The sequence below is a fragment of the Actinomadura rubrisoli genome (assembly GCF_004349215.1).
In the GTDB taxonomy this organism is placed as follows: domain Bacteria; phylum Actinomycetota; class Actinomycetes; order Streptosporangiales; family Streptosporangiaceae; genus Spirillospora; species Spirillospora rubrisoli.
Map to the genome: position 1 here is coordinate 1 of NZ_SMKU01000031.1, position 45,440 is coordinate 45,440.

44 protein-coding genes, 2 tRNA genes and 1 pseudogene are annotated in these 45,440 nt (G+C 70.7%); 24 read left to right on the forward strand and 23 right to left on the reverse strand.

Translation table 11 applies throughout. The annotated features are described in order from the left end of the window. Nucleotides 1-89 precede the first annotated feature (89 nt). Nucleotides 90-165 (forward strand) — tRNA-Ala (locus tag E1298_RS09340). Nucleotides 166-221: 56 nt separating this feature from the next. Here E1298_RS09340 and E1298_RS47950 read toward each other — a convergent pair. The 3 genes and pseudogenes from E1298_RS47950 to E1298_RS51530 all read right to left on the reverse strand — a co-directional run bounded on the left by E1298_RS47950 (nt 222) and on the right by E1298_RS51530 (nt 2,786). After that, nucleotides 222-398 carry an integrase gene (locus E1298_RS47950; RefSeq protein ID WP_165975380.1) on the reverse strand — a complete coding sequence of 59 codons (177 nt, stop codon included), beginning with the start codon at nt 396-398 and terminating at the stop codon, nt 222-224. 336 nt (nt 399-734) lie between these two features. Continuing rightward, nucleotides 735-1,379: a hypothetical protein gene (locus tag E1298_RS09345; RefSeq protein WP_131891203.1), complete on the reverse strand. Its 645-nt coding sequence runs from the start codon at nt 1,377-1,379 to the stop codon at nt 735-737. A 439-nt stretch (nt 1,380-1,818) separates the two neighbouring features. Then, a pseudogene (locus tag E1298_RS51530) lies at nt 1,819-2,786 on the reverse strand (helix-turn-helix domain-containing protein). Nucleotides 2,787-2,886: 100 nt separating this feature from the next. Between E1298_RS51530 and E1298_RS09355 the strand changes: the two are divergent. Together E1298_RS09355 and E1298_RS09360 are read left to right on the forward strand one after the other, a co-directional pair. Beyond that, nucleotides 2,887-3,336, forward strand: coding sequence for a rhodanese-like domain-containing protein (locus E1298_RS09355; RefSeq protein ID WP_243725474.1), 450 nt, complete (start codon nt 2,887-2,889; stop codon nt 3,334-3,336). A gap of 260 nt (nt 3,337-3,596) precedes the next feature. Next, nucleotides 3,597-5,126 carry a DEAD/DEAH box helicase gene (locus tag E1298_RS09360; RefSeq protein WP_243725475.1) on the forward strand — a complete coding sequence of 510 codons (1,530 nt, stop codon included), beginning with the start codon at nt 3,597-3,599 and terminating at the stop codon, nt 5,124-5,126. 125 nt (nt 5,127-5,251) lie between these two features. Here the strand turns inward: E1298_RS09360 and E1298_RS09365 are convergent, their stop codons facing one another. Then, entirely contained in the window at nt 5,252-6,028 is a 777-nt protein-coding gene (locus E1298_RS09365; protein ID WP_131891208.1) for an acyltransferase, read from the reverse strand. Between the two features lie 92 nt (nt 6,029-6,120). Next, nucleotides 6,121-6,594: a hypothetical protein gene (locus tag E1298_RS09370; RefSeq protein WP_131891211.1), complete on the reverse strand. Its 474-nt coding sequence runs from the start codon at nt 6,592-6,594 to the stop codon at nt 6,121-6,123. Between the two features lie 161 nt (nt 6,595-6,755). Here E1298_RS09370 and E1298_RS09375 point away from each other — a divergent pair, with 161 nt between their 5' ends. Further along, nucleotides 6,756-7,280, forward strand: coding sequence for a peptidylprolyl isomerase (locus E1298_RS09375; protein WP_131891214.1), 525 nt, complete (start codon nt 6,756-6,758; stop codon nt 7,278-7,280). A gap of 62 nt (nt 7,281-7,342) precedes the next feature. After that, entirely contained in the window at nt 7,343-8,236 is an 894-nt protein-coding gene (locus tag E1298_RS09380; RefSeq protein WP_131891216.1) for a rhomboid family intramembrane serine protease, read from the forward strand. A 217-nt stretch (nt 8,237-8,453) separates the two neighbouring features. Here the strand turns inward: E1298_RS09380 and E1298_RS09385 are convergent, their stop codons facing one another. After that, nucleotides 8,454-8,711: a cell division protein CrgA gene (locus tag E1298_RS09385; protein ID WP_131891219.1), complete on the reverse strand. Its 258-nt coding sequence runs from the start codon at nt 8,709-8,711 to the stop codon at nt 8,454-8,456. An 81-nt stretch (nt 8,712-8,792) separates the two neighbouring features. Here E1298_RS09385 and E1298_RS09390 point away from each other — a divergent pair, with 81 nt between their 5' ends. From E1298_RS09390 to E1298_RS09405, 4 genes are all read left to right on the forward strand, one after another. Next, nucleotides 8,793-9,545, forward strand: a complete 753-nt coding sequence (locus tag E1298_RS09390) for a DUF881 domain-containing protein (protein ID WP_131891222.1) — start codon at nt 8,793-8,795, stop codon at nt 9,543-9,545. Between the two features lie 135 nt (nt 9,546-9,680). Beyond that, on the forward strand, nt 9,681-10,316 hold the full coding sequence (locus E1298_RS09395; protein WP_243725476.1) for a class E sortase: 636 nt from the start codon (nt 9,681-9,683) through the stop codon (nt 10,314-10,316). A gap of 8 nt (nt 10,317-10,324) precedes the next feature. Next, nucleotides 10,325-10,510, forward strand: coding sequence for a hypothetical protein (locus E1298_RS09400; RefSeq protein WP_131891225.1), 186 nt, complete (start codon nt 10,325-10,327; stop codon nt 10,508-10,510). 13 nt (nt 10,511-10,523) lie between these two features. After that, nucleotides 10,524-11,111, forward strand: coding sequence for an anthranilate synthase component II (locus tag E1298_RS09405; RefSeq protein WP_131891228.1), 588 nt, complete (start codon nt 10,524-10,526; stop codon nt 11,109-11,111). Nucleotides 11,112-11,418: 307 nt separating this feature from the next. Here the strand turns inward: E1298_RS09405 and pknB are convergent, their stop codons facing one another. Genes pknB through E1298_RS09440 form a run of 7 tightly spaced genes read right to left on the reverse strand, consistent with a single transcriptional unit; the run spans nt 11,419 to nt 20,776 of the window. Continuing rightward, nucleotides 11,419-13,230 carry a Stk1 family PASTA domain-containing Ser/Thr kinase gene (pknB, locus tag E1298_RS09410; RefSeq protein ID WP_131891231.1) on the reverse strand — a complete coding sequence of 604 codons (1,812 nt, stop codon included), beginning with the start codon at nt 13,228-13,230 and terminating at the stop codon, nt 11,419-11,421. A gap of 22 nt (nt 13,231-13,252) precedes the next feature. Beyond that, nucleotides 13,253-14,788 carry a serine/threonine-protein kinase gene (locus tag E1298_RS09415; RefSeq protein WP_243725477.1) on the reverse strand — a complete coding sequence of 512 codons (1,536 nt, stop codon included), beginning with the start codon at nt 14,786-14,788 and terminating at the stop codon, nt 13,253-13,255. Continuing rightward, a complete protein-coding gene (locus E1298_RS09420) occupies nt 14,785-16,266 on the reverse strand; it encodes a peptidoglycan D,D-transpeptidase FtsI family protein (protein WP_131891234.1) in 1,482 nt (493 codons plus the stop codon). Before E1298_RS09420 ends, E1298_RS09415 begins: the two co-directional genes overlap by 4 nt. A gap of 10 nt (nt 16,267-16,276) precedes the next feature. Then, nucleotides 16,277-17,923, reverse strand: coding sequence for an FtsW/RodA/SpoVE family cell cycle protein (locus E1298_RS09425; protein ID WP_131891237.1), 1,647 nt, complete (start codon nt 17,921-17,923; stop codon nt 16,277-16,279). Further along, the gene (locus tag E1298_RS09430; RefSeq protein ID WP_131891240.1) at nt 17,920-19,503 is read right to left on the reverse strand and encodes a PP2C family protein-serine/threonine phosphatase; all 1,584 of its coding nucleotides are present in this window, start codon (nt 19,501-19,503) and stop codon (nt 17,920-17,922) included. Before E1298_RS09430 ends, E1298_RS09425 begins: the two co-directional genes overlap by 4 nt. Continuing rightward, a complete protein-coding gene (locus E1298_RS09435) occupies nt 19,500-20,009 on the reverse strand; it encodes an FHA domain-containing protein FhaB/FipA (protein WP_131891243.1) in 510 nt (169 codons plus the stop codon). Before E1298_RS09435 ends, E1298_RS09430 begins: the two co-directional genes overlap by 4 nt. An 11-nt stretch (nt 20,010-20,020) precedes the next feature. Continuing rightward, a complete protein-coding gene (locus E1298_RS09440; protein WP_067451055.1) occupies nt 20,021-20,776 on the reverse strand; it encodes an FhaA domain-containing protein in 756 nt (251 codons plus the stop codon). A gap of 128 nt (nt 20,777-20,904) precedes the next feature. Between E1298_RS09440 and E1298_RS09445 the strand changes: the two genes are divergently transcribed. The 3 genes from E1298_RS09445 to E1298_RS09455 all read left to right on the forward strand — a co-directional run bounded on the left by E1298_RS09445 (nt 20,905) and on the right by E1298_RS09455 (nt 23,469). Continuing rightward, nucleotides 20,905-20,987 (forward strand) — tRNA-Leu (locus E1298_RS09445). A 233-nt stretch (nt 20,988-21,220) separates the two neighbouring features. Continuing rightward, on the forward strand, nt 21,221-21,394 hold the full coding sequence (locus tag E1298_RS47955) for a hypothetical protein (protein ID WP_165975381.1): 174 nt from the start codon (nt 21,221-21,223) through the stop codon (nt 21,392-21,394). 284 nt (nt 21,395-21,678) lie between these two features. Then, complete coding sequence (locus tag E1298_RS09455) at nt 21,679-23,469, forward strand: alpha/beta hydrolase (protein ID WP_131891246.1); 1,791 nt, start codon at nt 21,679-21,681, stop codon at nt 23,467-23,469. 167 nt (nt 23,470-23,636) lie between these two features. On the opposite strand, the gene E1298_RS09460 is transcribed toward E1298_RS09455, so the two are convergent. Continuing rightward, nucleotides 23,637-24,227: a TetR/AcrR family transcriptional regulator gene (locus tag E1298_RS09460; protein WP_165975382.1), complete on the reverse strand. Its 591-nt coding sequence runs from the start codon at nt 24,225-24,227 to the stop codon at nt 23,637-23,639. A gap of 58 nt (nt 24,228-24,285) precedes the next feature. Here E1298_RS09460 and E1298_RS09465 point away from each other — a divergent pair, with 58 nt between their 5' ends. From E1298_RS09465 to E1298_RS09475, 3 genes are all read left to right on the forward strand, one after another. Continuing rightward, nucleotides 24,286-25,671 carry an NAD(P)/FAD-dependent oxidoreductase gene (locus E1298_RS09465; RefSeq protein ID WP_131891251.1) on the forward strand — a complete coding sequence of 462 codons (1,386 nt, stop codon included), beginning with the start codon at nt 24,286-24,288 and terminating at the stop codon, nt 25,669-25,671. Continuing rightward, nucleotides 25,668-26,942, forward strand: coding sequence for an MFS transporter (locus tag E1298_RS09470; protein ID WP_131891254.1), 1,275 nt, complete (start codon nt 25,668-25,670; stop codon nt 26,940-26,942). The genes E1298_RS09465 and E1298_RS09470 overlap by 4 nt, the downstream gene beginning before the upstream one ends. 149 nt (nt 26,943-27,091) lie before the next feature. Then, on the forward strand, nt 27,092-28,540 hold the full coding sequence (locus tag E1298_RS09475; protein WP_131891257.1) for an MFS transporter: 1,449 nt from the start codon (nt 27,092-27,094) through the stop codon (nt 28,538-28,540). Nucleotides 28,541-28,605: 65 nt separating this feature from the next. Here the strand turns inward: E1298_RS09475 and E1298_RS09480 are convergent, their stop codons facing one another. Continuing rightward, a complete protein-coding gene (locus tag E1298_RS09480) occupies nt 28,606-29,394 on the reverse strand; it encodes an alpha/beta fold hydrolase (RefSeq protein ID WP_131891260.1) in 789 nt (262 codons plus the stop codon). Nucleotides 29,395-29,756: 362 nt separating this feature from the next. Continuing rightward, nucleotides 29,757-30,392 carry a hypothetical protein gene (locus E1298_RS09485; protein ID WP_131891263.1) on the reverse strand — a complete coding sequence of 212 codons (636 nt, stop codon included), beginning with the start codon at nt 30,390-30,392 and terminating at the stop codon, nt 29,757-29,759. Nucleotides 30,393-30,771: 379 nt separating this feature from the next. Between E1298_RS09485 and E1298_RS09495 the strand changes: the two genes are divergently transcribed. Continuing rightward, nucleotides 30,772-31,332 (forward strand): DUF4232 domain-containing protein, encoded by a 561-nt coding sequence (locus tag E1298_RS09495; RefSeq protein ID WP_131891266.1) that lies wholly within the window; start codon nt 30,772-30,774, stop codon nt 31,330-31,332. Nucleotides 31,333-31,697: 365 nt separating this feature from the next. Here the strand turns inward: E1298_RS09495 and E1298_RS50245 are convergent, their stop codons facing one another. Next, complete coding sequence (locus tag E1298_RS50245; RefSeq protein WP_243725478.1) at nt 31,698-31,907, reverse strand: hypothetical protein; 210 nt, start codon at nt 31,905-31,907, stop codon at nt 31,698-31,700. 16 nt (nt 31,908-31,923) lie between these two features. Between E1298_RS50245 and E1298_RS51780 the strand changes: the two genes are divergently transcribed. Beyond that, complete coding sequence (locus E1298_RS51780; RefSeq protein ID WP_424923088.1) at nt 31,924-32,334, forward strand: RNA polymerase sigma factor; 411 nt, start codon at nt 31,924-31,926, stop codon at nt 32,332-32,334. Nucleotides 32,335-32,407: 73 nt separating this feature from the next. Further along, nucleotides 32,408-32,959 carry a cupin domain-containing protein gene (locus E1298_RS09505; protein WP_131891272.1) on the forward strand — a complete coding sequence of 184 codons (552 nt, stop codon included), beginning with the start codon at nt 32,408-32,410 and terminating at the stop codon, nt 32,957-32,959. Here the strand turns inward: E1298_RS09505 and E1298_RS09510 are convergent. Further along, nucleotides 32,956-34,272, reverse strand: coding sequence for an APC family permease (locus E1298_RS09510; protein WP_207944526.1), 1,317 nt, complete (start codon nt 34,270-34,272; stop codon nt 32,956-32,958). The two genes, E1298_RS09505 and E1298_RS09510, sit on opposite strands and share 4 nt — an antisense overlap. Nucleotides 34,273-34,362: 90 nt before the next feature. Between E1298_RS09510 and E1298_RS09515 the strand changes: the two genes are divergently transcribed. From E1298_RS09515 to E1298_RS09530, 3 genes are all read left to right on the forward strand, one after another. Next, entirely contained in the window at nt 34,363-34,827 is a 465-nt protein-coding gene (locus tag E1298_RS09515; RefSeq protein WP_131891278.1) for an Lrp/AsnC family transcriptional regulator, read from the forward strand. Between the two features lie 80 nt (nt 34,828-34,907). After that, on the forward strand, nt 34,908-35,714 hold the full coding sequence (locus E1298_RS09520; protein WP_131891281.1) for an SDR family NAD(P)-dependent oxidoreductase: 807 nt from the start codon (nt 34,908-34,910) through the stop codon (nt 35,712-35,714). 211 nt (nt 35,715-35,925) lie between these two features. Continuing rightward, complete coding sequence (locus tag E1298_RS09530) at nt 35,926-37,326, forward strand: FAD-binding oxidoreductase (protein WP_131891284.1); 1,401 nt, start codon at nt 35,926-35,928, stop codon at nt 37,324-37,326. Nucleotides 37,327-37,442: 116 nt separating this feature from the next. Here the strand turns inward: E1298_RS09530 and E1298_RS09535 are convergent, their stop codons facing one another. Beyond that, the gene (locus E1298_RS09535; protein WP_243725479.1) at nt 37,443-38,927 is read right to left on the reverse strand and encodes a DHA2 family efflux MFS transporter permease subunit; all 1,485 of its coding nucleotides are present in this window, start codon (nt 38,925-38,927) and stop codon (nt 37,443-37,445) included. Then, on the reverse strand, nt 38,924-39,508 hold the full coding sequence (locus E1298_RS09540) for an NADPH-dependent FMN reductase (RefSeq protein WP_131891287.1): 585 nt from the start codon (nt 39,506-39,508) through the stop codon (nt 38,924-38,926). The genes E1298_RS09535 and E1298_RS09540 overlap by 4 nt, the downstream gene beginning before the upstream one ends. Nucleotides 39,509-39,722: 214 nt before the next feature. Between E1298_RS09540 and E1298_RS49365 the strand changes: the two genes are divergently transcribed. Continuing rightward, nucleotides 39,723-40,373, forward strand: a complete 651-nt coding sequence (locus E1298_RS49365; protein WP_207944527.1) for a hypothetical protein — start codon at nt 39,723-39,725, stop codon at nt 40,371-40,373. Between the two features lie 106 nt (nt 40,374-40,479). On the opposite strand, the gene E1298_RS09555 is transcribed toward E1298_RS49365, so the two are convergent. Continuing rightward, nucleotides 40,480-41,064, reverse strand: coding sequence for a dihydrofolate reductase family protein (locus tag E1298_RS09555; RefSeq protein WP_131891293.1), 585 nt, complete (start codon nt 41,062-41,064; stop codon nt 40,480-40,482). Nucleotides 41,065-41,176: 112 nt separating this feature from the next. Between E1298_RS09555 and E1298_RS09560 the strand changes: the two genes are divergently transcribed. Further along, complete coding sequence (locus E1298_RS09560) at nt 41,177-41,635, forward strand: hypothetical protein (protein WP_131891296.1); 459 nt, start codon at nt 41,177-41,179, stop codon at nt 41,633-41,635. Between the two features lie 409 nt (nt 41,636-42,044). Here E1298_RS09560 and E1298_RS09565 read toward each other — a convergent pair whose 3' ends face one another. Then, nucleotides 42,045-42,248: a hypothetical protein gene (locus E1298_RS09565; RefSeq protein WP_131891299.1), complete on the reverse strand. Its 204-nt coding sequence runs from the start codon at nt 42,246-42,248 to the stop codon at nt 42,045-42,047. A gap of 766 nt (nt 42,249-43,014) precedes the next feature. Beyond that, a complete protein-coding gene (locus E1298_RS09570; protein ID WP_131891302.1) occupies nt 43,015-44,094 on the reverse strand; it encodes a helix-turn-helix domain-containing protein in 1,080 nt (359 codons plus the stop codon). Nucleotides 44,095-44,548: 454 nt separating this feature from the next. On the opposite strand from E1298_RS09570, the gene E1298_RS09575 reads away from it, so the two are divergent. Then, nucleotides 44,549-45,415 (forward strand): aminoglycoside phosphotransferase family protein, encoded by an 867-nt coding sequence (locus E1298_RS09575; protein ID WP_243725480.1) that lies wholly within the window; start codon nt 44,549-44,551, stop codon nt 45,413-45,415. Nucleotides 45,416-45,440: the final 25 nt, after the last annotated feature.

The following is a 45,440-nucleotide window of genomic DNA, read 5'->3' on the forward strand; positions in this document are numbered from 1 at the left end:
TCCGGGGAAGCCTGTACTGAATCCACGGTGTACGATCGATGCCGGTTGCGCTGAACCGGTGTAACCGCAGGTAGATAGCAGGAGACCAAGGGGCCTTAGCTCAGTTGGTAGAGCACCGGCTTTGCAAGCCGGGTGTCAGGGGTTCGAATCCCCTAGGCTCCACCAGCCGAAACGCCCTCATCCCGATCGCGGATGAGGGCGTTCGTGCGATTAGCGTGCGATTAGGCCACCGGGACGAGAACCCCGCCGAGTCCGCCATCCTCCTCCTCGTCATCGTCGCGGCCCCGCTCTGCCCTGATCTTGTCGTTGAGCGCGGTCGCGATCGCCCGTCCCGCCGCCGAGGTCGAGTGCTGGTAGATCATCGCCGCTCGGACGCTGTCGTGCCCCACACGGTCCATGAGGTCACGCAGGCTTGCCCCGCTCTGCGCGGCGAGGGTGTTGCCCGTGGGCCGCAGGGAACAGGCAAGAGGGGCTGGTCAGAACTGTCTCCCGCTAATGCTGGAGGAGTCGTTGACTGAGGAGATCTGGTTCTACGAGTAAGCATTATTGCGGTCTGTTGGTTGGTCTGGGGCTGATGTTCTGTGGAGCGCGCGTTTGGCGGGCGCTTGTGCCCTTTTGGTGGCTGCTGTGTTCGGAATCGGCCAGTTTGTTTGTGAGGGGCGATTCTGGAGCTGGACGGTGTGGGGCCCAGGTCGGGAAAGCTTGTTCCGGCCTGGGCTTTTGGCTTGTATGGGTCAGGCGGTGGGCTGGCGGCGGGCGCTTCGGAGCAGGGCGATGCTGACGGCGAGGATCCAGTAGCTGAGAATGGCGCCCATCAAGGCGGTCGTGCCCCAGCCGTTCGCGGCGTAGAAGTTCGCGGGGGTGTTGCCGAAGAAGAGGGACGGGACGAAGGCCAGGTTGATCAGCGCCAGGGCGTAGGCCGAGCGGCTCGTCCAGCGGGGCAGGGCGCGGGTGTGGGCGAGGGCGTAGCCGACGGCGGTCAGGAAGAATGCCAGCAGTAGGCGGCCGATGGATCCGTAGAGGATGTACGTGCCGTCCACGGTGATGGTCGGGTCGATCGGGTGGTCTGAGGCGATGACGGCGCCTGCTTCCAGGCCGCTGGAAACGAAGGTGACCGTCACGTATACCAGGCCCGCCGCGAAGGCGAGTGAGCCCACCCATTCGTATTCGGGATTCACGCGCTTGACGAGTTCGCGGAAGCCCGTCACGAAGGCGAGGAGGAAGCCGAGGGCGAAAAGACCGATGAGGAGGCGGCTCAGGACATTGGAGGCCGGAGGTTCGTCCGAGTAGACGAAGTACAGCGGGACTTCAAGGATGAGCGCGGCGGCGGACGCGGCGCCGGCGATGCCGGTGAAGCGCCGGGCGATGGTCTCGTTCATGGGAAATCCTCTGTGGGAGGTGAATTGCCGATGAACGTAATCTTGTGCCTTTGTGTCGGGCATGTCGGTGGGACTGAGGAGTGGCTGCCGGTAGGGCTACCACTACCTTTGCGTGACGTGTGGGGCTAGTTCCCGGACAATCGGTTCCGTGGTGGAGCGACGGGTGCAGATGGCGTGGCTCGCACCTTCGTGGGCACCTGGTTGGGCGAGAGTGTGCGGAGCCACGGGAGTGCGGTCGCCGAGATCACGGTGGGGCCCGCCCAGTGGGTGCGGGACGCGGTGACGAGCGCGTTGAACGCGTAGCCGGTGGATTCGAACGCGCTGAGGAGAGGTCGTCCCTCATCGTCCGGCCGCGCGTCTTGCGGGCGAAGGACCAGCGCGGTCAGCTTGATGGTCGTCTGGATGCGGCGGGGCCGGACGGCAGGGCTGAGCGGGGCGGTCAGGATGCGGTGGAGCGGAAGGTGCGGCGGTAGGCGGACGGGGAGGTCTTCATTGCGCGGCTGAAGTGGTGCCGGAAGGTGACCGGGCTTTCGAATCCGACGGCTGCGCCGATCTCCTCGATCGGCATGGCGGCGTCCTCCAGGAGGGGAAGTGACGCCATGATCCGCTGGGTGATGACCCAGCGGAGCGGGCTCGTGCCGGTCTGCCGGTTGAAGTGCCGGATGAAAGTGCGCGGCGCGACGCGCGCTTCGCGGGCCATGGCGGCCACCGTGATCGGTTCCGCTAGGTGGGCGAGCGCCCAGGTCATGCTGCGCACGACCGCGTCGTCCTCCGGTGGGGCACCGCCCACGGCGGCCTCCACGAACTGCGCCTGCCCGCCCTCGCGGTGCGGTGGGACGACCAGCCGCCGCGCGACCGCGTTGGCGACGCGGGCCCGTGGTCGCGGCGGACGAGGTGCAGGCACATGTCGAGACCGGCGGCGCTGCCGGCGCCGGTGAGCACGTCGTCGCCGTCCACGTACAGGACGTCCGGTGTGACGCGGACGTGTGGGTACCGGCGCTGGAGCAGGTCCGCGTACTGCCAGTGGGTGGTGGCCTCGCGGCCGTCCAGCAGGCCGGCGGCGGCGAGCGCGAACGCGCCCGAGCAGATGGACACGATGCGGGCGCCGCGCGTGTGGGCGTCTCGCAGGGCGGCGATGACCTCGGCGGGCGGGTCGCTCCGGACGTCGGCGGCGACGACCATCACCGTGTCCGCGGACGCGAACGTGTCCAGGCCGTATTCGGCGGTCATCGCGAGGCCGCCTACGGTGCGCATCGGGCCGCGTTCGAGCGAGCAGACCCGCAGGTCGTACCAGGGGACGTCCAGCTCAGGACGGGGGAGCCCGAAGACCTCCACGACAGATCCCAGCTCGAACGGCGCCATGCCGTCGAAGGCCAGGACGGAGACGGTGTGGCGACCGATGCGCATGGCGGGATATTAGCGGTCGGAGGCATTCATGCCACTTTTGAGCCGGGGTGATCGAGCCGGAGGATCGAGGTGTTCGCAGCCGTAGTCGAAGGAGAAGCAGATGAACACGATGGCCGCGTCCGCAGATGAGGCGCGACGGCACTTCGCCGCCCGGCTGGCCTTCGAGACGGACGTCTCCGACGTCGCCGCCCACCTGGACGCCGGGGCCGGGGGCGTTGTGATCGTGGACACGCGGAGCGCCGAGAGTTGGGCGCAGGGCCGCGTCGCGGGCGCGGTCCACCTGCCGACCGCGGAGATCGCCGAGCGCGCGGAGACGGTCGTCCCGTCCGGCGCGACGGTGGTCGTCTACTGCTGGGGTCCCGGTTGCAACGGCGGGACGAAGGCGGCGCTGGAGTTCGCCGAGCTCGGCTACCCCGTCAAGGAGATGATCGGGGGGTTCGAGTACTGGGTGCGGGAGGGCTTCGCGGTGGAGACCGGTGGCGGGACGGTCACGCGCCGCTCCCCCGATCCGCTGACGGCTCCGGCCGGCGGCGTCTCGTGTGCCTGCTGACCCACCGCGACGGACACCGGCGAACGTGAGGGGGTGAAACGGTCCAAAGTGGGGCGTGATACCAAGGGTTCCGTCCGGGACGGGGCATAAGGAGGTACCCCGACGACGTTAGACTGAACAAATCACTCTTCGGCGCCCCAATGGCGCCAGGCTCGTCCTTGCAGCCCACTGATCTCATCGTGGTGCCTCCCGAGACGTGCCCCCCTCTCGGAAGGTACTGCGTGACCACAGCTGCTGCTGCTCATAACCCGTCTGCCGACGTGCCCGCGACCGCGGGTGAGGAGCGGGTCCCCTCCTTCGCCGAGCTCGGCCTCCCGTCGGTGTTGGTGTCCGCCCTGGCCCGCCAGGGCATCGAGGCCCCGTTCCCCATCCAGACCGCCGCGATCCCCGACGTGATGGCGGGACGTGACGTGCTCGGCCGCGGCAAGACCGGCTCCGGCAAGACGCTCGCCTTCGGGCTGCCGATGCTCGCCCGCCTCGCCGGCCGCAAGGCCGCGCCGAAGCGTCCGCTGGCGCTCATCCTCGTGCCGACCCGCGAGCTGGCCCAGCAGGTCCAGACCAACCTGGAGCCGCTCGGCCGCGGCCTCGGGCTGCACTTCAAGACCGTTATCGGCCAGACCTCGATGTTCAAGCAGATCGACGCGCTGCGCCGCGGCGTCGAGATCCTGGTCGCCACCCCCGGCCGGCTCAAGGACCTCATGCGGCAGGGCGCCTGCGACCTGTCCGACATCGAGATCGCGGTGCTGGACGAGGCCGACCACATGGCCGACATGGGCTTCCTGCCCGACGTCACCGACATCCTCGACCAGGCCAAGCGCGGCGGGCAGCGCCTGCTGTTCTCGGCCACCCTGGACAAGGACGTCGACGTCCTGGTGAAGCGCTACCTGAACGACCCGGTGAACCACGCCATCGGCCCGGTGGACGAGTCCGTCGACACCATGGAGCACCACCTGCTGCTGGTGGCGCCCAAGGAGAAGAGCGCGATCACCGCCGAGATCGCCAACCGCGAGGGCCGGACGATCCTGTTCGCCCGCACCAAGCACGGCGTCGACCGGCTGGCCAAGCAGCTCGTCCAGGTCGGCGTCCGCGCGGCGGGCCTGCACGGCGGCAAGAGCCAGGGGCTGCGCACGCGGACGCTCGCCGAGTTCCGCGAGGGCACGATCAGCGTGCTGGTCGCGACCGACGTCGCCGCCCGCGGCATCCACGTGGACGATGTGACTTTGGTCATGCACGTCGACCCGCCCGCCGACAGCAAGGACTACATGCACCGCGCGGGACGGACGGCGCGGGCCGGCGAGCGCGGCACCGTCGTCACGCTCGTCCTGCCGCACCAGGTGCGCGCCACGTCCGCGATGACGCGCCGGGCCGGCATCAACGCGCCCCGGGTCAAGGTGTCCTCCGGCGACGCGGAGCTGGTCAAGCTGACCGGCGCGCGGCAGCCGTCCGGCATCCCGATCCCGGAGCCGATCATCCCCGAGCGTCCCCGCCGCGAGGGCGGCCGGGGCCGTCAGGGCGGCGGCCGCCGCGGTGGAGGCGGCCGCGGGTTCGGCGGCGGCGGCCGCGGGCCGCGCTCGTTCGACCGCCAGGACGGCGGCCAGCGGCGTGAGGGCTCCCGTCCCGACGCCCGCGGCGAGGGCGGACACAGCCCGTACGCCGGCGGCGGTGAGCGCCGCGGGGGCAGCGGTCCCCGCGCCGGCGGCAGCTCGCACGGCAACCGTCGTGGCGGCTCGTACGGGTCCGGCGGCCAGCGCCGCGAGGGCGGCGACCGCAGTCCTGCCCGCTACAACTGACGCATACACGAAGAGCCCTCGTCCCGGTTGCCCAGGACGAGGGCTCTTCGTTGTTCGCGATGGTGGCATTCTCCGGGCTGTGGACGGGCGGCCTGCTCATATGGCCTTCCGGTCCATCGGGGACGTCAGCCGGCTTCCTCGCGGAGTTTGTCCTGGAGGATCTGCAGGCCCTCCAGGCCGTTCACGGACAGGGCGGCCAGCTCGTCCAGCGACATGAGGGGGCCGGAGCGCAGCGGCGGCTGCCAGCCGTTCTCCTTGTCGTGGCTGCGCAGGACCTTGGCGGGGACGCCGCCGATCACCGAGTGGTCGGGGAACTCGCCGCGCACGACGGCGCCGCCCGCGACCGCGACGTTCCGGCCGAGCCGGGTGCCGGGCAGGACGATCGCGCCGGTGCCGATCCAGCAGCCGTCGCCGATCACCACCGGGTTGTTCTCCGGCCATTGCCGTCCGATGGGCGCGTCCAGGTCGCCGTAGGTGTGATTCTGGTCGGTGATGTAGACGTTCGGGCCGGTGAAGACGTGGTCGCCGATCTCGACGGACTGGTGGCCGACGATGTGCGTCCCGCGGCCGATCGAGCAGCTCCCGCCGATCTTGACGATGACGTCGGGGCCGAGGTCGAGCCCGGGGACGAAACCGGCGGAGATCGTGACGTGCGTCCCGACGAGGGTGTGGTCGCCGATCGAGATCCACGGCTCGCCGTAGATCGAGCCCACGGGGAAGCCGATGCAGGCGCCCTCGCCCAGGTAGGCGAACTTGCGGCGGCCCGGCGTGTGCGGGGTGATCTCGCCATGGCGCTGGATCCACTCCCAGGCGTGATGCACGGCCGTGTGCACGCCCTGGCGAGCCCGGTCCCTGGCCCGGGCGGCCAGAAGCTGCCGTATGGAGCGGGGTTTCGGCGACATGGCGTTCACCGTACCGGTTGGTAGGAACCCGCCGTCACCGGACATGGCGGAGGGCCCGGCCAGGACGGCAGGGCCCTCCGTTTCACGCCCCGCTAGTGCGGCGAATGTACCTGGCCATCGGCGTCGGTACCGCTGACCGTCATGGAGTCGGCCGAGGTGGCCGACCCGTCACGTCCACCGGAGTCTCCGGCGATGTCGCGCATGGCGCTGCGCCTGGTCATCACCACGCCCGCCACCCCGAGCGCCGCCACCGCTCCCATCATCGCCATGAGCGGGGCGCGCCGGGGCCTGTTCGCCTTCGGCGGCTCCACCCGGTGGGCGACGTCACTGAGAAAGGTGCTCACCCGCGGAGCGAGCCCGGTCTCCACGTACCCGGCCGCCTGCCGGAGCCGGGGAGCACCCCAGCCGCGGGCGGCCAGGACGCGCTCGGTGGCGACCGGCCCGATCCGCTCCGCCGCGGCGGAGGCACTCTGCCGGCACACTTCAGCGCCGTGGCGAGCCGCCTCCTGAGCGCGGCCGAGCCGCGTGAGGACTTCCTCCTGCGGCTTCCGGCGGATTCTGATCATTAGGGACACGCTAACCTCCCTGTTTGCGAGGTCCTGTTCTGCACCCTTCCCCAAGACCCGGGGGTAAACCCTGTGTACACGATCGCTTGATCACTTAGCGTGAGGGATTCGTGCATGTCCGGGACCGGCCCGAACACCCACTTCACGAGGAGGCGGCCAGCGTGGCCAACGAGATCTTCGCGACGCTCAACACGTCGCTCGGCAAGATCGTGATCCAGCTCTACCCGGAGCAGGCGCCCGAGACCGTGGCGAACTTCGTCGAACTGGCGGAGGGGAACCGCGTCTGGCACGATCCGAACACCGGCCAGAAGACCGAGGCGCCGTTGTACAACGGCACCATCTTCCACCGCGTCATCAGCGGGTTCATGATCCAGGGCGGTGACCCGCTGGGCACCGGCACCGGCGGCCCCGGCTACCAGTTCAAGGACGAGTTCCACCCGGACCTGAAGTTCAACAAGCCGTACCTGCTGGCCATGGCCAACGCCGGGCCCGGCACCAACGGCTCGCAGTTCTTCATCACCATCAATGTCGCCGCCACGCAGCATCTGACGAACAAGCACACGATCTTCGGCAAGGTCATCGAGGGCACTAACATCGTTGACGAGATCTCCAGAGTCCCCACGGACGCCCGGGACCGGCCGAAGCAGGACGTCGCCATCGAGTCGGTGACGATCGAGCGACGTTAGCCGTTTACTGGGGGAGACCCCTCCCAGGGTGAGACCTCGCCCCGGCCCCGACGGAGCCCCAGATGAGCACAGAATCCAGTCCCGCCCCCGAGACCTCGGTGCCGACCTGCTACCGGCACCCGGGGCGGGAGACCTATGTGCGCTGCACGCGGTGCGACCGTTACATCTGCCCCGAGTGCATGCGGGACGCCGCGGTGGGGCACCAGTGCGTCGAATGCGTGGCCGAGGGCAACCGGGGCGTCCGGCGGGCCCGTCCCCACACGGCGCTGGGGGTCCGCGGGGCGTCGTCGTCGGTGCCGGTCGTCACGTACTCGCTCATCGGCGTCTGCGTGCTGGCCTATCTCGCCGAGCTGTCGTCCTGGCGCTTCATCACGGACTTCATGATGGTGGGCCAGGGCGTGCTGCCCAACGGGAAGATCGTCGGCGTCGCCGAGGGCGAGTGGTACCGGCTGTTCACCTCGATGTTCCTGCACCAGCGCGGCGGATCGTTCGGGATCACCCACATCCTGTTCAACATGTGGGCGCTGTGGGCGCTCGGCCCGGCGCTGGAGCAGGTCCTCGGCCGGTGGCGCTTCCTGGCGCTGTACGGGCTGGCGGGGCTGGGCGGGTCGGTGCTGCTCTACCTGGTCGACCCGGGCAACTCGGCGGTCGGCGCGTCCGGCGCCATCTTCGGCCTGTTCGGGGCGTTCTTCGTCATCGGCCGCAAGCTGGGCGGGCAGGTCGGGCCGATCGTGTTCCTGCTGGTGATCAACCTCGTGCTCACCTTCTCCGTGGACGGCATCTCCTGGGAGGGGCACATCGGCGGCCTGGTGGTCGGCGCGGCGCTGGCCGTGGCCTTCGCGTACGCGCCGGCCGCGCGCCGCCGGCTCGTCCACATCGCGGCGCCCGTGGTCATGTTCGGACTGCTCGCGGTTCTGGTGATGGTCAAGACCGCGGAGCTCAGCCCGTCCATCTGACGGCTCGTGCGGAGGGGTGCGCGGGTGCGGAGGGGTGCGCGGGCACGGGTCTTCTCAGCGCATGCGGACGCCCGACTCCGGCCGGACGGCCGATTCCGGCCCCGCGCCTGTGGAAAACCTGGGGAAAGCCCGGGTGCGGGATCCCCAGTCTGTGGATAACTTTCGTGGATTCGTTCGCCGTAAAACGGGTAACGCGCTCCCGCGGACCTGAGGCGCGTCAGCGCCAGCGGGTCGAGAGCACCACGCCGAGGATGATGGCGGTGAAGCCGATCCCCAGGTTCCAGTTGTGCAGGTCGCTCATGAACGGCACGTCGGTGTTCGTGCTGGCCGTCACGTAGAAGACCGCGATCCAGATCAGGCCGACCAGCCAGAGCCCCACCATCGTGGGCACCAGCCAGCGCGGGCTGACCTCGGGAGCCTTGGACTTCTGCGGGGGTGTGTAGACAGCCTTCTTGCGCACTTTGGACTTGGCCACGGTGGGATCGTTCTCCTCGGGCGTCCGGCGGCCGGAGCGCCGGTCCGCGCATGGGTGTTTTGTCGGTTAGCGTAGTCGCTGGTGAGCAGCGTACGGCGTCCAGCGTGGGGAAGCATCATCCCAGCTATCACGCTCCTTGCGGGAACCCTGTTCGCGGCGAGCGCGAGCACGGCCCGCGGCACGAGCCTGCGCGACGAGGGGCGCACCCGGATCACCGAGCTGATCACCGCCGAGCAGCGCCGTGGCCACCGCGAACGCGACGAGTACCGGCGGCTGCGCCGCGAGGTCGACGGCATCTCCCGGGAGGCGGGACGGCACGACGCCCGCGTCAAGCAGGCCCAGGGAGAGGCCGACCGGCTCGCCGCCCGCTCCGGATTCACGCCCCACAGCGGTCCCGCCGTACGCGTGTCGCTGGACGACGCGCCGCTGCCCGAGTCCGGCGATCTGCCCCACGGCGTCCGTCCGGACGACCTCGTCGTCCACCAGAGCGACGTCCAGGCCGTCGTGAACGCGCTGTGGGCGGGCGGCGCCAAGGCGATGCAGATCATGGACCAGCGGATCATCTCGACCAGCGCCGTGCGGTGCGTGGGCAATACCCTGATCCTCCAGGGGGTCGTGTACTCCCCGCCGTTCCGGATCACCGCCGCCGGTGACCCGGCCCGGCTCCGCGCCGCGCTCGACGCCTCCCCCGGGATCGGGATCTACCGGAAGTACGTCCGCGCGTACGGGCTCGGCTACACGGTCCGCACGCTGGACCGCGCGACCTTGCCCGCCTACACCGGAAACGTGACCATGAACCACGCGACGGTGCCGCCGGGCGAAGGCGGGGGCTAGCGTCCCGCGATCAGACCGGCCTCGCGGCACCGCCGCCGGTCGGGCCAGGCGGGCGGGGCGGGCCGACGGGCCAGGCGGGATCGGCAGCGGTGCTCAACGGAACGATGCTCAACACGGAACGGAGGGGGACGCACGGTGCGGGTGGTCATCCGGAGCCTCGGCGAGCTGTGCATCACCGCGGGCGTGATCCTGATGCTGTTCGTCATGTACGAGCTCTGGGGGACCGGCCAGTACACCCGCTCGCAGCAGGACCGCCTCGGCCGCGAGCTCATGAAGACCTGGCAGGCCCCCAAGGTCACCACCGAGAAGGTGAGCCTCGGCAAGGGGCTCGCGATGATCCGCGTCCCGCGGTTCGGCGCCGAGTACCACTATGTCGTCATCGAGGGCGTCGACCGGGCCGACCTGCGCAAGGGCCCCGGCCACTATCCGGGCAGCGCGCTGCCGGGCCAGGTCGGCAACTTCGTCGTCTCCGGGCACCGGACGACCTACTCGGCGCCCTTCAACCGGCTCGGCGAGCTCCGCGCCGGCGACCGGATCCTCATCGACACCCGCGACGAGCAGTACGTCTACAAGGTCACCGACCGGCGGATCGTGAAGCCGTCGGCGGTCGAGGTGACCGCCCCCGTCCCGTTCCACCCGCAACGGCCCCCCACCGAGAAGCTGATCACGCTCACCACCTGCCACCCGAAGTACTCCGCCGCCGAACGGATGATCGTCTTCGGGGAGCTGGTGGCCGAGAAGCCCCGCGCCGCCGCGCCGACCGGAAAGTAGGAGGCCCTGTGTACGCATGGATCTGGCGCCGGCTGCCCGGCACGTGGCAGGCCAAGACCGCCCTCGCCGTCCTGCTGGCCGTCGTGGCCGCCGTCGTCCTCTGGTACGTCGTGTTCCCCTGGCTGGAGCCCAAGGTCCAGTTCGACCACGGCGTCGTCGACGGGACGCCGTCCAGCCCGGCCAAGCCCGGCTGACCGGAGGGCCCCGATGCGCGTTCTCGTCGTGGACAACCACGACAGCTTCGTCTTCAACATCGTCCAGTACCTGCTGGAGCTCGGCGCCGACTGCGTCGTCAAGGACCGCTCGGACGTCACGCTCGCCGACGCCGCGTCCGCCGGCGGGGTGCTGTTGAGCCCCGGTCCCGGGCACCCGGCCGGCTCCGAGGTGTGCCTCGACCTCGTCCGGGACGCCGAGCGGCGCGCGGTGCCGCTGCTCGGGGTGTGCCTCGGCCACCAGGTGATCGGCCAGGTGTACGGGGCGGCGGTGTCCCGGGCGCCGGAGATCGTCCACGGGTACACGAGCCCGATCGGGCACGACGGCGCGGGCGTGTTCCGGGGCCTGCCGGACCCGTTCCCGGCGACCCGCTACCACTCGCTCGCCGTCGAGCCCGCCACCGTCCCGGACGTCCTGGAGATCACCGCCCGGACGCCGGACGGGGTCGTCATGGGGCTGCGGCACCGGACCCGGCCCATCGAGGGCGTCCAGTTCCACCCCGAGTCGGTGCTGTCGGCCGGAGGGCACCGGCTGCTGGCCAACTGGCTCGCGACATGCGCGTCCGCCGTTCGACCTGCGTGATCCGCGCTCGGACGAGGCGTCCGCGAGCCGTTCGCCACCGCGCCGGGGAAAATTTCTGTTGAAACCCGTAACGACGGGGCATCCCGGTCCGAAGACCATATTGAGGGCTTCCGCCATTGCCCCCGAGTGGCGGAGGCCCTCTTTCATGCCCGGCGGCCGAGAGCCGCCCAGCCGCCCGCTCCGGCGCGCGCGCGGCGCGCGGCGGCATCAGCGCCGTCCAGCCGTCCACCAGTCCGCCACGTGACACGACAGGGCCCCGTCCCCCTCCTTCGGGGGCCGGGGCCCTGTCGCTCGGACGGTCGCCGGATCAGCCGCCGTCGCCGTTCGGGAAATCGGGGAACCCGGTCGGGGGCGGGGACGTGCTCGGCGGCGCCGTCTCCTTCTGCGCCACGAAGATGGTCACCGGGTCACCGGGCGCCACCGTCGCGTCCTGGGCCGGCTGCTGGTCGTACACGAAGCCGGGAGTGACCTGCTTGTCCGGCGGCGGCGTGCCCATCTGCACCTTGCACCTCAGTCCGAGGCTCGTCAGCTTGGCGCAGGCGGCCCGCTGGCTGTTGTTGAACAGGTTCGGCACCTTGAGGTTGCTCGGCCCGTTCGACACGACGACGGTGACCTTGGTGTTCCGGGGCCGCCTCTCGCCGCCGCCCGGGTCGGTGCTGATGACGCTGAGACGCGGGACCGAGTCGCTGGTCTCGACCCTCTTCTCGACGTCGAAGCCCTTCTCCTCCAGGATGCTCTTGGCGGCCCCGTACGGCTTGCCGGTCACGTCGGGGACCGTGATCAGTGTGGGCGGCTTCTTGCCCTTGGACACCGTCAGGACCACCGTGGCGCCCTTGTCCAGCTTGGTGCCGGGCTCGGGGTCGGACGAGATGACGTTGCCGCTCTTGACCTCGTCGTCGTAGTCGGTCTTCGACTCGCCGACCTTCAGGCCGAGGTCGGTGAGCTCCTTCTCCGCCTTCTCCTGCGAGGAGCCGACGATCGACTGCGGGACGGCGATCTGCTTCTCGCCGTCGCCGCCGCCACCCGACATCATGAAGCCGATGATCGCCGCGGCGCCGATGAACACGACGGCGAGGCCGATCCACAGCGCGGCCTTCTTGCCGGCCCCGCCGCGCTCGGGGGGCTGGTCGTCGTAGCGGACGGGCGGCAGGTCGTAGCCGTCGGGACGCTGCACCTGCGTGCGGCCCGCGCCGCCGGGCGGATAGGCCCCCATCACCTGGGTGCCCTGCGGCTGCTGCGCGCCCATCAGCATCGTGGACGCGGCGGTCGAGGCCACCGGCTGCCCCTGGAGGACGCGCTGGATCTCCTGCCGGAACTCGTTCGCGTTCTGGTAGCGGTGGTCGGCCTCCTTGGCCATCGCCTTCAGCACCATGGCGTCCGCCCACTGCGGGATCTCCGGATCCACCTGCGACGGCGGGACGGGCTCCTCGCGGACGTGCTGGTAGGCGATCGCGACCGGGGAGTCGCCGGTGAACGGCGGCTTGCCGGTGAGCAGCTCGTACAGGACGCAACCGGTCGAGTAGATGTCGCTGCGCGCGTCGACCCGCTCGCCGCGGGCCTGCTCGGGCGACAGGTACTGGGCGGTGCCGATCACCTGGGCGGTCTGCGTCATCGTCGCGGCCGAGTCGGACATGGCCCGGGCGATGCCGAAGTCCATGACCTTGACCTCGTGGTTGCGGGTCAGCATCACGTTGGCCGGCTTGATGTCGCGGTGCACGATCCCGCCGCGGTGGCTGTAGTCCAGGGCCCGCAGGATGCCGTCGGTGATCTCCAGCGCCTTGTCGGGCATCAGCGCGCGGTTCTCCCTGAGAAGGTCGCGCAGCGTGCTGCCGTCCACGTACTCCATGACGATGTACGGGATGGAGGTGTCGCCGATCATGTCCTCGCCGGTGTCGTACACGGCGATGACCGAGGGGTGGTTCAGCGACGCGGCCGACTGGGCCTCGCGCCGGAACCGTGCCTGGAACGTGGGGTCGCGGGCCAGGTCGGAACGCAGCGTCTTGACCGCGACCACGCGATCGAGTCGCAGATCTCGGGCACGGTAGACCTCGGCCATGCCGCCACGCCCGATCACCGTGTCGAGCTCGTAGCGGCCGCCGAGCAGCCGAGGTTGACTCATATGTGCACTTTCCCTCGTACGTCTACACCTTGTCCTCCGAACCTAGCTTCCCGCTCTGTGTGGGCGCGGGATCCGGGCTCGGAGTTGACGGAGTCGTGGTGCTCGCCGTCGGTGTCGGTGTCGGATCTGGGGCGCTGGGAGCCGCCCGGGACGGATTCCTCATCGGCTTCTGTGTAGGGGACGCGTTGCGGCTCCCCCGCGTTGACGGCCGGACCCTGTCCGTCCGGTACCGCCTGGTCACGGTCGGTCTCGGGCTTCCCGTCCGATGCGCGGACGATGTGCCGGGACCGGCGGCCGGGTCCTCGTCGATGTCGCCGCCGACCGGACGCGTGGCCGGCGCCCGGGACGGATCCCGCTGCTCGCGGCCCGAGCTCGCGAAGGCCAAGCCCTTCCACAGCCCCGCGGCGAGGGCGCCGGCGAGCAGCAGCCCCGCGGCGACCGTGGTGTAGGTCATCGCCGAGCGCCGCCGTGCCGGACGTCGCCGCGCCGCGCGCCGTTGCCCGGTCACTGTCCCGTTCGAGAGGTTATCCGCCGCTCCGTGGGCGTCAAATCCCGGCAAACCGGACGACCGGCCAGCCTGGACGGAATGCCGCGCGGAGGCGGCGGCCGCACCGCGCGACCCTGGGCTGATCGGACCGCGCGCCCCGGAGGCGCCCCGGCCGTGCGGCCCGGGGGTGACCGGGTTCACACCGATCGGCCGGTCCGCCGCCGCGCCCCGCGCGTCCCGGATCGGACGGCCCGTGCTCAGGGCGGCGCGGATCGCCAAGGCGCGGTCGGCGACGGCCCCGGTGTCCGCGGGACGGTCCTCCGGGGCCTTGGCCAGCATCTCCGCGATCAGGTCGCGCGCCGCCGCCGGAACCCGCGAGGGCAGCTCGGGAGGCGCGTCCCGGACGTGCTTCAACGCGATCTCCACCGGCGTCCGTCCGTCGAACGGCGGGGAGCCGGTCAGGCACTCGTAGGCCACCACGCCCAGCGAGTACACGTCGGCGGACGGGCTGATCTGCTGCCCGGACGCCTGCTCCGGCGAGATGTAGTGCGCCGTCCCCATGACCATCCCGGTCTGGGTCTGCGACGCCGCCGCCAGCCGCCGCGCGATGCCGAAGTCGGTGATCTTGAGGGTGCCGTCCGGCGACACCATGAGGTTGGCCGGCTTCACGTCGCGGTGCACGACCCCGGCCTCGTGCGCCACCGTCAGCGCCCGGCACGCCTGCACCACCAGGTCGAGGACGGCCTCCACCGGCAGCCCGCCGTCGCGCGCGAGGATCTCGTCCAGCGGCTCGCCCGGCACCAGCTCCATCACCAGGAACGCGCGGCCGTCCTGCTCGCCGAAGTCGAACGCCTGGGCGATCCCGTTATGGCGCAGCTCCGCCGCGAACCGGGCCTCGGACTCGAACCGGAAGCGGGCCGTGGCGTCCGCGCCCCACTCCAGCCGCAGCAGCTTCACCGCCACCTGCCGGCCCAGGGCCTCGTCGGACGCGCGCCAGACCTCGCCCATCCCCCCGGTGGCCAGCCGCTCCAGCAGCCGGTACCGGTGGTTCAGGACGAGGCCCGCGCTCACTTCTTCAACACCTGCGCCATGATCGCCGCGGCCACGGGACCGGCGTTCGTCGCGCCGTCGTTGGGGCCCTCGGTGACGACGGCGAAGGCGTACCGCGGGTTCTCCACCGGGCCGAACCCGACGAACCAGCGGGAGTTCGGGATGGGCGGACCCTGCTCGGCCGTACCGGTCTTACCGGCGATGTTGCGGCCCTGGAGGTTCTTCGCGGTGCCCACGGTGACCACCGCGCGCATCATGTCGCGCAGCTGCTCGGCCGTGTCGGCCTTCATGCCCTGCGCGAACTGCTTCGGTGCGGCGCTGTACAGCTCGCTCTGGTCCTTCGCCCGGACCCTCTGCACCACGTACGGGTTCATGATCTTGCCGTTGTTGGCGATCGCCGCCGCGACCATCGCCATCTGCAGCGGCGTGGCCCGCACGTTCTCCTGGCCGATGCCGGAGCGCGCCGTCCCGTCCTTGCCGGTCGGGATGGTCTTCCCGCTCGCGTCCTGGATGGACACGGGCACCTCGCTCTTGGCGGCGGGGAAGTCGGGCTCGATGTTGACGCGCTCGCCGAACCCGAGCTTCTTGGATCCGTCGCTGAGCTGCTGGATGCCGAGATCCAGCGCCATCTTGCCGAACGAGGTGTTGCAGGACTCGGCGAACGCGCCCTTCAGCGGGGCCTGGCTGCCGCAGTTGCCGTGGTCGTGGGAGTTCGGCAGCGGACGGCCCGACTCCGGCAGGATCAGCTGACCGGTGTTGACGACGCTCGACTCCGTCAGGTTGAGCGTCTCCATCCCGACCGCCGAGGTCACCGCCTTGAACGACGAGCCCGGCGGGAACGTCTGGCTCAGCGCGTTGTCGACCAGCGGCTTGATGACGCCCTCCGCGTTGTCGAGCTCGTTCAGCCGCTTCGCGCCCTTGTCGCCCGTCTGCGGCGCCACCTCGTTCGGGTCGAACGACGGCCACGACGCCGCCACCTGCAACGCGCCCGTCTTGATGTCCATCACCACGGCACCGCCGCGGCGGCCCTCCTGCGTCTGCGCCTTCAGCTGCTGGTACGCCGTCCGCTGCGCCTGCGGGTTGATCGACAGCTCAAGGTTGGCGCCCTCGGCCTTCTTGCCGATGAACGTGTCGAACCACCGCTGCCGGGTGATCCGCTTGTCCTTGCCGCCGAGCAGCGAGTTGTAGGCCCGCTCGACGCCGCTCGCGTTGCCGTTGAAGTACCCGGTGATCGGCGCGAAGACCGGCCCGTCCTTGTAGGTGCGGCCGTACTTCGGATTGTCCTTCTTGGTCGCCTGCGACGTCACCAGCGCCTCGCCGCCCGCCGAGATCTGCCCGCGCGGCGAGTTGAACACCTCGGCGTACTGCCGGCTGTTGCGCTCGTCGTTGCGCAGGGACTCCGCCTGAGTGCCCTGGACGTAGTTCACCTGTGCCATCAACCCGAAGAACAGCAGCAACCCGAAGATCGCCACCCGCCGGATCGGCTTGTCCATGTTCATGGGGAGGAGCTCACCTCGTGCTCACGATCTGGGTCATGCCCTCGTCCTGGATCGCCTGGGGGGCGGGCTTGCGCGCGTCATGGCTCATCCGGACCAGGATCGCGATCAGGATCCAGTTGGCCATCAGGGACGAGCCGCCCTGGGACAGGAACGGCGTCGTCAGGCCGGTGAGCGGGATCAGCCGGGTGACGCCGCCGACGATCACGAACACCTGGAGGCCGAGGACGAACGAGACGCCTCCGGCGAACAGCTTCAGGAACGGGTCGCGCGCGGCCACCGCGGTCTTCATGCCCCGCTGGACGATCAGCGCGTAGATCAGCAGCAGCACCATCAGGCCGGTGAGCCCGAGTTCCTCGCCCATCGAGTCGAAGATGAAGTCGCTGAACGACAGCGGTGTGCGCCAGGGCTCCCCTTGGCCGAGGCCGGTGCCGAGCACCCCTCCCTGGCCGAGCGAGAACAGCCCCTTCATCAGCTGCGCGCTGTCGGAGTACTCCCCGCCGAGCTTCGCGCAGGCATAGAAGCCCGGCGCGATGAGCTTGGTGGACTTGGCCTGCTGTACCTGCCCGGCCTTCTCGTACTCGGCGGCCTTCTGGAGCAGTTGCTGCTTGGTCTGCTTGTAGATGTCGCTGTCGGGATTGACCGGGACGACCTTGCCGCTGTCCAGCAGGCAGCCGCCGTCGAAGTACTGCTTCGGGTTCTGCCAGATGTCGATGCGCTGGTTGACGTGGCCCATGAACGGCAGCAGCGTCGCGATGAACACGCCCACCGCCAGCAGGCCGACGCCGATCACGACCCACGAGACGCGCTGGGTGGCGATGTAGAGCATCGACACGAACAGGCCGAAGTACAGCAGCGCCGTACCGAGGTCCTTCTGCATGAACAGCACGCCCAGGCAGAAGAACCAGATCACGAGGATCGGGCCGAGGTCGCGGCCGCGCGGCAGGCTGACCGGGCCGACCTTCTTGCCGATCAGCGACATGGCCTGGCGCTTGTTGACCAGGTAGCCGGCGAAGAACACGACCAGCAGCAGCTTGGCGAACTCGCCGGGCTGCACCGACAGGCCCCCGACGTTGATCCAGACGCGGGCGCCGTTGATCTCCGCGCCGATGCCCGGCACGATCGGCAGCAGCAGCAGGATGATCGCGCCGAGGCCGATCAGGTAGGTGTAGCGCTGCGCGGTCTTCGGCGTGAACGACAGCGGGGCGTCGGTCTTGTCGGTGTCCCGCATGATCAGCACGGCGGCGACGAACAGCCCGATGCCGACGAACGTCCACACCAGCTGGCCGGGCGCGTCCGCGGCGTCGCTGAGCAGCTTCTTGCCGCTGCTCATCGCGACCTTCTTGTCGTGGCTGGTGTCGAGGTCGAGCCGGTAGATCATCGCCAGCCCGAGGCCGTTCAGCGCCACCGCCAGCGGCAGCAGCAGCGGGTCGGCGTACGAGGCGAACTTGGCCTGGACGAAGTAGGCGGCGAAGGCGAGCACGGCCAGGCCGCCGCCGTAGCCGAACAGCCCGGGCGGGATCTTGCCGTCGCGGGCCAGCCCGACCTCCGCGAACGCCGACAGCGTCAGCACCATCGCGAAGACCAGCAGCGTCAGCGAGGCCGCGTTGCGCCGCTGGTAAGGCAGGTGCGCCCTGATCTGCTCCCCGAGTGTGTTCACCTGGGTCGCCCCCCGGATGCGGGACAGTCCGGGATGGCGGGCTTGGACGCCTTGCACTCGTCCCGCCGCACGCCGAGCTCCTTCAGCTTCTGCTCGGCGGGCGCCTGGCCGATGAACGAGAGGGCGCCCTTCGACACCGCGGTGACGTCCGAGCCCGGAAGGTCCGTCAGGGCGATGTCGCTGGTCTTGGCCCTGACCTGCGGCTGGCAGTCCTTCTGGCCCCTGCCCTTAAGGATCACGACCTTGCCGGCCTCGTCCGCGAGGACGTACTTGCAGACCTTGTCCTTCAGGAGGTCGAGCGCCGCCTTGCCTTTGACCGTGTAGGTGTTCCGCACATCCTGCTGCACGTTCTGAGGCAGGTCGGCCACCAGGATCGGCGGGTTCGGCTGGTCCTTGGCGGCGGCCTTGCGGGAGAGGCTGAGGAGCGGGAACTCGTCGTTCGTCCCCCGGTAGAGGACGACCTTGCCGTCCTCCTCCCCGATGTAATAGCCGCTCCGGACGTTCTCCAGCATGACGAAGCCGCCCGCTGCCACGGCCACGACGACCACGCCCGCGGTGACCATCAGCCACATCCACTTGCGGGCTCCGCCGCGCCGGACCCGCCCGCCCCGGACGGCGGCCTGCGGCATGGTGCCCGGCGGAGGGCCCGCCATCGGGTCGCCCATCGGCGCGGGCGCGGGCGGCGGCATCTCGTCCACCGCGACCGGCGGCTGGGGCATGGTGTCGCGCAGCTGCGCAGCCCGTCCCGCGGGCGTGTCGGCCGGACCCGAGTTCGGGCCGTTCCCGGGCGGCTGCGGCGGCGCGGTGTTGGCCGCCGCGCCCACCGCGTGCCCGGGGCCGCCCGTCGGCGGCTGCTGGTCGAGGTCGATGACGTCCGCCACGACGCACGTGATGTTGTCGGGGCCGCCGCCCCGGTTGGCCAGGTCGATGAGCTGCCGGACGGCCTGCTCCGGATCGCCCACGTCCGTCAGCACCTGGAAGATCGTCTCCGCGGTGACGACGCCGGACAGCCCGTCCGAGCACAGCAGGTACCGGTCGCCGACCTTCGCCTCGCGCAGCGACAGGTCGGGGTCGACCTCCCCGCGGCCGTCGAGCGCGCGCAGCAGCAGCGAGCGCTGCGGGTGCGAGGCCGCCTCGTCCGGGCTGATGCGGCCCTCGTCCACCAGCGACTGCACCAGCGTATGGTCGTGCGTGATCTGGAACAGGCTGCCGTCGCGCAGCAGATAGGCGCGGGAGTCCCCGATATGCACCAGCGCCACCTGGTTGCCCGCCCACAGCATCGCGGTCAGCGTCGTCCCCATGCCCTGGAGGGCGGGGTCGGACTCCACGATGCGGTGCAGGTTGTCGTTGGCCGACTTGACCGTGTGCTCCAGCGCGGCCAGCAGCTCGGTCGCCGGGAGGTCCTTGTCGAGCCCGCGCAGGGCCTCGATCGCCGCGGCGCTCGCGATCTCGCCGCCGACATGCCCGCCCATCCCGTCGGCCACCGCGAGCAGGTGCGCCCCCGCGTACGCCGAGTCCTCGTTGCCCTCGCGCAGCATGCCGACGTCGGAGCGCGCGGCGTAGCGGATTCCCAGAGTCATTTGCGCAGCTCGATCACGGTCTTGCCGATACGGACCGGTACGCCCGGCGGCACGGGCATCGGCCGGCTCACCTTCGTGCGTCCGAGATAGGTCCCATTGGTCGAACCGAGATCTTCCACGATCCACTGACCGTCCTGCGCATAAAGTCGGGCATGCCGGCTCGAAGCGTAGTCGTCGGTCACTACGAGCGTGGCGTCATTCGCCCGACCGATGGTGATGGGCACCCCCGTGAGGTCGATGACGGTGCCGGCGCGTTCGCCCTGCACGACGACGAGTTTCGTCGGACTGCCGTGCTGGGCGCTGCGCGGCTGCTGCTGGGCGCGCGGCGGCTTCGGCTGCTTGGCCGCCTTCGCGGGACGGGGCGGCTGGGAGGCCCGGTTGGCCGCCTTCGTGGCCGCCTTCGAACCGAACAGGTCGGCCCTGATCACACCGACGGCCGCGATGACGAAGAGCCAGAGAACCGCGAGGAACGCCAGCTTGATCAGCGTGAGGGTGAATTCGGACATCGGAGTCGGGGTTACTCCCTATCGCGGCGGAACACAAGGGTTGTCCGGCCCATCGTGACCCGGGAGCCGTCCACCAGCGTGACCCGCCGGATCGGCTGCCCGTTCACGAACGAGCCGTTGGTCGACCCTAGATCCACGAGAACGATTTCGGGACCTTCTACGCGGATCTCGGCATGGTGCCGGGACACGCCCGGATCCACGAGGCGCAGGTCGCAGTCGGTGCCGCGACCCAGCAGGGTGACCGGAGTGTTGATCTCGTACGTGCGCTGAGTGGTGTCGGAACCCTCCACGGCCGTCGTCACCAGCAGCCGCGGATGGCCGCCGAAGGCGCCGCCCCGGCCGCCCTGCGGCACATCGCTCACCGGCTGCCGGATCTCCCCGCCCTCGACGGTGGAGCCCCTGATGACACCGGACCTGATACGGAACATGCCCGTGGCGAGATCGCCCGCGTTCTCGAACCGCACGCGCACCGGACCCACGAAGGAGTACCCCTGCTCCTTCGCGTACTCGCGCGCGAGGTTCGCCAGCTCCTGGCTCAGGCTGTCGGCGTACACCTGCAGCCGCTGCCCGTCCTGCTGAGAGATCTCGACGACGAAGTCGTTCGGGACCAGCGTGCGGCCCTGCGCCACGATCGCCGCCCGATCGTCCATCTCGCGCTGCACAGCGCTGGCCACCTCGACCGGCTGGAGCTCGGACTTGAAGGCCCGGGCGAAGGCTCCTTCGACCATGCCCTCAAGCCGTCGCTCGAAGCGCTGAATGACGCCCACGGGCACCTCCCTTCCTCACTGGTAGACGATCGTATCGGTGCGAAGGTTCGCTCGAAGTACTTGGATACCTAACCACTGCCGCCCCCGTGCTAGCCTTTTCGAGCACCCGGAAACGGGGCGACACCCTCGGGCGGGTGGCGGAACGGCAGACGCGCACGGTTCAGGTCCGTGTGTCCGAAAGGATGTGAGGGTTCAAATCCCTCCTCGCCCACTCAGGGATGGTGACGCAAGTCCTCCCCACACACTGACGGAACAAGCCCCCACGCAACAAGCGCGGGGGCTCTCTTGCTTCTCAGGACGTCCTGAAGGAGCCTGCGGCCCGGCGGCACCTGAGGGCGGCGACCACGAAGGACGCGACGGGCGGGCGGCGGTCGTGTTCGTTCCAGGCGAGCACCAGACGACTGGGCGGCGCGTCGGTCATAGGGACGCAGACCAGGTCGGACGGTGCCGGTTCGAGTGCAGTCGGTCACGGCCCGGCGCCACATCCCCGTCCCCGGCGAGGAGGCCGTGCCGGCGTTGGTCGCGACCGTGATCGTGCGGATGGGCCCGGCCGACACCGACGCGCCGGCGAAGGCGTTCGCCGTGCCCGGGATGCATGAGGTCATCGACGACCGGTAGTCGCGGCACCCGTACAGCGTCGCCTGGGCGAACCACGAACCGCTGGCATGACCGGCGTCCTGGTCACCGGCGTTGAGGTGAAGTCCGGAAAGGTGGTTTCGGCGGCGGCAGTCGCCTTGCGGCTACGCCGCTGGGGGATACGCGTCAATCGGTCTTCGGGGTGATCTTCCGGAGCGGATGTCGGGTCCGGTGGTGGATCACGGGGACAAGTGGCGCGAACGAGAATCGGTGCACCAATCCGCGCCTTCGCGGCAAAGGCATCGATCCCCCCAGAAGGGAACCACATGCGCCTCAGACACAGGGTTCTGGCGGCCGGCGTGGCCGGGCTGACGCTCGTGCCCGCCTTAGCCATCACCGCCCTCGCTGCCCCAGGCCCTGGCGACACGACGAGCCCGGTCGAGAGCGAGCGTGTCGACCGTGTGCCCACTCCTAAGCTTGACTGGTACAAGTGCTACCGCACCGCCGAATGCACGACCGTCCGGCTGCCCTTGGACTACGACGACCCGAAGGGCGCGACCACCGAGGTCGCCGTTCTGAGGGTGAAGGCACGGGACGCCAAGAAGCGGATCGGCAGCCTGTTCGTCAACCCGGGCGGGCCCGGCGGGCAGGGCACCGTCCTGGCATACGAGGCGCCGGGCTTCCTCAGCGCCGACGTCCTCGACCGCTTCGACATCGTCGGCTTCGACCCGCGCGGTGTCGGGTTCAGTGACAACGTCGCCTGCTTCAAGTCCACCAGGGACCAGACGCTCGCGCTGGCCGGGATGGATGTGGCCTTCCCGATCGGCGCGAAGGAGGAGTCGGCCTACATCAAGTCGGCGACGGCGCTCGGCAAGGGCTGCTCGACGACCGGGAAGAGGCTGGCGGGTGCGATGTCCACCGCCGAGGTGGCGCGCGACATGGACGTCCTGCGCCGGGCGGTCGGCGACAAGAAGCTGTCTTACCTTGGCTTCAGCTACGGCACGGCGCTCGGCCAGTACTACGCGAACATGTTCCCCGACCGGCTGCGCGCCGTGGTCGCCGACGGTGTCATCAATCCCGTCTCCTGGGTCGGCACTCCCAAGACCGCTGACGAGATTCTGGACGACCGGCTGCGGTCCGCCGACGGCGCCTACAAGGCGCTGCGGGAGATCCTCGTCCGCTGCGGCAAGGCGGGCAAGGCCAAGTGCAAGTTCGCCGAGTACGGCGATCCCGTCAGGAACTTCGACGTCCTCGCCAACCGGCTGAAGGCCAAGCCCGCCGACATCAACGGCGAGAAGGTCACCTACGCCGACCTCATCGGCGGCACGCTCGGCTCGCTGTACAGCCCGGACGGCTACGAGTTCATCGACGCCACGGTCACCGACCTGTGGAAGGCGACCTCGCCCGCCTCGACGGCGGCGCAGGCGGCCGCGGCGCGCCAGGCCCTCGCCGCCCGTATCGCCGAGCGCCGGGCCCAGGTCAAGCGGCAGAAGGACGCCGCGGAAAAGATCTTGGCCAGGGACTTCCCCTACGACAACGGCCCCGATGCGCTGAGCAGTGTCGTCTGTACTGACGGTCTGCACCCGAAGAAGGCGGGGAACTGGCCCGCGCTGACGGCGGCGTCCGACAAGCGGGCGCCCTACTTCGGGCGCGCGTGGGGCTGGAGCAGCGTTCAGTGCGCCGGAGACGCCTGGACGGTCCGCGACGCCAACGCCTACAACGGTCCCTTCAACCGGCGGACGAGCGCTCCCGTCCTGTTCGTCGGGAACTACTACGACCCGGCCACGAACTACAACGACGCGGTCTCGTCCAGCAAGCTGCTGCCCAAGAGCCGGCTGCTGTCCAGCAACAGCTGGGGGCACACCGCCTACGGCACTTCGGCGTGCGTGACCAAGTCGGTCGGCGACTACCTCGTCTCCGGGACGCTGCCGCCCGCGGGCAAGGTGTGCGTCGGTGACATCCAGCCGTTCGAGCGGACCCCCGAACCGGCCCTCGAAACCCGTGGCCCGGCGGACGCCAGCGCGATGGCGACCCAGGCGGGCACCGCCGGAAACGGCGCGAAGCTGCCCCCCGTAGCGACGCGGGCGCCCTCGTCCATCCTGCTCGGGACGCGCTGAACCGATCGCCCACAACGCCGGGCGGGCCGACTCCAAGGCCCGCCCGGCGTTCCCTTGAGGGCGGTGAAGAAGATCATCAGCGAGCACCTCCGCATGATCTCGTCCGGCGGTGTCGGCCGTGGTGCCGGGATGGTTGCGGGCACCGCTGCCTGGGTGACCGGCGAGGGTCAGAGCCCGCGGTCCTCGATGAAGGTGATCAGCTGCTCAAGTGCGGCGTCCGCCGCGGCGGGAGTGGGGTCGAGCATGAGGTCCAGTTCGAGGCCGGTGACGGCCGCGACGATCAGGGTGGCCAGCGCGTCCGAGCCGGTGCGCTGACGCAGGATGTCGGCGGCGAGGGCGCGCCAGCCCGTGGACGCGCGTTCCTGGAAGCCGGGGAAGCGTTCGGGCTGCCGGCTCGCCAGCACCAGGAGCTCCAGCCACAGGCGCATATAGGAGCGGGCGGCCGGCTCGCGCGTGCCGCGCCAGTAGCGGCGCAGCAGGTCCGCGCCTGAGGTGCCGGGATCGGCCGCGAGCTCGGCGATCTCCGTCTGGAGCGCGCTCTCGACGTGCGCCACGATCGCGGCGAGCAGCTGTTCCTTCGTCCCGAAGTGGTAGGTCAGCGTGTACGTGCTGCAGCCGAGCGCCTTGGCCAGCTCGGCCAGGGAGATGGTCTCCAGACCGCGCTCAGCCACGACCTCGGTCGCCGCGTCCAGGATCTCGGCACGGCGGCCCGGCTTGGGCGGACGGCCCACCGGCCGTCGCTGTTGCTGATCAGGCATCTCCCGTCCGACCCTAGTGCATTTGATTTTCATGACGAATATTATGATAATGCTCGTTATGAAAATTAGAGGAGATGCCGGAGGAGCGCCCGGGCTGTGGCAGAGCGGGCTGCCTCCGCGGCCCGTCCGGGTGGGCCTTGGGAGCGACGCGTCCGCTGACGTCGTCATCGTCGGCGCGGGCTTCACGGGCCTGTGGACGGCCTACTACCTGCGGACGGTCGCGCCGGAGCTGTCAGTGATCGTCTTGGAGGCCGAGACGGCCGGGTTCGGCGCGTCGGGCCGCAACGGCGGCTGGTGCTCCGGGGAACTGCCCGGAGGCCCGGCTCCCACGGTCCACCGCTACGGGAAGGACGCCGGGGTGGCGATGCAGCGAGCCGCGTTCGCCGCGGTCGAGGAGGTCGGGCGCGTCGTCGAGCGGGAGGGCATCGACTGCCGGATGCACCGTGGCGGGTCCCGGCTGCTCGCCCTGAGCGACCCGCAGGCCGCCAGGCTCACGGCGATGGTCACGGGCCGTCACGCGCTCGGCTTCGGCTCTGGCGACTACCGGCTGCTCGGGCCGAAGGAGACATCCGGTCGCATCGCGGCGGCCGGGGTCGTCGCCTCGTCCTTCACACCGCACTGCGCCGCGCTCGATCCCGCGCGGCTGGCGCACGGCCTGGCCGAAGCCGCTGAGGCACGTGGAGCGGTCATTCACGAGCGCAGCGCGGTCCGGGAGATCCGTCCCGGGCTGGTGCGCACCGACCACGGCAGCGTCCGCGCGGAGGCGATCGTCCGGGCGACCGAGGGGTATACTCCCGCGCCGACCGGAGCCCGGCGCTCCCTCGCCACCGTCCACTCCTACATGATCGCCACCGAGCCGCTTCCCGAGGACGTGTGGGAGGCGATCGGCTGGGACGATCACGCGACGCTCGCCGACCTGCGGTTGCACTTCACCTACCTGCAGCGCACCGGCGACGGCCGCATCGCGCTCGGCGGCCGCGGCATCGGCAATCCGGCCGGGCCTCCCGGGCCCGCCCACGACCGGGCGCCCGCGATCCACCGCCGCCTCGCCGCGTCCCTCGACGCCCTCTTTCCCCAGCTCGGCGGGGCCGCCGCCATCAGCCACCGGTGGGGAGGGCCGATGGCGATCGCCCGCGACTTCCACCCCCGCGCCGGGTTCGACCGCGCTCGCGGGCTGGGCTGGGCCGGGGGGTACGGCGGCGACGGCATCGCCCTGGCCAACCTCGCTGGACGCACCCTCGCCCATCTCATCGTGGGCGTGGACAGCGAGGAGACCCGGCTGTGCTGGGTCGGCCACCGGTCACCGCGCTGGGAACCCGGACCGCTGCCACGGTGGGGCATCGGCGCCATGAGCACGCTCGCCCACGGCGTGGACCGGTACGAAGCACGAACCGGTCGTGCCCTGCCCGTCCTCGGCCCGCTCATCACCCGACTGTTCGGATGAGACGGATCCGGGGCGGTGTCCCCGCCCTTCCGGCACTCGTGCTCAGCGGCGCGGCCGCGCTGACCCAACTGGAACTCGTCGCCTTCGGAACCCTCGCCCCGCAGATCCGCGACGCCTTCGGCCTCACCGACGCCCAGTTCACCGCGACGCTGTCGGCCGGGCTGCTCGTCGCCTTCGCGGGCCTCCTGGCCATGGGCGCGCTCGCCGACCGGCGCAACCGGCGCCGCCTGGCCCTGGCCTCGTTCGCGCTCTGGGCCATCGCGGCCGCCCTCGCCGGGCTCGCCACCGGGCTGGCCGTGCTGCTGCTGGCCCGCGTCGCGATGGCGCTCGGGTCGCTGGCCAACGAACCCGTCCACGCCAGCCTTCTGGCCGACTCCTACCCGCGGCCCGACCACTCGCGGGTCTTTGCCCTGCACGAGGGCGCCTACAGCGCCGCCGAGATCGCCGGGCCGCTGGCGGGCCTGATCGCCGCCGCCGTCGGCTGGCGCGGTGTCCTGCTCACCTTGGCCGTCCTCGGCGTCCTCCTCCTGGCCGCGCTCCATCGCGTCGCCGAGCCCGAACGCCCGCCGTCCCCGCACGTCCCGGCGGACGGGACCCGGACGATCCTGCGCTCGCCGGCCATGCGGCGGATCCTGTCGGCGACCGCGTTGACCGGGCTCGCCCTCGGCCCGATCTCCGCGCTCCTGTCCTTCTTCCTTGAGCACGACCACGGCGTCGGCCCCTACGGACGCGGGCTCATCGGCATCGGCGTGGGCGCCGGCGGCATCGCCGGGCTGGCCCTCGGCGCGGCCTTGGCCGGACGAGCGGCCGCAGCAGGCGCGGGGGCCCTGATACGGCTGATCGGACTGCTCTTCCTGGCAGGAGCGTCCGCCCTCACCCTCATGGCGGCCCTGCCCCACCTCGCCGTCGCGGTCACCGGCTCCGTCCTGGCCGCGATCTTTCTGTCCGGCTGGACGCCCGCCTACTGGGCGCTCCTCGGCCGCCTGCTCCCCAGCCACCTGCGCGGGCGCGGTGCCGCCTGCGCGACTCTCGCGATCGCCATCGGCGGGTTGCCCGCCTTCCTCGTCTCGGACCTCGGTGACCGCCACGGCTACACCTCGGCGTTCGCCGTCCTGGCCGCGGTGACCGCCCTCGCCGCGGGCATCGTGTGCACCGCCGCGCGGCACGCCGACACCGAGGACACCACCGGACCTACGCCGCAGGTCCTAGGGCCGGACCGTCCGATGGCCGATACCTCCCGCGTGCCCGTTCGGAGATCCTCGAAGGACTGATCGGGACGGGGAGGTGCGATGTCGGGTCCGGACGCCGTGGGCGCGGGCACGCCGCACCGCTCGTCGCTGAAGGGATGCGCTTCCCGCTGCCCGCCGGGACCGGTGCACGCATGTGTCACCGGACTTCCCAGCGGACGAAAGGAACCCGCATGTCCTCGACCCCGGCCCGGCGCCATCGCCTGGGCCTGACCCTCACCCTGCTGGCATTCGGCCAGCTCATCATCTCGCTCGACTACAACATCGTCTATGTGGCGCTGCCGGACATCGGGGGCGACCTCGGCTTCTCCGAGCAGAACCTGCAGTGGGTGATCAGCGCGTACGCGGTGGCGTACGGGGGCCTGCTGCTGCTCGGCGGACGCGCGTCCGACCTGTTCGGCCGCCGCCGGATGTTCGTGTTCGGCCTCGCGCTGTACGGACTGTCGTCGCTGGCCGGCGGGCTGGCGACGCATCCCGGCCTGCTGCTGGCCGCGCGCGCCGTCCAGGGGATCGGCGGGGCCTTCCTGTTCCCCGCGACGCTGTCGCTGGTCAGCACCACGTTCGCCGAGGGACGCGAGCGCAACCGGGCGATGGCCGTGTGGGCCACGGCCGGCGCCGGGGGCATGGTGCTCGGCTCGCTGCTCGGCGGCGTCCTGACCCAGGCGTTCGGCTGGGCCGCGGTGTTCTACGTCAACGTGCCGCTGGCGCTCGCCGGGATCCTGGCGGCGTTCCCGCTGATCGCGCCGGACGGGCCGCGCGGGACCGGCCGCTCGTTCGACCTTCCGGGCGCGCTCACCGCCACGGCGGGCACGACCCTGATCGTCTTCGCGCTCGTCCAGGGACCGGAGTCGGGCTGGAACGCGCCGCCCGTCGCCGTCGCCGTGGCGGCCGGCGCGGTGCTGCTGGCCGCGTTCGTGCTGATCGAACGGCGCGGCTCGGATCCGCTCATGCCGCTGCGCCTGTTCCGCAACCGCCACCTCAGCGCGGGCATCGCCACCACGTTCCTGTTCATGGCGACGTTCGGCACGCTGGTGTACTTCCTGATGGTCTACTTCCAGACCGTTCAGGGCTACAGCCCGCTGCGCACCGGCGTCGCCTACCTGGTGCCGATGGCGGCGGTGGTCGCCGGCTCCAACCTCGGCGGGCATCTGGCGACCCGGTTCGGGACGCGCGCGACGCTGGTGGCCGGGCTCTCGCTGGGCGTGGCCGGGACGGTCTGGCTGGGGTTCGCGATGGCGCCGCACGGCTCGTACGTCGCGCTGACGGCACCGATGCTGATCTTCAGCTTCGGGCAGGGCATCGTCTTCACCACGATGTTCGCCGCCGCCTCCACCGGTGTGCCGCCGCACGAGTACGGCGTCGCGTCCGGAATGGCCTCGACGGGCCTCCAGGTCGGCAGCGCCGTCGGCCTGGCGGTCCTGGTCGGCGTCGCCAACGCCGGGACCGGCGGACGCACCGGCGAGGCGCTGCGGGTCGCGGTCACGGACGGCCTGCGGGAGGCGGTGTTCGTGGCCGCCGTGGGCATCGCCGCGCTGATCCCGGTGGCGTTCGCCTTCGGTAAGGCGGACAAGGCGCCTTCCACGGACGGCTCGGCGGAGACCGCCGCCGTCCACGCCGGCTGACCCAGGGGTGGGGCGCCCGCGTGCGCTGGGCGCCCCACCCCTGCCGCCGATCTCGGACGTGGCGGTCAGCGGGCCGCCTTCACGAACTCCGCGAGCTCCTTGGCCATCGGTTCCGGCTCCCAGGTGTGGGCGGCTCCCGGCATCCGCTTCTGCGTCGCCCCGGGGATCGCGGCGACGATGGAGTCGGCGGCGGTGAGCATCACGGGGAACGTCTCCTCGCCCACCAGCACTTCGACCGGGACGCGGATGCCGGCGCAGAGTTCGGCGAGGGGAGCCGATTCGGCCCACGTGAGCGACTCGCCGTCCGGCCGCAGGCTCCCGGCCTGGGCGACGAGGTCGGGGAACTCCGGGGAGGCGCGCCACGCGTCGAGGAACTCCGGCGGTATGTCCTTCATGTAGTAGGTGAGCGCGCCCTCCAGGTCACCGGCGTCCAGGCGCCGGTCGACCTCCTCGGCCCACTCCCGCGCCCCGCCGTCCTGCGGGCCCAGCGGCGCCTCCCAGAGCACCAGCCCGTCGACGCCGAGCCCCCGGGCGGCCGCGGCGAGCGCGATGGAGCAGCCGGAGGAGTGCCCGCACAGCACCGCGCTGCCGCCAGCGGCCTCGATTAGGGCGGCGACGGCGTCGAGCTCCCGGTCCAGGTCGATCCGTCCCTCGACCTTGCTCTCGCCTCGGCCCAGCCGGTCGTACACGATCGTCGTGATGCCCTGCCGCGCGGCCGACTCGGCGGTCGTCGTGGTGTACGGGTCGATGGCCCGGTAGGGGCCCGCGCCGGCGATGAAGATCAGCGCGGGGCCCGACCCGCGCAGGTCATAGGCGACTCGGTCGCCGCGGGACGTCTTCAGCTGGTCACTCATGATCGGCATCTCCTCAGGTCGCGGATGTGCGCTCGACCGCGGCGCACCCGATTCCCGGGCCGCCACAAGGAGGACCAGCTGCCGGGGCGGAACTCATCGCTCCGCCAGTGGGTTTTTGCGCTTGGCAACACTCCCGAGGAGGGCTGCACCATTGTCCCGGCCGTCGATGTCCCGGCCGACGAGCAGATCACCGGACGGCCGGCCCGCACGTTCGTGTCACCGGACGGCCGGCCCGCATGTTCGCGGAGCGGGCCGCCGAGAATGCCGGCGCCTTCCGGTCCGGGTCCTGACCCGGAGGGGCGGCCGCGGCGGCGTCGATGGGCGGCGGCGCCGCGGCCGTGCACCCGGCTGGTCGATGGCGGTCAGGAGACGGTCACCGTGGTGTCGTCCAGGTAGTAGCTCTTGAAGATCGTGTACGTCGAGGCGATCATCACGGCCTGGGCGACGCAGATCCGCCCGCTGGAGTCCGGGGTCACCGTGGCCCGGTAGCTGTACTGGTACCAGCCCGGGCCTCCCTCATGCCCGGTGTACCCAAGGTCGGTGAAGCCCTGCCAGTTCCCGCCGACGGGCCCCTCGGGGTCGGTGACGCAGTCGGCTCCGCTGTAGGCCAGGGCGCGGTTCTTGCCGCCGGTGCCGCCGCCTGTCGTGTCCGGGCTCCACAGCCAGAACGAAAGGTCGAGCTGTACCGGGCTGGTGGTGCCGACCTGGAACTGTCGCTGGACGTACACCAGACCGCAGTCACTCACGCCGTTCGTCTGGAAATCGAGGCTGTGCGTACCGGTGCGGGCCTTGTCGGTGGAATGCACGATGGTCGAGTTGTGCCGGACCGGGCAGTCCTGTGTCCCGGTGGTCTCGTCTGTTTGGGCCACCCATCCCTCGAAGCCGCTTTCGTAGCCGAAGTCGTACGTCGCGGTCGTCGTCGCATCGGCGACAGCGGCGGTTCCCATCAGCAGGCCCACGGCGGCGGCTCCCGCGGTGATGAACGTTCTCAGGCTCATGTGTCCTCCCTCGAAAGGCGCACGGAGGACACCACTTCCGGGCCCCCGCAACAGGAGATCAGCTGTTACTGATCGTGCTGCCTCACGCTAGGAGCCAGGGGCGCGGCCGACGATCCAGCCAACGCGTCCATCTTCGGTAGAGGAGGCTGGACCGTGTTCCAATGCTCGGTGTCCACGATTCACCACATGGACTTCGAGACGGCTTCTGCCCGGCGTGCGCTATCGACGGCACGTCCTCCGCCGGTACTCGCTGACCTGGAGAAAGCCCGTCCGCTGGCTGGACGGGCCGAGAACGCGCTCTCAATCCTCCGTTGGGACGCCAACTTGTCCGCGGTGTGCCGCGTCTTACAGGAAAACAGATCCACTGTCAGGGGGCAGGATGGGAACTGTAAACAAGGCCCATGTCGGTATCCGCCGCGCGATCGGGATCGGTGCGCTCGGAGCGTCCATGGTGTTCATCGGGCAGATGGCGGCGTCGGCCGAGAACGCCTCGGCGCCCGCTGCGCCCTCGGAGCCGAGCTGGTGCCATCAGGACGACATGAGCGTGACGATCAAGCCGGGTGGCGCCGGAGCCGGACACCGGTACGCCGACCTGGTGCTCGCCAACGACTCGGACAACACCTGCAGCCTCCAGTCGTACGTTAGCCTGCGGCTGCTCGACGCCAAGGGGAAGCCGCTCCCGACCCGCGTCGTGCACCTTCCCGGGAAGCCGAAGCTGGTGACGCTGGAGCCGTTCGAGCGGGCCGTGACGCGGATGGACTGGAGCGTCGTCCCGACGGGCGACGAGCCCGTCGACCGTCCGTGCCAGCCCACCGCGGCGTCGCTGGACGTCGACCTTCCCCATTCCACGCCGGAGCCCGGCTGGAATGTGGTCGCGTGGAACTACGGCCCGGTCTGCAACAAGGGGACCATCAACATCTCGCCGATACTGGCGGGCTGAACCGGTCTTCCGAGTCCGCGAACTCGGCGGCTCCTCTAGAGCTAGAGCACATGCTGCAACGGCGCCACGGACGATGTCGTCCGTGGCGCCGTCGCGCGTGGTCTAGGCGCGGACGTCATGTCCCGGCCGTGACCGCGCGCCGTCAGCGCTTTGTCTGATCAATCCCCAGATTATATGTCTGAAGATGATTTCTCCATAAAAGGCGTTCGGGTTTAAGAATCTTGGCTGGCGGCTCGTCGTTTCTCCGTTCCAGGGCGTTATTCAAGGGTGACGTCGACGGCGCCCGAACGCGTGGTCGTTCCGCGTTGCCGCGTCGCGTGTTCCCCTCGGGTCGAGGACCTCGTGAGCGAGACGGTGGTGGACCTCTACGCGTCCAAGCCTTTCCAGGTGCTCTTGCAGGTCGCGAGGGAGACCGGGGAGCGGTCGGACATGGACGTCGTGCTGAAGTACGCGCGCAGGGCGGCGGTGACGCATGTCTTCCAGCTCCATCGCGTGAGGCTCAGGGAGGTCAGGATCGCCGATGCCGTGTCGCAGTCCGTCCGGCCCGATCTCCGGAGACTGGTCGAGTCGGACATCTCCTTCTTTGATCTGGTGGATCGGCTCCCGTTCGACCAGCAGCAGGTCGTTGTGGGGCATGCCTATCTCGGCTTGCGATTTGTCGATATCGCGAAAGCGACCGGCATTCCGGCGGGGACGGTCAAGAGCCGTTGGAAGGCGGCGAAAAAGCGGCTTGAAGCGATCCTCGCGCACGACAACGACGACGAAAGGTGCTCGCCATCGCCAGGGACGTGCTGGACATGCCGTCCACGGCCACGCCAACGGCGTCCCCTACCGGCGGCTCCACTTCGCCCCCGGCGACCGAGGCCGGACGGGACCCGCAGGAACGCAGGTCGAGCACCACCCCCACGCCGGAGCCTTCGCCATCGGAGGTGCCCATGGGGTGATCCGACCCGACACGGACGGGGCCGCACCCGGACCCGCGGCCCCGTCCGCCCTCAATAGGAAACTACACCGTATAGTTGAGCTATTGCACTGCCTGGTTTAGTTTGGACGGACGGCTAGCAGAGGAGCGGGAATGTCGTATCCAGAGGCCCGGTACGTGGGGGACGTCGGCGAGGTCAGCGCGGTCTATCGGCCGGCGGACACCGAACCGGAGTTGGTCTCGCCGCAGGGAACGCGGACGCACTACCTGGCGACCGGCAGGCCCGCCGGACGCGGAGCCGGGGCGGTGACGGACGGCGAGTTCGGGCTCTACCACGTCATCGACCTGGCGCCCGGGGCCGGGACGGGCACGCACTTCCACAAGACGATGTCCGAGTCGTTCTTCGTGACCGCGGGGACCCTGCGGCTGTTCGACGGCGAGCGCTGGATCGAGGGCACGAAGGGCGACTTCCTCTACGTCCCGGCGGGCGGCCTGCACTCCTTCTACAACGAGTCGGACGAGCCCGCGTCGTTCCTGATGCTGTTCGCTCCGGGAGCGCCTCGCGAGGGCTATTTCGAGGACGTCGGCAAGTTCGTCGGGCTTCCGGCCGAGGAGCGGGACAAGTTCTTCGTGGAGCACGACAGCTACTTCGTCGATCTCCGGCAGGGCCCCCGTCCCGGCGGATCCGAAACGCCGGAGAGCTAGACCGGGATCTCTTCCGGCGCGTCCTCGACCGCACGGCCGGACGGACGGCGACCGTGACGGCGCCGCTCCGTCAGCAGGACCACCGCGGCCAGCGCGGCCGGAACCGCCAGGTAGAGGCCGCAGGACAGCAGCACCACGCCGGTGAACAGCGTGGACGCCCGTGCGAGGGCGCGGCCGCGTCCCGGCAGGAGGCGGGTCGCCGACGCCATGCCGATGACGGTGACGGCGGCGAGGCAGGCCGCCGTGATCCGCATCAGCGGATCCAGGTCCAGTCCGCCCGGCAGGACGATGGCGGACAGGACGGCGGTCAGCGCCGCGAGCAGCGTCAGGCTCCGGCGCGGGACCTGCCCGGCGGCCGATCCGCGGGAGAGCCCGGCCGGGAGGGCGCCGTCGCGGGCGAGGGCGGCGCCGAGCCGGGAGCCGCCCGCGATGTAGGTGTTCATCGCGACGAAGCTGAGGACGAGGGCGGCCCCGGCGGTCACGGGACGGGCCGCGTCCGCGCCGATGCCGTCCGCGAGGAGCAGCGCCAGCGGCACGGGCGAGGACGCGGCCCGGTCGCCGAGGACCCCCGTCACCGTGATCGAGAGGCCGAGGTAGAGGACGCCGACGATGGCGAGGGTGAGCGCGGTGGCGCGGGGCAGGAGGCGGCGGGGGTCGGCGAAGTCCGCGGAGAGGTGGCTCGCGGCCTCCCAGCCGGCGAACGCGAAGAACAGCACCCCGGCCGCCTGGACGATGCCGGTGGGGCCGTGCGGCGCGAACGGGGTGAAGTTCCCCGCTCGGACGTGAGGAGAGGCGGCGGCGACGGCGATGACCAGCAGCGTCGTCAGCACGGCCACGAGGAACAGCTGGATCCGGCCCGACATCCGCACCCCGCCGTAGTTGGTGGCGAAGGCGCCGAGGAGCAGGACGAGGGCCACGCCCACGGTTCCGGGACGTCCGAGACCGGCGGCCGAGGCCACGTAGTCGCCGCCGATGAGCGCGCCCGCCAGCACGCCGACCGGGACGACCGCGAAGAAGCAGATGCCCGCGATCGTCGCGAGGCGCGGCCCGAACGCGCGGGCCGCGAACGTCGCGACGCCGCCCGCGTCGGGATGGCGCGCCCCGAGCGTGGCGAAGGTGAGGGCGACCGGCACGCTCAGGGCGAGCAGCGCCGCCCACGCGATGATCGAGGACGGTCCGGCCGCCGCCGCGGCGAGGTGGGGCAGGGCCAGGACGCCCGGGCCGAGGACGGCGCCCACGAACAGGGCCGTCCCCTGGCTCAGGCCGAGCCTGTGCGCGGTCGCTTTCCCCATGTCGCCCCCGGTCTCTCGCATGGTCAGCCAACTGATTAGAAAGTAGTCATATGGGCGGCTTGTAACGTGCCGGGATGAACGTTCGTTCGGAATCGGGGCGATAATCCGTCTGTGGACGAACTTGATACGGAGATCGTGCGGCTTCTCCAGGCAGATGCTCGGCAGTCCAACCGGGAGCTCGCCCGGACGCTCGGCATCGCGCCCTCGACCTGCCTCGAACGGGTCAGGGCGCTGACGCGGCGCGGCGTCATCCGCGGCTACCACGCGGAGATCAACATGGCGGCGCTGAACCGGGGCGTGCAGGCCCTGGTGTCCCTCCAGGTCCGCCCGCTCAGCCGGACGGTCATCAACACGTTCAAGGACTACGTGTCCGGCATGCCGGAGGTGATCGGCGTGTTCGTGGTCGCGGGCGGCGACGACCTGGTGCTGCACGTCGGGCTCCAGGACCTCGACCACCTGCACGCGTTCCTGCTGGACGGGCTGAGCAAGCGCAAGGAGATCGCCGGCTTCCGGACCTCGGTGATCTTCCAGCACGTCCACAACACCGTCCTGAGCCGGCTGGACGATCCGGACTGAGGTGCAACGCCCGCGCGCGCGCCGGGGTTCAAGGGGGGCGGCACGCCGACGGAGGCGTGCGCGTCTAGGAGAGGAACCCTATGGACCTGCAGCTCACCGGCCGCGTCGCCATCGTCACCGGAGCGTCGAAGGGGATCGGGCTGGCCATCACCAGGACGCTGCTGGACGAAGGCGCCCGCGTGGTGGCCGTCTCCCGCAAGTCCGGCGCGGAGCTGGACGAGCTCGCGGGGCCGAACCTGCTGCACGTATCGGCTGACCTGATGGACCCGTCCGCCCCGGCACTGGCGGTGGAGCGCGCGGTGGAGGCGTTCGGCGGGCTGGACATCCTGGTCAACAACGCGGGCGGCCCTCCGCCCGGCGCGGACCTGCCGCGCTTCGGCTTCATGACCCCGACGGACGACGACTGGCGCGCGATGTTCGAGTTCAACCTGTTCGCCGTCGTGCGGGCCATCCGGGCGGCGATCCCGCACCTGCTGAAGAGCGACGCGGCGTCGATCGTGAACATCTCCTCGGGGAACGGGCGGCATCCCGGGCCGGTGAACTTCGACTACAACGCGACGAAGGCGGCGCTGAACAACATGACCAAGGGCCTGTCGGAGGAGTACGCGCCGCAGGGCGTCCGCGTGAACACGGTGGCGCCGGGCCCGGTCCGCACCCCGTGGTGGACGGAGGAGGGCGGCGCGGCCGACATCCTCGCCGGGGTCACCGGCTCCGACCGCGACGCCGTGATGGACCGCGTCGCGCCGGAGATGATGGGCCTGTCCACCGGCCGCCTCGCCGAGCCGCAGGAGGTCGCGGACGTGGTGGCGCTGCTCGTCTCGCCCCGGTCCGCGAGCACGACGGGCGCGGAGTTCGCGGTCGACTCGGGCTTTCTCAAGGAGGTCTGACCACCCCCTCCTCAAGGAGGTCTGGCCAACCCCTCGCCCGTGCCGGAGCGTTCTGCCGCACCCGCACCCGCACCCGCACCCGCACCCGCTCCGGCACGGGCATCGCCATAAGCGAACGTGCTGGATTCAAGAAGATCTATCTCTTGGACTTCTCGATGTCTCCTCGCCAGGATGGGTGGTGAACGGCAAGGAGAACGACCAAGGGGGCACGATGAGCACGCACGAGACGCTGGCGGCGAGGGTCCGGGGGCCGGTCTTCGCGCCGGGCGACGAAGGCTACGACGACGAGCGGACCGGGTTCCAGACGAACGATCCGCACCGTCCCAGCGTGATCGTCGGCGCCGAGGACGCCGGGGACGTGCGGGCCGCCGTCGAGTACGCGGCGGAGAACAGGCTGCCCGTGGCCGTGCAGAACACCGGGCACGGGCTCCCGCTGGCCGCCGAGGGCGGCCTGCTGATCAGCACCCGCCGGATGACCGGCCTGCGCATCACCCCCGCCGCCGAGGCGGGCGAGGCGGGCACCCCCGCCGAGGCCGGCACCGCGTGGATCGAGGCGGGCGTGCGCTGGGGCCAGGTCGTCCCGGAGGCCGCGGCCCACGGGCTGGCGCCGCTGAGCGGATCGTCCCCGGGGGTGGGCGCGGTGTCGTACGTCCTCGGCGGCGGCGTCGGGCTGATGTCGCGTATGTACGGGAACGCGGCCGACCACGTCCGGTCCATCGACGTCGTGACCGCCGACGCGCGGCCGCGGCACGTGACGCCCGACAGCGACCCCGATCTGTTCTGGGCGCTGCTCGGGGGCCGCGCCAACTTCGGCGTGGTGACGAGCCTGGAGATCGGGCTGGTGCCGGTCACGCGGCTGTACGGCGGCGGCCTGTACTTCGACGCGGGCCTGATCGCCGGGGTGATGGAGACGTGGCGGACGTGGACGGCCGCGCTCCCGGACGAGATGACCTCGTCGATCGCGCTGATGCCGGTCCCCGCCCTCCCGGTGTTCCCCGAGCCGCTGCGCGGCCGTCACGTCGCCCACGTCCGGATCGCCTACGTCGGGGACGCGGCCGAGGGCGAACGGCTGATCGAACCGCTGCGCGCGGTCGGGCCCCGCCTGATCGACAATGTGCGGGACATGCCGTACACCGAGTCCGGCACGATCCACAACGAGCCGCCCGTCCCGATGGCCTACCACGCGACGAACTTCGCGCTGGACGATCTGGACGCCGGCACCGTCCAGGGCCTGCTCGACCTCGCCGGGCCCGGCGCACCCGACCGGGCCATCGTCGAGATCCGGCAGCTGGGCGGCGCGCTCGCCCAGGCGCCCGCCGTCCCGAACGCGGTCGGCAACCGGGACGCCGGATACCTGGTCGGCGTCCTGTCGAGGCTCGGCCCGGAGATCGACGCCGACGCGGTCCACGCCTTGCACGGACGGGCCGGTGACCTGCTGGACAAGAGATCCTCGGGCCGGCTCCTGAACTTCCTGTTCGGCGCCAACGCCACGTCCGAGCAGGTGCGCGCCTCCTACGACGCCGCCGCCTACCGGCGGCTGCGGGAGCTCAAGGCCGTCCACGACCCGTCCAACCTGTTCCGCCTGAACCACAACATCCCGCCCGCCACCTGACGAGGACGCGAGGCCCCGCAGCGGCGGCAGGGCAGGCCGGCGTCCCGGGCTCTCACGAGGGGAACCCCCGGACCGGGAGATTTCCGGTCCGGGGGTCCTTCGGGAGGGACCATGGGCTACTCCTTCTTGCGCGCGCGCGGCAGGAACAGGGCCGGGACGAGGGCCAGCGCCAGCAGCGCGAGAGCGAACAGGTAGGTGTGCTGGAAGGCGTCCGAGAGCGGCTGGGCGATCGCCGCGTGCGCCTGCGGGCTGAGCCTGTGCAGCGTCTGGAGCGTGCCGCCCCCGCCGTCCGGCACCACGTCGCTCATCAGCGCGGACAGGACGACCGACGCCAGCGCCATCCCGATCGCCGCGGACGTCGTGTTGATCAGGTTCACCGTCGTGCTCGCGGCGGGCGCCTGGTCGTGCGACATGCCGCGGGTCGCCGCCGTCATCGTCGGCATCATCGTCGCGCCGCCGCCCGCGCCCATCAGCAGCATCGCCCCGCACAGCCCCCAGTACGACGCGTCCGCGTCGAGTTGGACGCTGAACAGCGCGAACCCGGTGACCGACGTCGCGATCGACACCGGGACGAGCCGTCCGGGCGGCAGCCGGTCGGCCAGCCGTCCCGCGACCTGCATCGCGGTGCCCGAGCCCAGCGCGAACGGGATGCTGAGCAGCCCGGCGGCCGTCGCGCTCTCGCCCCGGACGACCTGCAAGTAGAGCGGGAGCAGCAGCATCGACCCGAAGTAGCCGAACGCGAACAGCAGCAGCGTCCCGGCGGCCGCGGCGAACGTCCGGTCGCGGAACGGCCCGAGGTCGATCAGCGGGTCGCGGGCCGTCAGCGCCCGCAGCACGAACGCGACGATCAGCACCGCGCCCGCCGCCAGCGGCACCAGCACCCCGGTCGCGGCGAAGTCGCCCCGCTCACCGCCCGTGGTCACGCCGTAGATGAGGGCGGCGAGGCCCGGGGACAGCATCAGCAGTCCGGGCACGTCCAGCGGACGGGCCTTCCCCGGCACGTCCGGCGGGAACAACCGGGCGGCGAGCGCCACCACCGCCACCGCGACCGGCACGTTGACGAAGAACATCCAGCGCCAGGACACCTCGTCGATCAGCCAGCCGCCCAGCACCGGCCCGGCCAGCGGGCCGACCAGGATCGCCAGCCCGAGCGTGCTCATCAGCCGCCCGAGCCGCTCCGGACCGGCCGCGCGCAGCAGGATGGTCATCCCGACGGGCATCACCATGCCGCCGCTGAACCCCTGCACGACGCGGAACACGATCAGCGACTCGACGTTCCAGGCGAGCCCGGCGAGCACCGAGCCCACCGCGAACGCGGTGATCGCGCCGAGGTACAGTCTGCGGGCGCCGTACCGGCCGACCGCCCACGCGGTGCTCGGGATGACGGCCCCGAGGGCCAGCGAGTACCCGGTCGCGACCCACTGGATGGTGGCGAGCGGCGCGTCGAAGTCCTGGGACAGCCGGTTGATGGCGACGTTGACGACGGTCGTGTCCAGCGTGATCATGATCGCGCCGAGCACCAGGACCAGCACGATCGTCATGGGATTGCGGGCCGCCTCGGACGCCGGTTCCGTCCGGGAGGCCGTCGTCACGGCGGTCACGCCGCGTACGGACGCGCGGACCTGGCGTCGCGGAGGGCGTGCCCCCACCAGGCGAGCTGGTCGAGCATGCCCGTGACGGCGCCGCCCGCACCCTCCGGATCGTCCGGCCGGCCGTCCTCGCCGAACCAGTTCCAGGGGCTGTGGAAGCTCACCGTGTCGCGGATGGTGACCGCGTGCAGCTCGGCGAAGACGCCCCGCAGGTGCTCGACGGACCGCAGCCCGCCGCCCAGCCCGCCGTACGACACGAACGAGACGGGCTTGGCGCGCCACTCGAAGAAGTGAGTATCGATCAAGTTCTTCAGCGTACCGGGGAAGCTGTGGTTGTACTCGCAGGTCACCACGGTGTACGCGTCCGCCGCCTTCAGCTTCGCGGTCACCTCGGCGAACCTCGCCGCGGTCTCGCCTGGCAGCGCCTTCCCCAGCGCGGCGGGCGGCGGCGCGTCCGCCACGTCGATGACGTCGACGACCATGTCGTCGCGCCCGCGGGCCTGCTCGGTGACCCACGTCCCGACCGTAGGTCCGAAACGTCCCTCACGTGTGCTCGCGATGATGACGGCGACGCGGAGCGGTTGCCCGTTCATGTCCATCTCCTCAATGCCTGTGCGGATCAACGGGATCGGGAGGCCCGTTCGGGCCCTCCGCTGACCACTGTGAAACCTCATCATTAGTTGAGGTCAACCCCTGGACGGATGTTTCCTCGCAGTCGTAGGCGATCGGCGCGCTCTTCGCCGCTCGCGGCTATGAGGGCACCTCGGTAGACGACCTGGTCACTGCCACCGGGGCAGTCTGTACAAGGTGTTCGGCTCCAAGCGGAGCCTGCATCTGACAGCCCTGCGTGATCACCTCGACCGCGAGATCGGCCCGGCCGCCGCCGTCGCCGCCCTCACCGACCCCGCGCAGGCCCTGACCGCGGCCATCGCCTCGTACGACAACGGCCCCGCCGCCGGCCTCCTCCTCATGGCCGCCGCGGAACGGGCCCCCACGACCCGGAGGTCGCCGCGCTGGTCGCGGAAGCCATCACCGCCCTGGAAGACGCCCTACGGCCCTCCCACGGCGAGTCCGCCCCTCACATCGCCTCCACCGTTCTCGGTGCCCGCCTGCGCCTGTGCGCCCAGGCCGACACATCCAAGGAGCACTGACATGGCCCGGATCTCCATCGATCGCGAGCACGGCCTCCTGGCCGCCGAATTCCAGGGCCTCGACAAGCTCTGGACTCTCAAGAGCCGCCTGGAAGTCCCCCCCGCCCACGTGCGCGGCGCCACCCACGACCCCGGCTTCGCCCGCGAGCCGAAGGGCCTGCGCGTCGGCGGCACCCATCTCCCCGGAGTGATCACCGCCGACCGCTTCCGCCTCGCCGACGCCGAGACCTACGACCGCCTCGTCATCGAGGTCGATGACCCTCGTGCCGCTGTCGCCCTCATCGAGCAATCCATCCCCCGCGCCTGATATGTGACTGCCGCCCATCCGGCGTCCCGGCCAGCGGTCGTGCGGACGGCCCACGTCCAGGACGATCGCAGGCGGCACACCCACGTCGCGGCGTACTCCCGCGCCGCTAGGACGCGCTCCCCTCACCCCCGGTCGCGGGCTCGTAGCGGAGGAGGACGACCCCGTTCCCGAAGGTCCGCGACTCGGTGAGCCGAAGACCGAGCCTGCCGTCCGACTCCGGGAACAGCGCCCTTCCCCGTCCGATGACGACCGGATGAACGTAGACGCGGTACTCATCGATCAGGCCGTGCCGCATGAACGTCGCGGCCAGATCGGCGCCGCCGACCACCATGTCGCCGCCCGGCTGCGCCTTGAGCGCAAGGACGTCCTCCACGACGACATCCCGCACGATCGTGGCGTTCGGGCCGACCTGTTCCAGGGTTCTCGAGTACACGATCTTCGGCATGTCGCGCCAGATGCCGGCGAACTCCACCATGGGCGCGGTACTCGCCGGATCGGTGTCGGCCGCCGGCCAGAACTCCTCCATCAGCTCATAGGTGACGCGCCCCTCCAGGAAGGCGCTCATCCCCTTGAGCCACTCGTTGAAGTGGCCATGCAGCTCGTCATCGACCACGTGCCAGTCGATCTCGCGGTCCGGCCCCTCGAAGAACCCGTCCAGCGACACCGACATCGACAAGATGATCTTCCTCATCGCTTCCCTCCCGCCCGCCTCCTCGCAAGGATGCCCTGTCCCTCCGACACAACGACTCCATACGGATCTCGGCGGGCTCCACCCGGCATCTGAGTAGGTATGGCAGCGGAACATGAGTCAGACCACCCTGCTCTCCGGCGGCGCGTTGGGCGATCGTTCCGATGAGCCCGCCGACCGCAAGGAGAAGCTTGTGATGACCCATCAGGGCGGAGACCCGCGGAGCCGGACGATGCCGCGTCCGGGACGTGGTGATCATGTGGCCCCGGTGACCGTGCTCGCCCTCACCGTGGTGACACTGCTGAGCATCCCACTGGGGCTGGCCAATCTGGCGCTGGCCCTCTTGGCGATCACCGGGCCGGACTGCGCCGAAGTCTCCTGCCAGGGCGACGGCGCCACCGCCCTCGGTTTCCTCATCACCGCACCCATCGGCCTGATCGCCTCGCTGGCCGCCTGGTTCGCCGCACGGCCCTCCCGGTCCGAGGTGCGTTACGCCCTGATCACCGTGGCGCTCGCCGCCCCCCTCCTGCTGGACGCCTTCCTCTTCGCGCAAGCACCCGACTGGTTCTGGTGAAATCAACCCACAACCTGGCGAGATCGTGGCAGGGCATCAGCGGTTCACCGGTCGAGGAGATGAACCATGGCACGCCGCCCACGCCCGGCTTCACCCAGACGCTCTCGCCGACCCCCGGCAGCCCAACCGCAACCACCCGCAACAGCGCGGGCTCCTCCCGGTAGCGCGGGGACGCAACCCACCCGGCGGCGGCCAGCACATCAGCGAGAGCGTCCAGATGATCGACCGCAGTCACCGGCAAGGCGGCGCGGCGGCCGGGGACGCCGACGTCGCCCCCGGCCGCCGCGCCAGGGCGCAGGACCTCCGCCTGCCCGGCCGTGGAATGACGAGCGAGCCGTCCCGCGAGGAACACCCGCGCACGGCAGACCACCACGCGCAACGCCGCCCCCGGCCTGAGAGGACGAGGCACCTAGATCGTCGCCCGCCGCAGATACCAGTCGACCGTGACCGCCGGCGCCTCCATGCTGGGCGCCTCCACCAAGCGCGGCCCGTACCGCGACGGCACCAGGGCCCACCACATTTTGGTGGCCTCTCCCCACCAGGTGATGATCCCGGCAGGGATCACCGCAGGCACGTCCCGGACCGGCGCCACGGCGTCCACCAGCCGGTTCATGACCGCTCCCGAAAGGACGCCAGGACGGCGTCGACGCGGCCAGCAGATCCTCGATCGGCCCGATCACCCGGCCGCCCGCCAACCAGCGGAACAACCCCAACCGGCAGGTCAGCATCTGCGTGCGCCCTCCCGGACCCGTCGCGGTCAGCGTCGTGTCATAGGCCGTGGCCGTGATCCCGCACTTGCGCAACTCCACCGCCAGATCCCGCAACGCCAGCCGGGCATCCACCCCGGCCGCCTCATGCAGCAACTCACGCAACAACCCCGCCTCATCCGCCCGGACGCCCAGAAACCCACCGTGTCCAGGCGGAACCAACCGCGAGGCACACCACCCCAGCCCGTCCTTCACCTCCACCACCCAGCCAGGAACTCCTCGACCAGGCCGCGCCACGCCTCCGGCCCGCTCACCCGCCTCGGCCTCGGCGACTTCACGCAACTTGGCGCGCAGCCCCTCGGCGGTATCGGCCTGAAGCTCGGTTGCCACATGCACGCCGAGCAGGGGCCTGTCGAGCCGGGCACGCCGGGAAGTCCGCGTCGCCCACCAGCGACCGGTGTCAGTGGTGTGGATGATGCTCCAAGAGGGGAACTCCTCCCGCAGCGCAACCTTCGCTTCCTTTGTGTCATGGGTCACAAGTGTCATTGACTCGCACGTTTGCGTGACGTTCTAGTGACGCAGCGTCCTACACCCCAGGCCGCGACCGGCCACGCTTGGACACCGCGTCCTGCCTAGACCAGATCCGGTTCCGCCGATCTAGGACGCCGTGTCCTAATCGAGGCCCACCTCGTGGGCAAGGGCCCGGATGCGGAGGGTTGGTCGGGTTGTCACCTGGCGGACCTCTTCCACAAGGCTCTGCGCAAGAGTCTGATGGCGGAACCACTGCGGCGCCATGGCGTGCGCATCGGCGAGCCGCGCTTCAGCGGCTTGTGGCTGCCGGGCGTCCACATGCGCTTGGGCGACGTCAAGCAGGTGCCGACCCCGGGAGATGCCGTGCAGCCCGCTGAGCTGGACGCCGCGCGCCGCTTCCAACGCGCGGCCGGGTTCCCGGAGCGTCGCCCACGCGTACACGCTCTGCATGTGCACGATGTGGGACCCGAACCAGGCTTCGTAGTGCTCGACGCGACGGGTGCCGATCGCGGCGGAGGCTGCTCGGGCCGGGGCCAGATACTCTTCCGGATCCTTGCCGGCAGCGACACGAGGGGCCAGCGCGTTCAGCAGCAGCCCACCCCAGACGGCGAGACGGATCGGTGGGGCATTGAACGACGGCTCCATGGAGACGGCGGCGCTCGCTGCGACCCGTTCGGCCTCGGAGAGCCGGGCCTGACGGTGCAGGGCCCACGCATAGGTGCCCTGCACTGCCGCGTGCTGCAGATCGTCGTCGCCCTCGTATGCGGCGGCGATGGCGCGCTCGGCGGCGACGGCCGCGAGGTCGGCCTTGCCCAGGTGATTGAGCAGGCAGGCGGCCAACTGGTAGGCGCGGGAGAGCGGTACAGTCGCGCGGGACCCCACGGACCGCTGAGCTAGGCGCGCTTCGGCGATCAAGCCGGGAACGGCTGCCGTGAGCGCGGTGAGGCCACCGTCCCAGTACATCTTCCAGCCGCGCGCCACCGCGGCGCCGTCCCGCCCACCGACCCGCTCGCGCTGTCCGGTCAGTTCGCCCAAGTCCACGTCGAGCGCGTTCGCCAGCCGCATCAGCGTGGTGGTCCGCTCGCCTTGCCGTCGTCCCTGCTCCAGCTTGGAAACAGTGTCCCTGGAGAGCCCTGCCTTCTCGGCCAGGCCCTCCTGAGTGAGACCACGCTCGTGACGGATGCGCTTGAGGGTGATTCCTATCGTGCTTGCGTCAGGCACGGGCCCAGCACCTCCTGAGACGAAGACACTCTCAGGTTAGGTCGCAGGGCTCTCGCGCGTCAGGGCCTCGGAATTCAGGGCTGACGCCCATCCAGAGGCGAACGCTCTTGGGGCGGTCGGTGTGCTGCCTCGGGGGAGTGATGGGGTGGGAACAATGCGTGGGGTCGGGTCGTTACATGTAGTGGTCGGTGTGCCTGGTGTCCCCGGGCCTCACCTTTTGCCTTCGCGGAATACCGTTCGGCTGGAGCCGCGTTGTGCCACTCGCCGAGAGGCGACCCCACACACCGGCCGCATGCAGGACGAGGCCCCGGCACTTGCTGTCGGGGCCTTCGTGCTGTCCGGCGGTAAATCGGTGGACAGGGTGCCGGGGTGATCGGTGGGATCTAGGGGCTGGAGCCCCTACGGCGGGAGACGCCCGATGTCGGAGCCGCGTCCTGGTGAAGTGTTCACCGATATGGGTCTGGTGCGTCGGCTGCTGGCGGCGCAGTTTCCGGAGTGGGCGGGGTTGCCCATCGCGCCGGTCGCGTCGTCCGGGATGGACAATGCGACGTATCGGCTGGGTGAGGACCTGTCGGTGCGGCTGCCCCGGTTTTCGAGGTGGGTCGGGCAGGTGGAGCGGGAGCATCGGTGGTTGCCGCGGTTGGCGCCGCATCTGCCGCTTCCCATTCCCGTGCCGCTGGCGAGGGGGGCGCCCGGCGAGGGGTATCCGTTCCCCTGGTCCGTCTACCGGTGGCTGGACGGGGAGCGTGCGACGCCGGAGCGGGTCGCCGATCCGGTCGCGGCGGCGATGGACTTGGCCGGGTTCGTTGCCGCGCTGCAAGAGATCGATGCCGGTGGTGGCCCGCCGCCTGAGTGGAGCAACGCGTTCCGGGGCGTGCCCATGGGGGATCCGGCCGACTCGCTGGCCGTGGAGGGGCGGGTCCGTCCCGCGATCGCGGCTCTGGAGGGCGTGCTGGACGGGGCGGCGGTGACGGCCGTGTGGGAGGCGGCGCTGGACGCGCCGGCGTGGGACGGTCCGGCCGTGTGGATTCACGGGGACCTCGACACCGGCAACCTGCTGGCCTCGGACGGACGGCTCAGCGCCGTCATCGACTTCGGCACCCTGGCCGTGGGTGATCCGGCGGTCGACTTGCTCGCCGCGTGGACCCTCCTGCCCGCCGGGACGGCCCGGGACGCGTACCGGACGGCGCTCGGTGTGGACGAGGCGACCTGGGCGCGGGGACGGGGATGGGGGCTCGCCGCGATGCTCCCCCGGGCGGCTTCGGACGCCTGGGCCCGGACGCGGATCGGGGAGATGATCGACGATCATCGGCGTGGCTAGGGGGTTCGGTCGGGGGGTGGGAGCC

Excerpts from the sequence above, each read along its gene's own strand:
- E1298_RS09565 (WP_131891299.1), bottom strand. The coding sequence starts at position 42,248 with ATGAACCGGCTGGTGGACGCCGTGGCGCCGGTCCGGGACGTGCCTGCG.
- E1298_RS09345 (WP_131891203.1), bottom strand. The coding sequence starts at position 1,379 with ATGAACGAGACCATCGCCCGGCGCTTCACCGGCATCGCCGGCGCCGCG.
- E1298_RS50245 (WP_243725478.1), bottom strand. The coding sequence starts at position 31,907 with ATGTCCGACTCGACCAGTCTCCGGAGATCGGGCCGGACGGACTGCGAC.
- E1298_RS09475 (WP_131891257.1), top strand. The coding sequence starts at position 27,092 with ATGTCCTCGACCCCGGCCCGGCGCCATCGCCTGGGCCTGACCCTCACC.
- E1298_RS09430 (WP_131891240.1), bottom strand. The coding sequence starts at position 19,503 with ATGACTCTGGGAATCCGCTACGCCGCGCGCTCCGACGTCGGCATGCTG.
- E1298_RS09455 (WP_131891246.1), top strand. The coding sequence starts at position 21,679 with ATGCGCCTCAGACACAGGGTTCTGGCGGCCGGCGTGGCCGGGCTGACG.
- E1298_RS09520 (WP_131891281.1), top strand. The coding sequence starts at position 34,908 with ATGGACCTGCAGCTCACCGGCCGCGTCGCCATCGTCACCGGAGCGTCG.
- E1298_RS09460 (WP_165975382.1), bottom strand. The coding sequence starts at position 24,227 with ATGCCTGATCAGCAACAGCGACGGCCGGTGGGCCGTCCGCCCAAGCCG.
- E1298_RS09420 (WP_131891234.1), bottom strand. The coding sequence starts at position 16,266 with ATGAACATGGACAAGCCGATCCGGCGGGTGGCGATCTTCGGGTTGCTG.
- E1298_RS09435 (WP_131891243.1), bottom strand. The coding sequence starts at position 20,009 with ATGTCCGAATTCACCCTCACGCTGATCAAGCTGGCGTTCCTCGCGGTT.
- E1298_RS09470 (WP_131891254.1), top strand. The coding sequence starts at position 25,668 with ATGAGACGGATCCGGGGCGGTGTCCCCGCCCTTCCGGCACTCGTGCTC.
- E1298_RS09560 (WP_131891296.1), top strand. The coding sequence starts at position 41,177 with ATGAGTCAGACCACCCTGCTCTCCGGCGGCGCGTTGGGCGATCGTTCC.
- pknB (WP_131891231.1), bottom strand. The coding sequence starts at position 13,230 with ATGAGTCAACCTCGGCTGCTCGGCGGCCGCTACGAGCTCGACACGGTG.
- E1298_RS09365 (WP_131891208.1), bottom strand. The coding sequence starts at position 6,028 with ATGTCGCCGAAACCCCGCTCCATACGGCAGCTTCTGGCCGCCCGGGCC.
- E1298_RS09530 (WP_131891284.1), top strand. The coding sequence starts at position 35,926 with ATGAGCACGCACGAGACGCTGGCGGCGAGGGTCCGGGGGCCGGTCTTC.
- E1298_RS09355 (WP_243725474.1), top strand. The coding sequence starts at position 2,887 with ATGAACACGATGGCCGCGTCCGCAGATGAGGCGCGACGGCACTTCGCC.
- E1298_RS09555 (WP_131891293.1), bottom strand. The coding sequence starts at position 41,064 with ATGAGGAAGATCATCTTGTCGATGTCGGTGTCGCTGGACGGGTTCTTC.
- E1298_RS09380 (WP_131891216.1), top strand. The coding sequence starts at position 7,343 with ATGAGCACAGAATCCAGTCCCGCCCCCGAGACCTCGGTGCCGACCTGC.
- E1298_RS09480 (WP_131891260.1), bottom strand. The coding sequence starts at position 29,394 with ATGAGTGACCAGCTGAAGACGTCCCGCGGCGACCGAGTCGCCTATGAC.
- E1298_RS09540 (WP_131891287.1), bottom strand. The coding sequence starts at position 39,508 with ATGAACGGGCAACCGCTCCGCGTCGCCGTCATCATCGCGAGCACACGT.
- E1298_RS47950 (WP_165975380.1), bottom strand. The coding sequence starts at position 398 with ATGGACCGTGTGGGGCACGACAGCGTCCGAGCGGCGATGATCTACCAG.
- E1298_RS09465 (WP_131891251.1), top strand. The coding sequence starts at position 24,286 with ATGAAAATTAGAGGAGATGCCGGAGGAGCGCCCGGGCTGTGGCAGAGC.
- E1298_RS09485 (WP_131891263.1), bottom strand. The coding sequence starts at position 30,392 with ATGAGCCTGAGAACGTTCATCACCGCGGGAGCCGCCGCCGTGGGCCTG.
- E1298_RS09370 (WP_131891211.1), bottom strand. The coding sequence starts at position 6,594 with ATGATCAGAATCCGCCGGAAGCCGCAGGAGGAAGTCCTCACGCGGCTC.
- E1298_RS09495 (WP_131891266.1), top strand. The coding sequence starts at position 30,772 with ATGGGAACTGTAAACAAGGCCCATGTCGGTATCCGCCGCGCGATCGGG.
- E1298_RS09575 (WP_243725480.1), top strand. The coding sequence starts at position 44,549 with ATGGGTCTGGTGCGTCGGCTGCTGGCGGCGCAGTTTCCGGAGTGGGCG.
- E1298_RS09405 (WP_131891228.1), top strand. The coding sequence starts at position 10,524 with ATGCGCGTTCTCGTCGTGGACAACCACGACAGCTTCGTCTTCAACATC.
- E1298_RS09510 (WP_207944526.1), bottom strand. The coding sequence starts at position 34,272 with ATGCGAGAGACCGGGGGCGACATGGGGAAAGCGACCGCGCACAGGCTC.
- E1298_RS09505 (WP_131891272.1), top strand. The coding sequence starts at position 32,408 with ATGTCGTATCCAGAGGCCCGGTACGTGGGGGACGTCGGCGAGGTCAGC.